The organism is Pseudonocardia sp. (assembly GCF_050250275.1).
GTDB lineage: Bacteria > Actinomycetota > Actinomycetes > Mycobacteriales > Pseudonocardiaceae > Pseudonocardia.
Window position 1 is genome coordinate 1 of the sequence record NZ_JBFWOY010000020.1, and the last position, 57,671, is coordinate 57,671.

The following is a 57,671-nucleotide window of genomic DNA, read 5'->3' on the forward strand; positions in this document are numbered from 1 at the left end:
GGTTCGGGACGGTGCGGTCGCTGCGCTCGGCGGTGCGGGTGGGTGCGCCGGGTGAGGATCGTGTCCCGACTCGCGCGGCCCCGGCGATGGGTGAGCACACCGATGCGGTGCTGCGCGGCCTCGGTTACGACGACGACCGGATCGCGGCGCTGCGCCGGTCCGGCGCACTAGGGGGTCCCTGATGGATCGCTCGCCGCGGTCTCGGCGCCCGGACGGCCCCTGGCGGCGTTGTCGCCGGGCCCAAGTACGACCCGGTATTCGGGCCCGGCTCCGCCTTGCCAGGAGCCGCCCGGATCACCGAGTCCCATCGACGGCGATCCATCAGGCACCCCCAGGAGGCAACTGAGATGGATTTCGGGCTCAACGACGAGCAGCGGCTGTTCCGGCAGACGTTGCGTGAGTTCGTGGACCGGGAGATCGTGCCGGTCGCGCGGGAGTGGGAACGCGAGGGCCGCTACCCGACGGAGATCGTCGCCGGGATGCGCGATCTGGGGCTGTTCGGGTTGGTCATCCCGGAGGAGTACGGCGGCCTGGGTGCGGACAACGTGAGCTTCGCGTTGACGTTCGAGGAGATCTCGCGGGGCTGGATGGGCGTCGCCGGCATTTTGGGCAGTCATTCGGTGTCGAGTTGGATGCTGGCCCATCACGGCACGGAGGAGCAGAAACGCCGCTACCTGCCGGAGCTGGCGACGGGGGAGCGGCGCACGGGGATCGCGCTGACCGAGCCCGGTGCGGGTACGGACCTGCAGGGCATCACGACCGTCGCCAAGAGAGACGGTGGCGGTGATGACGCGGACTACATCGTCAACGGCACCAAGATGTGGATCACGAACGCGCGTCATGCCGATCCGCTGCCGGTGCTGGTGAAGACCGACCCGGCGGCGTCGCCCGCGCACCGGGGGATGTCGATCCTGCTGGTGGAGGCCTCGTCGGAGGGTTTCGAGGTGACCGCGGACATCGGCAAGCTCGGCTACAAGGGCACCGAGTCGTGCGAGGTGGTGCTCACCGATGTGCGGGTCCCGGCGTCCCAGCTCCTCGGTGGGGTCGAGGGCCGCGGGCTGCAGCAGGCGCTGTCGGCGCTGGAGACCGGGCGGATCAACATCGCGGCCCGCAGTGTCGGGGTCGCGCAGCGGGCTTATGACGAAGCGTTGTCGTATGCGCGGGAGCGGACCGCGTTCGGCGGGCCGATCGGGGATTTCCAGGCGATCCAGCTGCGGCTGGCGGAGATGGCGGTGGCGCTGCAGTCGGCGCGGTTGATGACGTACTGGGCGGCGTCGCGGATGGATGAGGGTGTTCGGATGGACACCGAGTCGGGGATGGCGAAGATCGCGGCGTCGGAGGCGGCGCTGTCATGCGCGATGGACGCCATGCGCATCCACGGCGGGTATGGCTACTCCACCGAGTTCGAGGTGGAGCGGCTCTACCGGGATGCCCCGTTGATGTCGATCGGTGAGGGCACCAACGACGTGCTGCGCACGGTCGTGGCGAAGTCGTTGCTGGCGGGCAAGGCCGTGATCAGGTGACCCCGGCGGAGCTCGCCGAGCGTCTCGGCTACCACCTCGACGACGCGCAGGTCGCCGACATGGTCGCGGCGGTGGAGGCGGCCGAGCCCGCCGCGGCCCGGCTGCGCGCCGACCCGCCGCTGGACGACGGCTGGCCCGTCGACCCCGCGCACGGCGACGCGTGGCTGCGCGCGCGATGAACGGTGACACCCACGACCTGCTGGACTCCTACCGCGCAGGGGCGGATCCGCGGTCGGTCGTCGCCGACTCGCTCGCGCGGCTCCGGGTCGTCCACGACGCGCTGAACACCACGATCGCCTTCCTCGACGACCGCGCCCACGCCGCCGCCGAGGAGTCCGCCCGGCACTGGGCCGACGGCACCGCCCGCCCGTTGGAGGGCGTCCCGTTCGCGGTGAAGGACGTCATCGACGTCGAGGGCGTGCCGACGACCGGCGGCTCCTGGGTGTCCGACGACGCGCCCAAGGCCCGCAGCGCCGAGGTCGTGCGCCGGCTGGAGGCGGCGGGGGCGATCGCCGTCAGCAAGGACACGACGACGGAGTTCGCCGTCGGCGGCCCGAACCCGCCGCGGTTCGGCACGACCCGCAACCCGTGGGACCCCACGCGATGGGCGGGCGGCTCGTCGATGGGGACGGCGGCGTCGGTCGCGGCGCGGGCGGTGCCGTTCGGGCTGGGCACCGACGTCGGCGGCTCGGTGCGGCTGCCGTCGGCCTGGTGCGGGCTCACCGGGCTCAAGCCGACGAGCGGGGCGATCCCGCGGACCGGCGTCGTCCCGCTGTCGTGGACCGCCGAGACCGTCGGCCCCTTGTGCCGCAGCGCCCGCGACGTCGAGCTGCTGTTCGGTCTGCTGCGCGGACCGGACGGGGTCGACCCTCGCGCGACCGCGTTGCCGCCCTTCCTCCCGGAGCCCGGTGACGACCTCAGTGGCGTCCGGGTCGCCGTCGTCGGCGGGTACCTGACGGAGATGTGCGACGGCGCGGTCCGGGACGGCATCGGCCTCCTCGCACGGACCCTCGCCGAGGCCGGCGCGGAGATCGTCGAGGCCACGATCCCGTCGGCGGAAGAAGTCCTCGCGATCGGCTACCGGATCGTGTGGGTCGAGGCCGCGACCGTGCACCGGGTCAACGCCGCCCGCTGGGCGGAGTACGACCCGGTGCTGGTGTCGCGGATCAGCCAGGGCATCGCGACGCCCGCCGTCGACTACCTGCTGGCCCAGCAGTTCCGGGTCCGGCTGCAGCGCGAGCTCGACGACGTCTTCGCCCGCGCCGACCTGGTCCTCGTCCCGACGTGTCCCTCGACGGCGCCGCGGCTGCCCGAGGCGACGGTCGTCGTCGACGGGGAGGAGTTCCCGCTCTACGCGGCGCAGTCACGCTCGACGATGCTCGGGAACCTCACGGGCGCACCGGGTCTCGCCGTGCCGACGGGCTTCGCCCCCGACGGGCTGCCCGTGTCGGCACAGCTCATGGCTCCACCGCACGGGGAGGCCGTGGCGCTGCACGCGGCACGGGTCTTCCAGTCCCTGACGGCGCACCACCTGGCGACGCCTTCCCTCCGCAAATCGTCCGACGTATGTTCGGGCGTGAGCGGCACCACACCCGACTGACGTGACTCAACTCGGAGGTACTGCTGTGAGCATCGAGAGCCAGGTCCGCACGACGATGTCCGGCCGGGTCGCGGAGTTCGGCGCGAGGTTGGAGTACGCCGACATCCCGGCCGAGGTCCTCGACCGTGCACGTCATCTCGTCCTCGACGCCGTCGGGCTCGCGTTCGCCTCGACGGCCTACAGCTACCCGGCCGTCGCCCGCGACGCGTTGTCGGCGTTGACGAAGGGCGACCATCCCGTCATCGGCATGTCCGACCGGCTCGACCCGCGCGACGCGGCCGTCCTGAACGGCGTGCTGATCCACGGTCTCGACTTCGACGACACCCACATCCCCGCCGTCACCCACGTGACGGCCGCGGCCCTGCCCGCCGCGCTGTCGGCGGCGACCGTCGCCGGGGCGTCGACGAAGGACCTCCTCACCGCCTACGTGCTCGCCGTCGAGGTGTCGGCGCGCGTCGGGATCGGCGGTTCACCCGGGTTCCACGACGTCGGCTACCACCCGACGGGTGTCGCCGGTGCGTTCGGGGCGGCGGTGGCCGCGGGCAAGCTCGGCGGTCTCGACGCCGACGGGCTCGTCGCCGCACAGGGCATCGTCGGCTCGATGGCCGCGGGGGTCATGGAGTTCCTGCAGGACGGGTCGTGGACCAAGCGGCAGCACCCGGGCTGGGCCGCGATGTCCGGGATCACCGCGGCGAGCTTCGCCCGCTTCGGCTGGGTCGGTCCGCCCGCGGTCTACGAGGGCCGGTTCGGGCTGTACAACACCCACCTCGCCGGCCGTGAGACCGACCCGGGCGCCGTCGCCGCCGGCCTCGGAACCGACTGGGAGCTGCTGCGCACGGCCGTCAAGCCCTACCCGATCTGCCACTTCATCCACGCGTTCGCCGACGCGGCCCTGGACCTGCGCGCCGAGCACGGCCTGCGGGTCGGCGACATCGCCGCGATCCGCTGCCGCATCCACCCCGTGCCGGGGAAGGTCGTGTGCGAGCCGGCCGAGGCGAAATGGGAGCCCCGCAGCGACTACGACGCCAAGTTCAGCCTCCCGTTCGTGGTGTCCGCGGCGTTGTCGCGCGGCCGGTTCGGGCTGGCCGAGCTGGCCGACGAGGCGCTGGCCGACCGGGAGATCCTCGACCTCGCCCGCAAGGTCACCGTCACCCCCGACGAGGAGAGCGCCTTCCCGCGCGCCTACTCCGGCCACGTCGAGATCGAGCTGACCGACGGCCGTGTGCTCACCCGCCGCGAGCAGGTCAACCGCGGCCACGACGAGCGCCCGCTCACCAACGACGAGATCGCCGCCAAGTTCGCCGAGTCGATGGCGCTGGTCACCGACTCCGCCGTGGCCGACCGGGTCCGGACCGCCGTCCTCGGCCTCGGCACCGACGACGGCTCGGCACGCGACTTCGCGGAGGCCGTCCGTGGCTGACGGCTGCTCCGCGGGCATCTTCCTGTCCCACCAGCGAGACCCCGGCAAGGACCCACGTGTTGCCCTCGACGAGCAGCTGACCCTGGTCCGCGCGACCCGCGACCTTGGCTACGACTCTGTCTTCGCGGGCCAGCACCACCTCGCGGAGTCGCTCGCACACATCCAGCCCCTGCCGTGGCTGGCCCGGCTCACCGCCGAGGCCGGCGACATGCGCGTCGGCATCGGGATCCACCTCCTCGCGCTGCACAACCCCGTCGACACCGCCGAGAACTACGCGGGCCTCGACATCGTCTGCGGTGGGCGGCTGACCTTCGGCGTCGGGCTGGGCTACCGCGACGTCGAGTACGACGCGTTCGGCATCGGGCGCGAGGGCCGCGTGCGCCGGTTCGAGGAGAACCTGCGGATCGTCGAGGCGCTGTGGGCGGGCGAGGAGGTCCACGCCGACCTGCCCTGGTGCCGGCTCGACGGCGTCCGCGCCACGATGCGGCCCGTCGGGAAGCCGCCGATCTGGATGGCCGCCAACAGCGACAAGGCCGTCCGCCGCGCCGCCCGGCTGTCGGACACCTGGATGATCAACCCGCACGCCACGGCGACGACGGTCCGGCGGCAGCTGGAGATCTTCAACGAGGAACGGGCAGGCGCCGGGCGCGGACCGGCGACCGAGCTGCCCCTGATGCGGGAGATCTTCTGCGCGCCGACGCGGGAGAAGGCGGTGGAGCTCGCCGGTCCGCACCTGGCCAGGAAGTACGCCGTCTACGCGGACTGGGGCCAGGACAAGGTCATGCCCGACAAGGAGTCCTTCCGCGTCGCCTACGACGAACTGTCCGACGACAGGTTCGTGATCGGTACGCCCGACGACTGTCTCGAGGCCCTGCTGCCGTGGCGGGAGCTGGGCGTCGACCATTTCCTCTTCCGCACCGACTGGGCCGGAACGCCCGTCGCCGACGCACTGGGCTCCGTCGAGCTGCTCGCCAAGGAAGTCGTCCCCGCCCTGCGCGCTTCTGTGAAAGGCAACTGACATGGACTTCGGAGTCTTCATCCCGATCGGCAACAACGGTTGGCTGATCTCTGAGAACGCCCCGCAGTACATGCCGACGTTCGACCTCAACAGACGCATCGTCCAGGAGGCCGAGCGGCAGGGGTTCGCCTTCGCGCTCTCGATGATCAAGCTGCGCGGGTTCGGTGGGAAGACCGAGTTCTGGGACCACAACCTCGAGTCGTTCACGCTCATGGCCGGCCTCGCCGCCGTCACCGAGCGGATCAAGCTCTACGCCTCGACGGCCGTCCTCACCCTGCCACCGGCATTGGTGGCGCGCATGGCGTCGACGATCGACTCCATCGCCCCCGGCCGCTTCGGGATCAACATCGTGTCCGGCTGGGCGTCGGGCGAGTACGAGCAGATGGGGCTGTGGCCCGGCGACGAGCACTTCGGTCAGCGCTACGACTACTCCACCGAGTACGTGACCGTGCTGCGCGACCTCTTCGAGAAGGGCCGCTGCGACCTCGACGGGCAGTTCTTCACGATGAAGGACTGCGTCCTCTCGCCGCGACCGTCCGCGCACGTCGACATCGTGTGCGCGGGGCAGTCCGAGCGCGGGATGCGGTTCTGCGCCGAGTACGGCGACTACAACTTCATCCTGAATCCGGGCGTCAACGACCCCGAGACCTATCGCGAACCGACGCAGCGTCTCGCAGGGTTCGCCCGCGACGCCGGCCGCGACGTCGGCTCCCTGCCGCTGTTCATGGCGATCATGGCCGACACCGACGAGGAGGCCCAGGCCAAGTGGGCCTCCTACAACGCCGGTGCCGACGCCGGCGCGCTCGGTTACATGTCCGACGAGGGCGGCAAGGACGTCTCCGCCGACGGCTCCGGCACCGCCCGGACGATCAACCTCCCCGAGGGCGCGGTCAACTTCAACATGGCGACGCTCGTCGGCTCCCCGGAGACCATCGCCCGCCAGGTCGATCTCGTCGCCGGGATGCCCGGGGTCAAGGGCATGATGTTCACCTTCGACGACTTCGAGAAGGGCGTGCACGACTTCGGCGAGAAGGTCATGCCGCTGCTGGGCTGAGCCCGGCGCCGCTCCTCCGCCCGCCGGACCCTTTGCGAACGAACGGCCCGTTCGCGCGATCGGGTCGCGTCGCCGTGCCGTTCGTACAACAAGGCGGGTGCACCTGCGCCGCAGCCGTAGCGCCGCGCGCCGGTCCAGGTGCACTGTGATCGCGTGAGCGACGTCGCCGAACGCCCGACTCGTCCGGAGCGGACCTTCTTCGGGCAGCCCCCCACCTTGGCGAGCCTGTTCGGCGTCGAGATGTGGGAACGATTCTCGTTCTACGGGATGCAGGGCATCCTGCTGATCTACCTCTACTACTCCGTCGCGGACGGCGGGCTCGGAATCGACCAGGGTGTCGCGACGGGCATCGTCGGCGCCTACGGCGGCCTGGTCTACCTGTCGACGATCCTGGGTGCCTGGATCGCCGACCGGGTCGCCGGCCCCGAGCGGGTGCTGTTCTACGCCGCGGTCGTCGTCATGGTCGGGCACATCGCGCTGTCGGTCCTGCCGGGCCTGCTGGGCGTGGGCGTGGGCCTGGTGCTGATCGCCGTCGGCAGCGGCGGGGTGAAGGCGACGGCCACCAGCCTCGTCGGGACCCTCTACGCGACCGACGACCCGCGCCGCGACGCCGGGTTCTCGCTGTTCTACCTGGGCATCAACCTGGGTGCGCTCGTCGGGCCGCTGCTCACCGGCCTGCTGCAGAGCACCGCCGGGTTCCACTGGGGCTTCGGCCTCGCCGCCGTCGGGATGGCGCTGGGGCTGATCCAGTACACCTTCGGGCGGCGGCACCTGCCCGCCGGTGCGCGCGAGGTGCCCTCGCCGCTGTCCTCGCGGGAGCGGACGGTCGCGATCGCCGCGGCCGTCGGGGTCGGCGCCGTCATCCTGGTGCTGGCGCTGACCGGGGTGCTCGCCGCCGACCGGCTCGACCTCATCGTCATCGGGGTGACGATCGTGGCCGCGGTCGCCTACTTCGCGCTGCTGCTCACGAGCCGCAAGGTGAACCAGGTCGAGCGCAGGCGGGTACTGGCCTTCATCCCGCTGTTCATCACGAGCGCCGCGTTCTGGTCGCTGTACCAGCAGCAGTTCACGGTGCTGACGATCTACTCCGACACCCGGCTCGACCGCAACCTGTTCGGCTGGGAGATGCCGGTGGCGTGGGTGCAGTCGATCAACCCCGTCTTCATCATCGTCCTGTCCGGCGTGTTCACCGTGCTCTGGACGAAGCTGGGCGACCGGGCCCCGTCGACGCCGATCAAGTTCGCGCTGGGCGTCGCGCTGGTGGGCGTCGCCTTCCTGCTGTTCCTGCCGATGGCGGGCGGGGGCCCGAACAGCGCGCCGCTGCTGGGCATCGTCGGCATCCTGTTCGTGTTCACCCTCGGCGAGCTGCTGCTCTCGCCCGTCGGACTGTCGGTGTCGACGAAGCTGGCCCCGGAGGCGTACCGGACGCAGATGGTCGCGCTGTTCTTCCTGTCCATCGCGCTGGGCACGGCGCTGTCGGGAACGCTGGCCGGCTACTACGACGCCCAGAACGAGGTGGCGTACTTCGGCATACTCGGTGCTGTGGCGATCGGGGTGGGGCTCCTGCTGCTGGCGATCACCCCTCTCGTCCGTCGCCTCATGAGTGGCGTCCGATAGGGAATACTCGGGGTGGGATCGTCCGGCTAGCGGAAGGTGGACCGGTTCGTGAGTGTGAGCCTTGCCAAGGGTGGGAACGTCAGCCTCTCGAAGGAGGCCCCGGGTCTCACGGCCGTACTGGTCGGCCTGGGCTGGGATGCCCGGGTGACCACGGGGCACGACTTCGACCTCGACGCCTCCGCGCTGGCGTGCGGCGCCTCAGGGCGCGTGCTGTCGGATCAGCACTTCGTGTTCTTCAACAACCTGGTGAGCCCGGACGGCACGATCGAGCACACCGGCGACAACCTGACCGGCGACGGTGACGGTGACGACGAGGCGATCAAGATCGACCTCGCGAAGGTGTCGCCCGACGTCGCGAAGATCGTCTTCCCCGTGAGCATCTACGACGCCGACGCCCGGCTGCAGAACTTCGGCCAGGTCTCCAACGCGTTCATCCGCGTGGTGAACCAGGACAACGGCGTCGAGATCGCCCGCTACGACCTCACCGAGGACGCCTCCACCGAGACCGCGATGATCTTCGGCGAGGTCTACCGCCACAACGGCGACTGGAAGTTGCGTGCCGTCGGCCAGGGCTACGCGTCCGGGCTCGCGGGCATCGCGCGGGACTACGGCGTCAACGTGGGCTGACCCGGCCGGCGGCGGGGGGACCCGGGATGGTGCTCAGACGGATCTTCGGCGGCGGGCGTGAGCCCGAGCCGCCACCGCCGCCCGATCCTCGCCGTCAGCTGGAGGACGCGGTCGCCCGCCGGGTCGAGGAGCATGCGGCGGCGCGGCTGGGGATGGCGGAGGTGGCCACCGGCCGCCGACGGCTGGAGCTGCTGATCGCGCGCTACCGCACCGAGATCGCGGAGCTCGACGAGGCGGCCCGCGAACAGCTGCGCGCCGGTCGCGAGGACGAGGCGCGCCGGCTGCTGGTGCGCCAGGCCGGGCTGGCCGAGCAGATCGAGGGGCTCACCGCGCACCGCGACCAGATCGCCGACCAGCTCGTGCAGATGCGGGAGATGACGGCCCGGCTGCGCGACGACCTCGACCGCATGGAGGCCGAGAAGGCGACGGTGCTGGCGACGTTGTCGGCGGCCGAGGCGCAGGAGCGTGCGGCGGCGGCGCTCGCGTCGTCACCGGGCGCCGACAGCGACCCGGCCGCCCTGCTGGCCCGCACCCGTGACCAGGCCGAGGCGCTGTCGTACCGGGCGGGTGCCGACGCGGAGGTGGCCGCGGCGTCGGCGCGCGGGCGTGGCGCGGCGAGGCCGGGGGCGCCCGACTCGGTCGAGCAGCGCCTCGGGGAGATGCGCGGCGAGCGCTGACGAGCGCTCAGCCCGCGGCGATCCGTTCGCGGACGCGGGTGACGGAGTCCTGCGCGCCGCGCGCCACGGCGTCGAGCTCCTGCAGGTAGGACCAGTAGTCGGGGTGCGTGGCCGCGAGCAGCTCGGGGGCGCGGTCGAGCCGGGCGGCCAGGGCGTCCAGCGTCGGGATCTCGTGGGCGACGCGCTGACCGGTGTCGACGACGAGCCGTTGCGCGTCGCGCAGGGTGAACCGCGCCTTGTCGAGGCGGCCCTGCGGGTCGGCGCGGACCTCGTCGAGCATCCGCAGCCGGTCGGCGACGGCGGTGAGGACCTGCTCGGCGCTGTCGAGCGAGGTCCGCGCGGTGTCGACCTCGCAGGTGGCGCGGGCCCAGTCGTCGGCACCCATGGCGGTCTCGGCGGCGGCGAGCGCGCGGCGGCCCGTGGTGACGGCACCGGCGACCTCGTCGCCGGCCCGTTCCAGCCCGGCCGAGCAGGCGAGGGAGTAGCTGCGGCGCAGGATGGACAGCTTGTCGGGCAACGACTCCGCACGCCCCTCGATACCCGCCGCGCGCGTCGCGAGCGAGCGGACGCGCTTGGGCAGGTCGGTGCGGACGCGCTCGGCGCGTTCGGCCGCGGTGACCACCTCGCGGGCCGCGGCCTCGACCCCGCCCCACGCGGTGACGGCGGCCTGCCCGATGCCCAGCGTTCCCGCGTCGGCGGCCTGCGCGCGGACCGCGGCGAGCGCGGCGTCGAGCTCCGCGGGCGCGAGGCCCGCGGCCCGCGCCCGTTCGACGGCCGCGCCGGCCTCGTCGACGGCGACGACCGCGGCCCGGGCGGCGGCGTCGCGCTTCTCCGACGCCGCGGCCAGCTTCGCCAGCGCGCCCTGGTGGCGCTGGTGGTAGCGGACGGCCATCGGCGTGGCGCGTTCCAATGAGGCCCGCACCTGGGTGAACTCCCGGGCTGCCGCGGCGAGCGCGGCATGGTTCGCCTGCGGGTCCCGGATCGTGGTCTGGTGGGTGTCGACCGCCGTGATCCAGTCGACGACCGCCGCGTTCGCCGCCTTGCACGACGAGTCGAGGTCGGCGCGGATCGCGGCCTCACGCCGCGGCTCCAGCGCGACGAGCGCGTCGGCGGCCTCACGGGCCGACAGCTCGGCCTCGTCGAGGGCGAGGAAGGCGTCGGCGGCGGAACGGTAGGCCGAGTCGGCGGCGTCGCGCACCGAACCGGCGGGGGACCGCGTCATCGGTGCTCCCTCCCGTCCCGGCCGATCCTCATGGTCAGCTTAGGCGTCAGCCGAGGACCAGCAGGACTGTCGCGACCGTCGAGGTCAACGCGCGCACGTGGTTCCACCGCGTCCAGGGCCCGGCGAAGCGCTCCCACGCGGTGACGATCTCCGGACCGTCGGGGTCGGCGCGGTCGAGCGCGTTGTTCAGCGGGACGTTCACCGCCGCGGTCACGAGGTACGCGCCGGCGAGCAGCAGCAGTGCCCCGACGAGCCGCAGCGGTGTCCCGGTGATCCCGGTCGTCGCCGCGACGGTCACGGCCAGCACCGCGGTACCGCCGAACAGCAGACCGAACACCGGGTTGAGGATCGCCCGGTTGATCTGCTGCATCACGGCCGCGGCCCGGGCCGCGGGCAGCCGGGTGAGCGCCGGCATCACCGAGATCGAGAACGTCACGAACAGCCCGGCCACCAGCCCGGACCCGACCACGGCGGCGACCGCGACGACGTCGAGCACACCGTTCCCCGTAGTCACGTCCCCATCCTGCCCGAAAAGCCGGGATCCCCTGCGGTCTCAGAATGATCCATCCGCTGGCCGTGGCGTCCCCGGTGCACGAAACTGTGCGATCCGAGCGCCGACGACCGGTCCGGCGCCTCTCACCCGGAGGTGACCATGCGCGCAATGCGGGTGCTGAGGCTGGTGGTGCACGCGCCGAGCAGGCAGCCGGTGCTGCTGCTCGGGGAGGTGGAGGGGGACCGCTGTGTCCCGGTGTTCCTCCGCGGACCGCAGGCGGAGGTCATCGCCTTCGGTGTCCGCAACGACTCGCAGCCGCCGCTGACCCAGGACATGATCGTGCCGATCGTCGAGGGGCTGGGGCGGCGGATCGAGGGCGTCGAGATCACCGAGCTGTCCAGCGGCACCTTCAGTGCCGACGTGGTGTTCGACGGCGACACCCGGGTCCCGGCCCGGCCGAGCGACGCGCTGTCGCTCGCCGTCCGCGACTCGCTGCCGATCGGGATGGCGGAGGCCATCCTGGACGAGGTCGGCCAGCCGATCTCGGCGCTGTTCCCCGATGGTGGCGACTCCCCGCCCGAGGAGCAGATCCAGGAGTTCCGCGAGTTCATCGACGAGGTCTCGCCGGAGGACTTCAAGGACTGAGCAGGGTCCTGCACCACATGTCGGTGAGGTGGGCGACGAACCGTTCGGTCGTCCAGCCCCGCTCGCGCACCAGCAGCAGCCAGTACTCGACCGCGTTGGTGCTCCACACGATGTCGGCGACGGTGTCGTCGTCGAGGTCGGGCCGCAGCTCGCCGGTGGCGCGCAGGTCGGCGGCTCGCTCCTGCACCTCTGCGTCCGCCGCCCGGACGGCGGCCTGCGCTACATCGATGTCTGGACCGACCGGGAGGCCTGCGCCCGCGCCTTCGACGAGCGCATCCACCCCGCCGTCGACCGCGCCTTCGGCGGTGCCCGGCCGGGCGTCGAACCGACCGTCGACCGGCTCGACGTCATCGATGCGAGCGGCGCCCTCCTGCCCCTGTGAGGGCGGGGCCGGGCGCCGCTCGCCGGGTCAGGCCGCCGCCGGTGCCGGGTCGGGCTCGTCGGTGAACTGCGTGTGGTGCAGCTCGGCGTAGCGCCCGCCCGCGGCGAGCAGGTCGTCGTGCGTGCCGGTCTCCACGATCCGGCCGTCCTCGACGACCAGGATCCGGTCGGCAGCACGGACCGTCGACAGCCGGTGGGCGATCACGATCGCCGTCCGCCCCTGCAGGGCCTCGCCGAGCGCCTCCTGGACCTGCGCCTCCGACGTCGAGTCCAGGTGCGCGGTCGCCTCGTCGAGCACGACCACCCGGGGCCGGGCGAGCAGCAGCCGCGCGATGGTCAACCGCTGCCGCTCGCCGCCCGAGAGCCGGTACCCACGCTCACCGACGACCGTGTCGAGCCCGTCGGGCAAGCCCGCGACCAGGCCCTCCAGCCGGGCCCGGCGCAGCGCCGCCCACACCTCGGCATCGGTCGCGGCCGGGGCGGCGAACAGCAGGTTCGCCCGGATCGTGTCGTGGAACAGGTGCCCGTCCTGCGTCACGACGCCGACGGTGGCGCGCAGCGAGTCCGCCGACAGTTCCCGCACGTCGACCCCCGCGAGCCGCACCGCGCCGGAGTCCACGTCGTACAGCCGCGGCAGCAGGGACCCGATCGTCGACTTCCCGGCCCCCGACGAGCCCACCACCGCCAGCAGCCGGCCGGGCTCGACCCGGAACGACACGTCGTGCAGCACCTCGACCCCGCCGCGGGTGTCGAGCGTCGCCACGTCCTCGAGCGAGGCCAGCGACACCTGCGACGCGGCCGGGTAACCGAACCGCACCCGGTCGAACTCCACCGACACCGGGCCCTCCGGCACCGGGCGCGCGTCGGCGGCCTCGACGATCAGCGGCGGCAGGTCCAGCACCTCGAACACACGCTCGAAGCTCACCAGCGCGGTCATCACCTCGACCCGGGCGCCGGCCAGCGCGGTCAACGGGGCGTAGAGCCGCGTCAGCAGCAGCGCCAGCGACACCACCGCACCCGCCTCCAGCGTCCCGGCGATCGCCAGCGTCCCGCCCAGGCCGTAGACCAGCGCCAACGCCAGCGCGGACACCACGGTCAGCGCCGTCACGAACACCCACTGCACCATCGCCGTGCGCACCCCGATGTCGCGGACCCGGCTCGCGCGGGCGGCGAAGTCGGCGGACTCGTCGGCGGGGCGGCCGAACAGCTTCACCAGCGTCGCGCCGGGGGCGGAGAACCGTTCGGTCATCTGGGCGGTCATCGCGGCGTTGTGGTCGGCGCCCTCGCGTTGCAACGACGCCAGCCGCCTGCCCATCAGTCGTGCGGGCAGGACGAACACCGGCAGCAGCACCAGGGCCAGCACCGTGACCTGCCACGAGATCTGCAGCATCACCACGAGCGTCAGCGCCAGCGTGACCACGTTGCCGACGACGCCCGACAAGGTGTCGCTGAACGCCCGTTGCGCGCCGAGCACGTCGTTGTCCAACCGGCTGACCAGCGCGCCGGTGCGGGTGCGGGTGAAGAACGCCACCGGCATCCGCTGGACATGGTCGAACACCGAGGTCCGCAGCTGCAGGATCAGGTCCTCGCCGATCGTCGCGGACAGCCTGCGGGTGACCAGGCCGAGACCGGCCTCGGCGACGGCGATGAGCGCGATCAACGCCGCCAGTCCGCCGACGACGCCGGCCGGTCCGCCGCCGACGATCGCGTCGACGACCCGGCCCGCCAGCACCGGCGTCGCCACCGCGAGCACCGCGCCCACGACGCTCAGAGCGGTGAACCACGCCAGCCTGCGCCGGTGGGGCCGCGCGAACGTGGCGATCCGCCGGGCCGTGACGCGCGCCGGGGCCTGCCGTGTCCCGGGGTCGGTCGAGGCGTTGCGCAGGGCCGCCCACGTGTTGATGTCCATGGACGCCGACCGTAGAAGCTGGACCTGGCTTCAGGTCAAGTTGCCCGGCGGACGGCTCGCCACCTGGTGCGGAGTGGCGGTCCCCACCACGAGGGATGGCGCCGCTCACAGGCCATTCGCGCGGGATTGGCCCTGGCCCAGGAGGCCACCGAGGCGCACGATCGGCGGGTGCCACGCCCGGACCTGCGCCCCCTGCCCGTCACACGATCCCCGATCCGCAGGCTCCCGCAGCTGTTCGTCGGCCTCGCGCTCTACGGCACCAGCATGGCGATGCAGGTCCACGCCGGCCTCGGCCTCAACCCGTGGGACGTCCTGCACCAGGGCCTGACCACCAGGTTCCCGCTCAGCTTCGGCGTCATCACCGCGATCACCGGCGTCATCGTCCTGCTCATCTGGATCCCGCTGCGGCAGCGGCCCGGCGTCGGGACGATCGCGAACGTCGTCGTCATCGCGTTCGCCGTCGACATCGCCCTCGCCCTGCTCCCGCAGCCGGCCGGGCCGGCGTGGCGGATCACGATGATGGTCGGCGGCATCGTCCTCAACGGGATCGCGTCGGCCCTCTACATCGGCGCCCGCCTCGGCCCCGGCCCCCGCGACGGCCTCATGACGGGCCTGTCCGCGCGCACCGGACGGTCGATCCGGCTGGTGCGCACCGGGATCGAGGTCGTGGTGCTCGGCACGGGCTGGCTGCTGGGCGGCACCGTCGGTATCGGGACCGTCCTCTACGCGCTGGCGATCGGGCCGCTCACCCAGGCGTTCCTGCCGTTCTTCACCTACCGCACGCCGGTGGAACCGGTCCCGGGGACCCCCGACGCGAACCCGGGGACGACACTGGCGGCGTGAGCACCTCCGGCCTCGCCAGGGCGATCGTCTCGGTCACCGACCTCGACACCGCGCTGCGGTTCTACCGCGACGTCCTCGGCCTGTCCGTGACGACACGGACCGGCGACGTGGCATTCCTGCCGATCCCGGGCGGCACCGAGCTGATGCTGCACGAGCGCCCGTCGCGGCCCAGCGACGCGGCAGTGGCGCTGAGCTTCGCCGTCGGCGACGTCGACGCCCTCACCGGCGCCGCGGTCAGCGCCGGCTGCGGGGTCCTCGACGCTCCTGCCGACCAGCCCTGGGGTGAGCGGCAGGCCGTCCTCACCGACCCGGACGGGCACGTCGTCTGCCTGGTGAGCCGCCGCTGACCCCGGTTGGGCCCGGAACCGCACGAACGGCCCTTTCGCGCAACCGAGCTGCGGGAAGGGCCGTTCGTGCAATGTGGGGATCAGCCGACGGCCTGCTGCGAACCCAGCGCCTCGTCGGGCCACTCGCGCTCGGCGAGCGGAGTGGGCTTCGGGCGGCGCGGCTCCCGGACGCCCGAACCCCCACCGCGTTCGGTCCACAGCGTCACCGCGGTACCGATGGGCACCTTCGCCCCGTGGTCGGGGTTCTGGCCCGACACGACGAGCTGCCCGAGCTGCAGCACCGCGGGCGGCGGGCCGTCGGGATCGGCGGAGACGGCGAGCAGCCCGTGCTCGTCGAGGATGTTGTGGGCCTGCTCGACGGTCTTGCCGACGACGTGCGGCACCCGCACGAACCGTTGCCGCGAGGCCCGGCCGAGGACCCCCCTGCGCGTCGCCGTCTCGGGCACCGCGGCCGCCGTGGGCGGGTCGGTGTCGAGGTCGCGCCAGCGTTCCCAGGCCGACTGCCTGCTGACGCCCAGCTTCGTCGCGATCTCCGCCCACGACAGCCCGCGCCGCCGCGCGCTGCGCACGGCCTCGAGCTCGGTCTCGTCGAGCAGCCGCCGCAGCAACCCGACGTCGCCCAGGGCGACCAGCGGGTCGCGCTCCGCGTCGTCGGGGACCGGTTTCCCGTCGGGGTACCAGAACGCGAGCCGTTCCCAGGCGCGCCTGCCGTCGCGCCACGGCCCCTTGTCCTTGCTCATGTCGCCTCCCGGTGTCAAGGCGTCCTGACGCCTGACGTCAGGCTACCCTGACGCGGCCCCGCGGCGCCCCCACGCCGTTCCCGCACGACGGGGGGTCAGGCCGCCTTGCGCGCCCTGGCCTGCGCGCGCCGGACGTACCAGACGTTCCAGGCCAGCAGCAGCGCCATGGCGCCGATGAACATGAGCTCGCCCAGGCCGACCATCACGCTGACCGGCAACAGGTAGACCAGCGGGATGCGGATCAGGGCCTCCGCGAGCAGGCCCGCGCCCCACACGGTCGAGGAGACGCGGTGCCCGCGACGCACGTTCGGGTCGGTGCGGAACTCCTCGGCCAGCTCGGCGCGCCTGCGCGGGGTGAACGACTCGGCGGCGGCGAGCGTCAGCGGGCGGGGCCCGAAGGCCGTCGCCAGGAACGTGATGCCGACGGCCCCGGTGACGATCGAGTTCTTCAGCAGGAGGAAGTGCTCGTCGCCGCTGGTCAGGGTCAGCGCGAGGCTGAGGCCGAACACGACGAGCATGACGGTGGCGAACAGGTTGAGCGAGCGGTGCCGCACCACCGAGCCGACGACGCGGGTGGCGGCGACGAGGGCGGCGACCAGCAGGGCGACGTAGTCGCCGACGCCGAACAGGTGCAGCACGTAGTAGGTGACGACGGGCAGTGCGAGGTCGAGGCCCAGGCCGCGCAGCATGGGTCCGACGGGCATGTCGGTGCCGGCCGGCCGCTTCTCCGGCTCGGTCACGGCGGTCTCCTCGACGATGGATGCGGGGCGCATGTCAGTCCCCGACGGATGCGTCGTCGATCCAGGAGCCGTGGAACCCGGCGGGGACGCCGCGGGGAAGGGTCACGGTGGCGACGGGTGCGGCGGCGACGTCGGTGGCGTCGAGGACGAGCAGGTCGGACGCCGTGCCGTCGCGGGTGGTGGTGATGGTGAGCAGCCAGCCGTCGTCCTCGGCGCGCCCGGGCGCGGCGGAGGGTACGAAGACCGCCTCGCCCGCAACGGTTCCGGTGCCCAGCGCGTGCTCGGTGACGGTGCCCGCGTCGAGGTCGATCTTGACGATGCCTGCTGTCCCGCGCTCCTGGGACACGGCGTAGCGGTAACGCGCGCCGCGGCCGACGAGCGCGTCGTCGACGGTGGGGAACTCGACGGCACGGTCGTCGAGGGCGGTCTCGGTGGCCTTGCCGGTGGCGGGGTCGAGGACCCAGCGGTGGTAGCGGGCGGCGCCGGTGGCAGCGGCGTCGGCGGCGAGGCCGGACGGGTCGGAGCCGAGGTCGTCCCACATGGCGACGGTGTCGGCGGGTGAGTACCGGGCGCCGTCGACGACGATGCGACCGGAGGCGTCGGTGTGGGCGTTGCCGACGTGGAAGACGTAGCCGGGGTCGACGTCGAACCAGGTGACGACGCCGGGAGTGGTGAGCGGCATGACGCCGATGCGGGCGCCGTAGGCCTCGTCGTAGCCGTAGGGCATGCCCGTGGCGAGCCGCTCGAAGGAGAAGGTCATCGGCAGGTCGAGGAAGACGGCGTGGGAGTCGGTGATGGCGAAGTCGTGCATCATCGTCGGCCCGGGGACCTCGATCTCGGCGCTCACGCAGAGCTCGCCGGACGCGGTGAGCCGGTGGTAGGTGACGAACGGCGGCATGACGCCGTAGCCGAAGAAGTGCAGTTCGCCGGTCGCGGGGTCGACCTTGGGGTGGGCGGTCATCGCGGTGGTGAGGCGGCCGTCGAAGTCGCAGGGGCCGACCGTCGCGAGGTCGGGTGTGACGACCGTCGGGAAGCTGCTCTCGACGAGTGCCATGATCCGGCCGGCGTGTTCGACGACGTGGGTGTTGGCGACGCCGACGCTGCGGTCGAACGTCCCGTCGGGGCCGACCATGGTGGCGCCCTCGAGGGCCTTGGTGCGGACCCAGCGGTTGCGGTACCACTCGGCGCGGCCGTCGCGCAGGCGGATGCCGTGGAGCATGCCGTGGCCGGTGAACCAGTGCCGGGCAGCTTCGCCGGGGCGTGGGTTGGGCCCGTTGCGGAAGTAGCGGCCGGTGAGCTCGGGCGGGAGTGTGCCCTCGACGGGCAGGTCGTGAGCCTCGATCTCGTCGGGGACGGGGGCCAGGTAGCCCTCGAGGGTGACGCTCGCTGCGGTGGTGGTGTCGGTCATCGTGTCCTCCTCGGCCGTGCGCTGTCGACGAGAGTGAACCTGTCAGAAATGACATGTCAAGGGTTCAGCTGAAAATTCCGACATGTCGAATCTGACATGTATGGTGACGTCATGTCGCTGACGCACGCGCTGCTCGGACTACTGGCCGTCCAGCCGCGGTCGGGCTACGAGCTGACCAAGGCGTTCGAGACCGACCTGGGCCGCTACGCCTGGCAGGCCGGGCACACGAGCATCTACCCCGAACTGGGCAAACTCGCCGACCGCGGGCTCGTCGAGGTCACCGCCGAGGGCGCACGCGGCAGCAAGACCTACACGGTGACCGACGCCGGCCGCGCCGAGCTGCGCACCTGGCTCATGTCCCCGCCCACACGGCAGGGCAAGGTCCGCAACGAACAGGTGCTGCGCATGTTCATGCTGTCGGCGCTCGACCCGGCCGACGCCGTCGTGGTCCTGGAGCGCATCGCCGAGTCCACGGCCCAGCAGGCCGACGTGCTGCGCGCCATCCGCGAGGAGGCCGGGCCCGTGGAACCGGGACCGGACGGGTTCGGTCAGCTCGCCGCGGAGTACGGCCTGCGGCAGTTCGAAGCCGTCCACACCTGGGCGCAGTGGGCCATCGAGCAGCTCAGGGCCCCGGCCCGCACCTGACGCACGCGGCGAGCGGGGTCGTGAGTGGCCACAGCCGCCTGGCGACCACAGCCACCCACAGGTGTCAGGCGGCCTCGGGCGCGGGCACGTCGTCGTCGACCGCGGCGGCCACCGGGGCGGGGGACTCCTCGATGTCGGGCAGGGTCCACGGCCGCACCACCACGAGCAGCACCACCAGGGCCACCACCATCCCGCCCGCGACGACCGTCGTCATCGCCAGCGCATCGTTGCCCAGGGCCCCGACCAGCGGCGACACCGCGGCGCCCACACCGAACTGCACCGCGCCCAACAGGGCCGCCGCGGTCCCGGCCGCCTCGCCGTGCGCCGACAGCGCCACCGCGGGCGCATTGGGCAGCATCACGCCCGCAGCCGCCAGCACCGCCCACATCGGGATCAGCAGGCCGACGAGCCCGCCGGCGCCCGTCGCGCCCACCGCGATCAGGACCAGGCCCGCCAGGGTCCCGACGACGGCTGCGCCCGACAGGATCTGGCGCGGCTCCCACCGGCGCAGCAGCACCGGGTTGAACTGCGTACCCGCGATCAGCCAGACCGCGCCGGCGCCGAACACCAGGCCGAACGTCTGCTGACCGAGCCCGAACTGCTCCTGGTAGACGAACGAGGCGCCCGAGACGTAGCCGAACAGCGCCGCCATCGTGAAGCCCGCGACGAGCACCAGGCCGACGAACACGCGGTCGCGCAGCAGGCCGGCGTAGGTGCGGAAGGTGGCACCGATGCGGGCGCTGCGCCGGCGCTCCACGGGCAGCGTCTCCGGCAGCACCTTCCACGCCAGCGGCAGCAGCAACGCCGCGTAGACCGCGAGCACCACGAACACGCCGCGCCAGTCGGTGAAGTTCAGGACGCCGCCGCCGATCGTCGGCGCGAGCACCGGCGCGGCGCCCATCACGAGCATCAGCCGGGACAGCAGGTTGGCCGCGTCACGGCCGAAGTAGAGGTCACGCACGATCGCCAACGCAACGACGGCACCGGCAGCGGCACCGACGCCCTGCAGCACCCGCAGCACGCCCAGGATCTCGATGTTCGGTGCGACGAGGACGAGCAACGACGCGACGAGGTGCAGCAGCGCTCCGGCGAACAACGGCCGGCGACGGCCCACCGCGTCCGACAGCGGACCGATGAACAGCTGGCCCAGGGCGAGCCCGGTGAGCGTGCCGGTGAGGGTGAGCTGGACGAGGCTCTCGGAGGCGATCAGCTCGTCACTGATCTGCGGGAGCGCCGGAAGGTACATGTCGATGGTGAGCGGACCCAGGGCGACGAAGGCGCCGAGCAGCAGTGCGAGGCGCAACCGTCCCGGTGCGGCGGTTCGGGAGGTGTCGGTCACGGACAACTGCAACATTCGGGAACGAGTGATGGTTCCCCGATGTCGGTCATGTGACCGGTTGCACCCTTCGGCCCTCGCCGGGCATCCCGCGGCCACGGGCACCACCCGTCGCTGCCCGGCCCCGCCGACGTCGCGACCGCCCTGGTCCTGATCGCCGGGCCGGGTGCCGCGCCGCCCTCCTAGGCTGGCGCCATGGTCGACGAGGTCACGACGTCCGACGGTCTGCGGCTCGCGGTACGGGAGCACGGCGACCCCTCGAACCCGACGGTCGTCGCCGTCCACGGCTACCCCGACGACCGGCACGTGTGGGACGACGTGGTCGCCGACCTCGCGATGGACCACCACGTCGTCACCTACGACGTGCGGGGTGCCGGGGAGTCGGACGCGCCGCGGCGGCGCGACGCCTACCGGGTCGACCGGCTCGCCGCCGACCTCGCCGCGGTGATCGACGCGGTCAGCCCCGGCGCGCCCGTGCACCTGCTCGCGCACGACTGGGGCTCGGTGCAGTCGTGGCACCTCGTCACCGACCCCGACTTCCGCGACCGGCTGCTGTCGTACACGTCGATCTCCGGGCCGTGCCTCGACCACATCGGACGCTGGTTCCGCACCGCCTCGGCGCGAGACCGGCGCCGGCAGGCCCGCAAGTCCTGGTACATCTCGTTCTTCCGGCTCCCGGTGGTGCCCGTCCTGGCCTGGCGCAGCGGGATCCTCGGGGCGGTGCTGGCGCGCCGGGAGCGGATCGCGCCACCGTCGACCAGGACCGCCGTCAACGGGCTGGAGCTCTACCGCGCCAACATCGGCGACCGGGTGCGCTCGCCGCAGCGCCGCGTCACGTCCGTGCCGACGCAGGTCCTCGCCCCGCGCGGCGACGCCTACGTCGGGCCGTCCCTGGCCCGCTCCGCCGAGACCTTCGCCGAGACCCTGTGGGTGCGGGAGGTCACCGGGACGCACTGGCTGCCGCGGACGCGCCCCGACGTCGTCGCCCGGGCGGTGCGGGACATCTCGTCCTACGTCGGCGGCGGCCCGGCGCCCGCCCGCTCCCGCAAGGTCGTCGTCGTCACCGGGGCCGGCAGCGGCATCGGCCGGGAGACGGCGAAGGCGTTCGCGGCGCGCGGGGCGTTCGTCGTGGGTGCCGACATCGACCTCGCCGCCGCCTCCGCGACCGCCGCGTCCACGCAGGGCGCCGCCTACGAGGTGGACGTCGCCGACGCGGATGCCGTCGCCGCATTCGCGAAGACGGTCGCGAGCGAGCACGGCGTGCCCGACGTCGTCGTGAACAACGCCGGCATCGGCATGGCCGGACCCTTCACCGCGACCACGGAGGAGGAGTGGCGGCGGATCGTCGACGTCAACCTGTGGGGTGTCGTCCACGGTTGCCGCGCGTTCGCGCCCCTGATGCGGCAGCGCGGGGAGGGCGGTTCGATCGTCAACGTCGCGTCCGCGGCCGCGTTCCTGCCGCACCGCTCGATGAGCGCGTACGCGACGACCAAGGCCGCCGTCCTCGCGCTGTCGCAGAGCCTGCGCGCCGAGCTGGCCGACGACGACATCGGCGTCACCGCGCTCTGCCCGGGCTTCGTGCACACCGCCATCACCACATCGGCCCGGTTCGCCGGGCAGGACCCCGCGACCGAGCAGCTCAGCCGCGACGCCGCCACCCAGGCCTACCGCAGGCGCAACTACACCCCCGACCGCGTCGCGAAGAAGCTCGTGCGGGCCGTCGAGAAGGACCTGGCCCTGGCGCCCGTGACCGCAGAAGCGCACGTCGGGCTGCTGTTGTCCCGTCTTGCACCCGGCGTCGTGCGAGCGGTGGCCCGGCGCGGCTAACCTCGGTGACCATGCTGGTCGAGCGCATGACGCCCTTCACCTCGACGATCTTCGCCGAGATCACCCAGCTCGCGGTCGACACCGGTGCGATCAACCTCGGCCAGGGTTTCCCCGACACCGACGGCCCCGAGAGCCTGCTCGCCGACGCCGCCGCGAACATCATGGGCGGGGTCAACCAGTACCCGCCGGGCCCGGGCGTCCCGGCGCTGCGCGAGGCCGTCGCCGCGCACCAGAAGCGGTTCTACGGCCTCGACGTCGACCCGGCCGACGTCCTCGTCACCGTCGGTGCGACCGAGGCGATCGCGTCCGCGGTCCTGTCGCTGTGCACGACGGGTGACGAGGTGATCGCGTTCGAGCCGTACTACGACTCCTACCCGGCGATGACCGCGCTGTCGGGTGCGACCCTGCGCACCGTCCCGCTGCGCGCCCCCGACTTCGCGTTCGACCCCGACGAACTGCGCGCCGCGTTCTCCTCCCGTACCCGGATGGTCCTGCTCAACTCCCCGCACAACCCGACGGGCGCGGTGTTCGACCGCGAGCAGCTCCAGCTGATCGCCGACCTCGCCACCGAGCACGACGCGATCGTCGTCTCCGACGAGGTCTACGAGCACATGACCTTCGACGTCGCGCACATCCCCATCGCCACCCTGCCCGGGATGGCCGGGCGGACGCTGACGATCTCGTCGGCGGGCAAGACGTTCTCGGTGACCGGCTGGAAGATCGGCTGGATCCACGGCCCCTCGGAGCTGGTGGCGGCCACCCGCGCGGTCAAGCAGTTCCTCAGCTACACCGCGGGCGCGCCCCTGCAGCCGGCCGTGGCCGCAGCACTCGCGCTGCCCGACGAGTTCTACACGGAGATCGCGACGTCGTTGCGCGGCAAGCGGGAGCTGCTCTCGGCGGGGCTGAAGGCGGCGGGCTTCACCGTCTACCAGCCACGCGGGACGTACTTCATCGTGGTCGACGGGCGCCCCCTCGGTTTCGACGACGGCTACAAGCTGGCCTACGACCTGCCCGCACTGTGCGGGGTCGCGGCCGTCCCGGTGTCGGTGTTCGCGTCGTCGCCGGAGGGCGTCGAGGCGACTCGGTCGCTGGTGCGGTTCGCCTTCTGCAAGCGCGACGAGGTCCTCACCGAGGCCGTCGGACGTCTGGCGGATCTGAGGGGCTGACCGGGTGCGCATCCTGGTCGTCGCCGCACCGTTGGTCGGGCACCTGCTGCCCATGCTGCCCCTGGCGCGGACGGTCGCGGAGCTGGGCCACGAGGTGGTGATCGCCTCGGGTGGCGACGCCGTCGCCCGCGACCTCGGCGGCCTGCCCGCCGTGGACGTCGCCCAGGACGTGTCGTTCGCCCGCTGCGCCGCCCGGACGATGCTCGCCCACCCGCGGCTGGCCCGCCGCGAGCTGGCCGGGCAGGCGGGGACCGACGTCGTCGGCCTGCTGTTCGGAGCCGTCAACGAGGCCCTCGCCGACGCGGTCGTCGCCGTCGCCGGGGCGTTCGAACCCGAGATCGTGGTTCACGAGCCGCTCGCGCCGGCGGGGGCGCTGGCCGCCGCGCGGCTCGGGGTGCCCGCCGTGCTGCAGGAGAACTCCCTCCACGACGGGCCGTCGCTGGTCGCCGCGGTGGTTCGCAGCCCGCTGTTCCGCCGGGCGCTGCGCCGCCACGGCCTGCTCGACGAGCTGCCCCCACCCGTCGACGTCCTCACGATCGCGCCGCCGAGCGTCGTCGGCGTCCGCGGCGGCCGGCCGATGCGCGCGGTCCCCGACGACGGCGCCGGCCTGCCCGACTGGCTCACCGAGCCGACCGCGCGGCCCCGCATCCTGGTGAGCCGCTCGACGGTCGCCGGACCAGGTGGTGGCGACCCCATGGCCGCCGTCGTCGCCGCGGCCCCCGACGTCGACGCCGAGATCGTCCTGGTCCGGCCCGCCGACCGGCTGAACCGGAAATTGTTGCCGCCCAACGTTCGGACCGTCGGCTGGGTGCCGCTGTCGGCGGCGCTGCCCCACGCCGCAGCGGTGGTGCACCACGGTGGGGCGGGCACCGTCCTCACCGCGCTGGCGACGGGGACGCCGCAGCTCGTCGTGCCGGGCCCCGGCGACCGCCGGTTCAACGCCGACCTCGTCGCCCGTCGCGGCGCCGGCCTCGCGGTGGCGGCCCGCGCGATCACCGCGGCATCGTTGACGGCGCTGGTCGCCGACACCGGCCTGCGCGACGCCGCCTGCGAGGTGCGCACGGAGATCGCGGCGATGCCGGACCCGTCGGAAGCGCTGCGCGCGTGTGAGTGGTAATAGCCGAGGACCGTGAGGTTGCGCGCGTAGAACCGGGCGCAACCTCACGGCTGTCGGAGGGGCCTCGCGACAGCAACCAGGTTGCGCATCGGGTTCCTGCGCCCGTCGCCAAGCCGTGTGCCGCCCGGCGGGGTAGGACAGGGGCATGGCGACGACCGAGACATTCCGTGCCTACGGCTTCAGCGCCGTGGGCGGCCCGGAGAACCAGCTGTTCCTCGACCTGCCGATCCCCGTGCCCGGGCCGGCGGAGCTGCTGGTCGAGGTCCGAGCCGCGGGGGTCAACCCAGCCGACTGGAAGTCGCGATCCGGCGGGCCCGGGCCCGTGCCGACGGAGTTCCCCGCCGTCCTCGGACGTGAGGTGTCAGGGGTCGTGCGGGCGGTCGGGCAGGACGTCGAGGGCTTCGCGGTCGGCGACGAGGTGTTCGGCTCCACCGCGCCCGGCTCCGGCGGGTACGGGGAGTACAGCCTGCTGTGGGCGGAGTCGTCGGCCCCCAAACCCCCGCAGGTCTCCTGGACCGATGCGGCCGCGCTGCCCGTCGCCGTCTGCACCGCCTACGACGGCATCGTGTCCCTCGGCCTCGGCGAAGGGGCGACGTTGCTGGTCAACGGCATCGGCGGCGGCGTCGGGGTGGCGGCGGCGCAGCTGGCCCGCAACGGCGGGGTCGCGGTCGTCGGTACGGCGAGCGAGGGCAAGCGGGAACTCGTCGAGTCGCTGGGGGCGACGCTCGTCGGGTACGGGCCGGGTGTGGCGGGGCGGGTGCGGGAGCTGCTGCCCGACGGCGTCGACGCGGTGTTCGACATGGTCGGCGGCGACGCGCTGCGGGAGGTCGCGGAGCTGGTGAAGGACCGCGCGAACCTGATCAGCATCGCCGACAAGGGCCTGGTCAAGGAGCTGGGCGGGCGTGACGTCGAGCGCCGCCGCACGACCGCCGTCTACTCCGAGGTGGCCGCGCTGGTCGCCGACGGGTCGCTGTCGCCGCACGTGACCGATGTCCGCCCCCTGGACGAGGCTGCGCAGGCGCTGGCCGCGGTCGAGTCGGGTCACGCGATGGGCAAGGTCGTCCTGCGGGTGTAGCGGCGCCGGTACTGTCCGCGGCGTAACCGCGGAGGGTGTGTGCTGTGATCGAGCTGAAGACGCCGTCGGAGATCGACGCGATCGCGGCGGCCGGCGCCGTCGTCGCCGACGTGCTGGCGGCGGTCCGCGCCCAGTCGGCGCCGGGTGTGCGGGTGAGTGATCTCGACGCGGCCGCGGGTGACCTGATCGCCGGGGCGGGGGCGACGCCGACGTTCCTGAACTACCGCCCGCGCTTCGCCCCGACGCCCTATCCGGCCGTGACCTGCATCAGCGTGAACGACGCCGTCGTCCACGGCATCCCGGGCCCGCAGGTGCTGGCCGACGGCGATCTCGTCAGCATCGACCTGGCCGTCCATCTCGACGACTGGTGCGCCGACTCGGCGATCAGCTTCGTGGTCGGTGCGGCGGACCCGGCGGACCTGGCGCTGATCGACACCGCGGAGCGGTCGTTGCGGGCGGGGATCGATGCGGCGCTGGCCGGGGCCCGCATGGGCGACGTCGGGCACGCGATCGAGTCGGTGGCCCGCGCCGCCGGGTACGGGATGCTGGCCGACCACGGCGGCCACGGTGTCGGCAGGCGGATGCACGAGCCGCCGCACGTCCCCAACGAGGGTCGGCAGGGGCGCGGGATGCGGCTGGAGCCGGGTCTGGTGTTCGCGATCGAGCCGATGCTCATCGCGGGTGGGACCGACCGTTACCGCCACGACGACGACGGCTGGACGCTGCGCACGGCCGACGGCAGCCGCGCCGCGCACGTCGAGCACACGATCGGTGTGACCGAGGACGGCCCGAGGGTCTTGACGTCGAAGGGTTGACGAGTTCAAGACGATCGGTCATATTGATGTCGTGCCTCAGGTGAGTGTGAAGTCCCGGATCGTGGAGAACGCCACCCGCGTCTTCCTCGAGAAGGGCTTCCAGGGCGCCAGCATCCAGGACCTCGTCACCGCCGCCGGTGTCCCGAAGGGCTCGTTCTACAACCACTTCTCCGGCAAGGAGGAGCTGGCGGTGGAGATCACGCGCCGGTGGGTCGCCGACGCCGGGGTAGACGGCCTGTACCTACGGACGGGGTCGCCGTTGCGGCGGCTGCGGGAGCACCTGGAGTCGGTCGCCGGGCGGCGGTCCGTGCAGTACGGACCGCACGGGTGCCTGCTGGGGAACTTCAGCACGGGTGTGCCGGCGGAGTGCGAGCGGTTGCGGGCGCAGGTGGCGGCCGGGCTCGACCAGTGGACCGCGGCGGTAGCGGCGGCGCTCGCCGAGGCCCGGCAGGTGGGGGAGCTGCACGTCGACACGGAGGTGTCGGTGCTCGCCCGCTACGTCCTCGACGGGTTCGAGGGTGCGATCGCCCGGGGGAAGGTCTCGGGCGACCCGGCGGTGCTCCGGCAGTGGTTCGATGTCACGTTCAGCGCCCTGCTCGTGTGAGCAGTTTCGTGTGCCGCGTTTAAGATGACCAGTCATATTCAAGGAGTTCACATGCAGATCATGGGCGCGGTCGCACTGGTGACCGGGGCGAACCGCGGGATCGGCAAGGCGTTCACCGCCGAGCTGCTGGCCCGCGGCGCGAGCAAGGTCTACGCCGCGGCGCGCGACGTCGCGACCGTCGAGGTGACCGACCCGAGGATCGTGCCCGTCGCCCTCGACGTCACCGACCCCGCCAGGGTCGGGGCCCTCGCCGCGGAGCTCGGTGACGTGACGCTGCTGGTCAACAACGCGGGCGTCGCCGGGTTCGGCACGCCGCTGTCGGCGCCGCTCGACCAGGCGCGGCGCGAGATCGAGACCAACTACCTCGCCGTCGTCGGACTGACGCAGGCGTTCGCCCCGGTCCTCGCGGCCAACGGTGGCGGGGCCGTGGTGCAGATGCTCTCGGTCGTCTCATGGGCGGCGCCTCCCGCGCTGTCGACCTATGCGGCGTCGAAGTCGGCCGCCTGGGCCTGGACCAACGCGGCACGCATCGAGCTGCGGCAGCAGAAGACCGAGGTCGTGGGCGTGCACGTCGGGTTCGTCGACACCGATCTGGCCGCGGGGGTCGACAGCGAGAAGGTCGCCCCGGCCGCCGTCGCGGCAGCAGCGTTCGACGGGCTGGAAGCCGGTGAGCCGGAGGTCGCCGTCGACGACTTCAGCCGCATGGTCAAGGCAGGCCTGTCGGACGACCAGACGCTGATCTACCCCGAGCTCGAACGCCGCTTCCTCGCCGCCGGCTGAGCGGGACCGCCGGCTGAGCGGGACCGCCGGCCGAGCGAGACCGGCTGCCGGCGCGAGGCCGCCGGTCGGCGAGACCCGTGCGCCGCGTGCGGCCAGTCCGGCCGCACCCGCCGCGGTGGGTGCGGCCCCTGCCGGGGCCGACGTCGACCCCGCCGGGCGTCACGCCGTGCGCAGCAGCGGGCAGTCCAGCCAGCTCTCCGGGATCGCGAACGCGTCGACCAGGAGGCGGGCGTGCGGGCGCAGGCTCGCGCAGAGGTCGTTCACCGCGGCGGTGACGGCGCGCGACCCGGCGACCGTCAGCCGACCGTGTTCGAGGAACCAGGCCCGGTCGGCCTCGATCACCGAGAGCGCGTGCAGGTCGCGGACCTGGGCGAGCAGCTCGCGGGTCGGTGCGTCGGCCACCGAGTCGACGGCGCGGGCGACCGCGTCGTGGACGACGGCGTCGACGTGCGCGCGGGCGGCGTGCAGCAGGTGGTCCTGGGCGTCGTTGAAGATGCCGAACTGGCCCGACCCGGTGCGCAGGGCGGGGCGCAGCCGGCGGGCCAGGCTCGCGAGCAGGTGCTCCGCGCGGTCGTGCAGCAGCTCGTGCTGCGCCCCGGCCGACCGCGGATCGAGGGCCCGTACGCGGCGGGGCAGCTTGTTGAGCCCCGTCTTCTCGGCGACCGCCCCGGCGGCCACGCCCGCGGCGAACCTCGCCGTCGCGAGCGGACCCAGCTTCGCGACACGGCTCCCGTACTCCGACAGCAGGCCCTTGGCGAGCAGCTGGAGCAGGACCGTGTTGTCGCCCTCGAACGTCGTGAAGACGTCGGAGTCGGCCTTGAGCTGTGGCAGCAGGTTCTCGGCGAGGTAGCCGGCCCCGCCGCACGCCTCCCGGCAGGCCTGGATCGTCGCGGTCGCGTGCCAGGTCGCGAGGGCCTTGAGCCCGGCCGCGCGGTACTCCAGGTCGCGCTGGGCCTTCTCGTCGGTGACGACGGCCCCGGGCGCCTGGATGCGGTGCATCTCCGCGACCAGGTCCTCCTGGGCGAAGTGCAGGGCATAGGTCGTGGCCAGGGCGGGGAGGAGCTTGCGCTGGTGGGCGCGGTAGTCGAGCAGCGCGACCTCCTCGCCGGTGGTGGGGTCGGCGAACTGGCGGCGGGTGGCTCCGTAGCGGATCGCCAGTGCGAGTGCCTTCTGCGCCGCGCTGCCCGCGCCCCCGGCGACGCTGATCCGGCCGCGCACGAGCGTGCCGAGCATCGTGAAGAAGCGGCGGTTCTCGTTCTCGATCGAGCTGGAGTAGGTGCCGTCCTCGGCGACGTCGGCGAATCGGTTGAGCAGCACCTCGCGGGGGACGCGGACGTGGTCGAACACCAGTCGCCCGTTGTCGACGCCGTTCAGCCCGGCCTTCTCGCCGCAGTCGGAGATCGTGACCCCGGGCATCGCGGCGCCGGCGCCGTCACGGATGGGGACGAGGAATGCGTGCACGCCATGTGTGTCCCCGGCTGTGACGAGCTGGGCGAAGACGACGGCCATCTTCCCGTCGCGGGCGGCGTTGCCGATGTAGTCCTTGCGCGCGCCCGGCTCGGGGGTGTCGATGACGAACTCGCGGGTCGCCGGGTCGTAGGTCGCGGTGGTGCGCAGGTGCTGGACGTCGGAGCCGTGGCCGGTCTCGGTCATCGCGAAGCAGCCGAGGAGCTCGCCGTCCATGATCGCGCGCAGGTACTCGTCGTGGTGGCGCGCCGTGCCGAGCACCTGCACCGCCCCGCCGAACAGGCCCCACTGCACGCCGGCCTTGACCAGCAGTGACAGGTCGCCGTAGCCGAGTGTCTGGAAGCTGACGACGGTTCCGCCGACGTCGCCCTCGCCGCCGTACTCGGGTGCGAACCCGGCGTGCGGGCGCTTCGTGGCGGCGAGCTCGTGCATGAGGTCGAGGACGCGGGCGCGGTACTCCTCGGTCGGGAGGCCGGGCTCGACGGGCCGGAACCTGCCCATCTGCTCCCGGACCTCCTCGCGCACAGGGGCCCAGCGGCCGTCGAGAAGGGTCTGGAGTGCAGTGCGACGAGGGTCTGTCACGGGGTCACCTCCGGGGTGCGCAGGCCGGCGAGCCCGGTCCAGGCGAGATCGGTGAGCCGGGCGGTGAGCTCGGCGCGGGTGGTGCCGTCGGGGCGGGCGAGCCAGTCGTCGGCGGCGCCGCGGACGAGGCCGACGATCGCGTGGCCCCAGGAGCGAGCGGCGCGTGCGTCGTGGATGGACGACTCGATGACCTGGGCGACGTGGTCGCCGATCACCGTCGTCAGATCCGTCACGGGGTCCGTCGTACCGGCGTCGAGCAGCGGGCGGTGTACCACGAACCGGTACACCTCGCGGTCGTTCTCGATCAGCCACAGGTAGGCGTCGATGCCGGCGGCGACCATGGCGTGCGGGCTGCCGGTCTCGTCGCGCGCGGTGTCGACGGCGGCGCGGATGCGCGTGACGAGCGTTGCGGCGACGGCCTCGCAGACCGCGACGTAGAGGCCTGTCCGGTCCTGGAAGTGCCGGTAGACCACGGTTTTCGAGGTTCCGGCGGCGGCGGCGACGTCGTCCATGCCGACGCTCGCGCCGTGCACCCGGATCGCCTCGACGGCGGCGGTGACCAGCTCGGCGCGCCGTTGCTGCCGGTGGGAGTCCCAGCGGCTGTCGCGGCGGTCGCGGATCAGCTTCACGGGACCGACAGTACCGTGTACTTTGGGTATCAGCTAGTTTCCGTTCGCACCCGAGGAGCACCACATGCCGGCCAGGCGCGCCGCCGTCATCGGCGGCAACCGCATCCCGTTCGCCCGCGCCAACAAGCGCTACGCCCGGGCGTCGAACCTCGACATGCTCACCGCGACCCTCGACGGGCTCGTCGCCCGCTACGGCCTCTCCGGCGAGCGGCTCGGCGAGGTCGTCGCCGGTGCGGTCCTCAAGCACTCGCGCGACTTCAACCTCACCCGCGAGGCCGTCCTCGGCAGCAGGCTCTCCCCCGCCACCCCCGCCTACGACCTCCAGCAGGCCTGCGGCACCGGCCTGGAGGCGACGATCGCCGTCGCCAACAAGATCGCCCTCGGGCAGGTCGAGTCCGGGGTCGCGGGTGGCGTCGACACCGCCTCCGACGCACCGATCGCCGTCAACGAGGACCTGCGCAAGGTGCTCGTCGCGCTCAACTCGGCGCGCTCGCTCGGCGACCGGGTCAAGCTCCTCGGCAAGCTTCGGCCGGGACAGATCGTCCCCGAGATCCCGCGCAACGCCGAGCCGCGCACCGGCCTGTCGATGGGCGAGCACGCCGCGATCACCGCGAAGGAGTGGGGGATCGGCCGCACGGAGCAGGACGAGCTGGCCGCGGCCAGCCATCGCAACCTCGCCGCCGCGTACGAGCGCGGCTTCTTCGACGACCTCGTCACCCCCTACCTGGGCCTCACCCGCGACGACAACCTCCGGCCCGACTCCTCGGTCGAGGCCCTCGCGAAGCTCAAGCCGGTCTTCGGCAAGGGCGACAACGCCACCATGACCGCGGGGAACTCCACCCCGCTGACCGACGGCGCCGCCCTCGTCCTCCTCGGCTCCGACGAGTGGGCCGCCGCGCACCGGCTCCCGGTGCTGGCACACGTCGTCGACGCCGAGACCGCCGCGGTCGACTACGTCCACGGCCGCGACGGGCTGCTCACCGCCCCGGTGTTCGCCGTCCCGCGGCTGCTGGCGCGCGTCGGCATGTCGTTGCAGGACTTCGACTTCTACGAGATCCACGAGGCCTTCGCCTCCACCGTGCTCGCGACCACGAAGGCCTGGGAGGACCCGGCGTTCGCCAAGGAGCGCCTGGGTCTCGACGCCCCGCCCGGCCCGATCGACCGCTCCCGCCTCAACGTCACCGGGTCCTCGCTCGCCGCCGGGCACCCGTTCGCCGCGACCGGGGGCCGGATCGTCGCGACACTGGCGAAGCTGTTGCACGAGAAGGGCCCCGGCAGCCGTGGGCTGATCTCGATCTGCGCCGCCGGCGGTCAGGGCGTCGTCGCGATCCTGGAAGGTGCGTAATGCCGACCGACACCTTGCGGAACTGGTCCAACACCGGCCTCGCCCGCCGGCTCGGCGCCCCCCGCATCCCCGTCCTGCGCCGCTGGTCACCGGGCCGGCCGCTGCTGGACGGGCCCGCGCTCGTCACCTCCGTCGGCGGTGGGAGGTTCGCGAAGCCGATCGCGGCATTGATCACCGAGGAAGGCGCCACGGTCGTCACGGAGACGGGCGAGGACAGGCTCGCGGCCGTCGTCCTCGACCTGACCGAGATCGCCACACTCGCCGACCTCGCCGCGGCGCAGCGGATCCTGACCCCGGCGGTACGCAAGCTCGCGCCGTCGGGTCGTCTCCTGCTGCTGGGTCCTGTGAGTGGCGACGGTCCCTACAGCGACCAGCACCGCTCACGAGGCGCCGAAGGCGCTGCCGTGGCGCAGGCGCTCGACGGGCTCGTCCGGTCCATCGGCAAGGAGCTGCGGGCGGGGGCGACGGCGAACCTGCTGGTCGTCGACCCGGACGCGGCGCCCGCGACCGTCGACTCCACGGTCCGGTTCTTCCTGTCCGCGCGGTCGGCCTACGTGGACGGGCAGGTCGTGCACCTCGGCGTGCCCGCCGGTGAGCCCGTCGACCCCACCGGGATGGACGACCCGAGCGACCCGGTGCGCCCCCTGGCCGGGCGGGTCGCCGTCGTCACCGGGGCCGCGCGCGGGATCGGCGCCGCCATCGCCGACACCCTCGCCCGCGACGGCGCGACGATCGTCGCCGTCGACATCCCCGCTGCGGGCGAAGGCCTCGCGGCCGTCGCGAACCGGACCGGCGGGACGGCGCTGCAGCTCGACATCACCGCGCCCGACGCCGCGGCGCGGCTCCTCTCCCATCTGCGGGAGCGGCACGGGCGCGTCGACCTCGTCGTCCACAACGCCGGCATCACCCGCGACAAGCTGCTGGCCAACATGGACGACGACCGCTGGAACACGGTGCTCGCCGTCAACCTCGGCGCCCAGCTCACGATCAACGAGGCGCTGCTCGCCGCGCCCGACCTGCTCGGCGCGGACGCGCGCATCGTCTGCGTGTCGTCGCAGAGCGGGATCGCGGGGAACCGCGGCCAGACGAACTACGCCGCGTCCAAGGCCGGGATCATCGGCATGGTCCGCGCGCTCGCGCCGCGGTTCGCTGAGCACGGCGCCACCATCAACGCCGTCGCACCCGGCTTCATCGAGACCGAGATGACCGCGACGATGCCGCTCGGCACCCGCGAGGCGGGGCGGCGGGTCAACAGCCTGCGCCAGGGCGGGCTGCCCGTCGACGTCGCCGAGACGATCGGCTGGCTGGGGCAGGCGTCGTCGGGCGCGGTGAACGGGCAGGTCGTGCGCGTGTGCGGCCAGTCGATCCTGGGGGCCTGATGTCGCTCGCGCCGTTGTACGCCAAGGCCGCCGTCGGGGCGGTGCTGCCCCGCCGCGGCACGGAACTGCCCGCCGGCGAGGTCGCCCGCGACGACGTCCTCGTCGACCGCGGGCACCTCGCCGACTACGCGCGGGTCTGCGGGTTCGCGCTCTCGGACACGCTGCCGCCGACGTACCCGCACGTCCTCGGGTTCGCGCTGCAGGTCGAGCTGATGGCCCGGCGCAGCTTCCCGCTGGCGTTGCCGGGGCTGGTCCACGTACGCAACCGGATCGTCACCGCCCGGGCCGTCGACGCCGGCGAACTGCTGCGTGTCGCCGTGCACGCGGAACGGTTCGTCGCCCATCCGAAGGGGGCGCAGGTCGACCTGGTCACGTCGATCTCCGTCGAGGGCGACGCCGTGTGGACCGGCCGGAGCACCTACCTCGCACGCGGGGCCCGGCCCCCCGCCGGTGCGATCGCGGCGACGGCCGACGAGCTGCCCGACGTGTCCGACGAGCCCGCCGCCGCGGTGTGGCACGTCGCCGCCGACACCGGGCGTCGGTACGCGGCGGTGTCCGGCGACGTCAACCCGATCCACCTGCACCCGTTGGGCGCCAAGGCCTTCGGCTTCCCGACGGCCATCGCCCACGGCATGTGGACCGCCGCCCGGTCGCTGGCGTCGCTGCAGGGCCGGACCGGCGACGCGATCGCCTACGACGTCGAGTTCCGCAAGCCACTGCGGCTGCCGTCGCGAGTCTCGCTGCGCACCAGGAGGACGGAGACCGGCTGGGACCTCGGCGTGGCAGAACGCGTCGAGCACCTGCGGGGCACCGTGCGCCGTTCGGACTAGAGTCCCGCGCCATGGGACTGGGGCGGTCGGTCGTCGGCTGGCCCGTCCGGATGCTGCTCGGCGGCGTCGTCGCCACCGCGAACCTGACCGGCACCGCCATCGTCGTGGCGCTGGCGGCGTGGGCGCTGCCCACCGGCGACGTCGCCGACGTCGACCGCGTCCGCGCCGTCAACCTGCTCGTCCTCGCCGGGTACCTGCTGGTCGCGGTGCCGCTCGGGCTGCTGTGGGGCGGGCTGCTGCTGCGCACCCGCCGCGACGACGCCGCCGACCAGCGCCGCCTCGTCCTCTACGGCCCGCTGCGGCTGGCCACCGTCCAGGCGGTGCTCTGGCTCGTCGCCACCGTGCTGTTCGTGCTGGTCAACCTGCAGTACGCGTGGCGGCTCGCGCTCAGCGTCGGCGAGACGATCCTCATCGGCGGCATCACGACGACCGCCCTGTCGTACCTGCTCGCCGAGCGCATCCTGCGCCCCGCCGCCGCGCGGGTGCTCGCCGACCGGCCGCCGCGGCAGCGGATGCGCTTCGGCGTGCTGATGCGCTCGGTGCTGTTCTGGGCGCTGGGCACGGCCGTGCCCGTCGTCGGACTGATCCTCTCGGCGGTGTCGGCGCTGGTCTTCCAGGACGTACCGGCCGGCCAGCTCGCGACGATCGTGATCGCGGTCGGGCTCGTCGCCCTCGCTGCCGGCTTCCTGACGACCGTCGGCGCCGCCCGCGCGGTCGCGGACCCGGTGGCGGCGGTGCGCCGCGCCCTGCACCGGGTGGAGGGTGGCGACCTCGACGCCCGCGTCCCCGTCTACGACGCCACCGAGCTGGGCATGCTGCAGGTCGGCTTCAACACGATGACCGACGGGCTGCGCGAGCGGGAACGGCTGCACGACCTGTTCGGGCGGCAGGTCGGCCGCGACGTCGCGACCCTCGCCGCGGCGGCCGGCGAGGTCGAGCTCGGCGGCGAGGTCCGGTACGTCGCGGTGCTGTTCGTCGATCTGGTCGGGTCGACGCAGATGGCCGCGCAGCGTCCCCCGGCCGAGGTCGTCGCCCTGCTCAACCGCTTCTTCGGGGTCGTCGTCGAGGTCGTGGAGGGCTGCGGCGGGTGGATCAACAAGTTCGAGGGCGACGCTGCGCTGGCCGTCTTCGGGGCCCCCGCCACGCTCGACGACCCCGCCGGTCAGGCCCTCTGCGCCGCCCGCACCCTCGCCGCGCGGCTGGGCCAGGAGCTGCCCGGTACGACCGCCGGGATCGGCGTCTCGGCGGGTGACGCGGTGGCGGGCAACGTCGGCGACCCGCGGCGCTACGAGTACACGGTGATCGGCGACCCCGTGAACGAGGCCGCACGGCTGACCGAGCTGGCGAAGGCGTCCGACGGCCGGGTGCTGGCGTCGGCTGCGGCCGTCGCGTCAGCCGACCCGCGCGAGGCGGCCCGCTGGCGTCTGGGCGATGCGGTCACCCTCCGCGGCCGCACGGACCCGACCCGGCTCGCGACCCCCTCGTGAGCCGTTCACGGGCTCTGGGCCACGCAGATCCGGTCCGTCGCCCTCGACCGGAACGCTTCCGGCGTCACCGCCGGGAGCGTCAGGGCGGGGTCACGACCCATCTTCGTTGTGGTCAGGATCTGTCCACAAGCCCTCGTAGAGTTGTCCTCAACGGATTCGGAGGCACACTCCGGACCATCCGATGAGAGGACGACACCATGGCCATCACCGACTGGCGCATCGAGCTCATCCACCTCCCCGTCGCCGACGTCGAGCGCGCCAAGCACTTCTACGTCGACACCATCGGCTTCACCCTCGACCACGACCACCAGATGGGCCCCGACCTGCGGTTCGTGCAGATCACCCCGCAGGGCTCCGCGTGCTCGTTCACGATCGGGACGGGCCTGACCGACATGGAGCCGGGCAGTCTCAAGGGCATCCAGGTCGTCGTCCCCAGCGCCGCCGACGCGCTCGAGCACCTGCGCGGCAAGGGCGTCGAAGCCTCCGACGTCGACGACCAGCCCTGGGGCCGCTTCGTCTACTTCACCGATCCCGACGGCAACGCCTGGGTGCTGCAGGAGCTGGTCGTCCCGTCCTGACGCGAACCCGCGCGCAACCCCACTGCTGCCGACGGGCCCGCGTGCGACCGTGAGGTTGCGCCCGATCGTTCGCGCGCAACCCCACTGCTCTCTGGACGACCCGGGACGACCGTGGGGTTGCGCGCGGATCGTCGAGCCGGGCGGGCGCGGGTCGTCGAGCCGGGCGGGGGGCGCGCTGGGCCGTCAGGCCTGGCGGAAGCGGACCGGCTGGCCGGGGCGGACCTGCGCAGCCCGGTCCACGTCGCGGTCCCGCACCACACCGACCACCGGGTAGCCGCCGGTCAGCGGGTGGTCGGCGAGGAACAGGACCGGCTGCCCGCCCGGCGGCAGCTGGATCGCGCCACGGACCAGGCCCTCGCTGGGCAGCTCCGCGTCGTCACGACGGCGCAGCGGCTCCCCGGTCAGCCGCAGCCCCACGCGGTCGCTGCGGTCCGACGCGGTCCACGTCGTCGCGACGAGGGCGTCGGGATCGGCGAGGCGGTCGTCGCGGGGGCCGGGCACGATCCGCAGCAGGACCGGCCCGGCCTCGGGCAGCGCGACGGGCGCGACGTCGACCAGCGGGAAGCCCGCCGGCATCGGCCCGACCGGCAGCCGCACCCCGACCTGCAGGGGCGGCGGGCCGACACCGGAGAGGGTGTCGGTGCTGCGGGAGCCGAGCACCGGGTCGACGACGATCCCGCCGCGGACGGCGAGGTAGGTCCGCAGCCCCCGGTCGGGGGTGCCCAGCCCCAGCTCGGCCCCCGCGCGCAGCGGTATCACGGCGTTGTGCCCCATGGCCTTCCCGTCGAGGATCGCCGGAGCGGGTGCCCCCGTCAGGGCGACCACGAGGTCTCGCTCCGCGCGCACCCGCAGCCCGCCGAGCAGCACCTCCACCGACGCCGCGTCGGGTGGGTTGGCCACGAGCCGGTTCCCCAGCGCCCACGCCGCCCGGTCGGCGGCGCCCGAGCGGCCCACGCCGATCGAGGCGAGGCCGATGCGACCGGCGTCCTGCAGCAGCGCACGCGGGCCCGTCGCCAGCACGGTGAGGCTCATCGGTGGACCTGCACGAACCTGACCCGGTCGCCGGGTGCGAGCAGGGCGGGCGGGTCGCGGTCGATGTCCCACATCGGCGCGTCGGTCCGGCCGAGCAGCTGCCAGCCGCCGGGTGTGGAACGGGGGTAGACGGCCGAGAACTCGTCCGCGAGCCCGACCGCCCCCGCGGGGACACGGGTGCGCGGCTCGTCGCGACGCGGAACCCGGAGCCGCGGGTCGCCGTCGACGAGGTAGGCGAAGCCCGGCGCGAATCCGGCGAACGCCACCCGCCACTGCGATCCGGTGTGGGCGGCGACCACCTCACGAGGGGACAGACCGGTGCGGGCGGCGATCTCGTCGAGGTCGGGCCCGTCGTAGACGACGGGGATCTCCACGGGGCCGGCCGCGCGTGTCGCGGCGGCCTCGGCCGGGGGGAGGGCGGAGACGGTGCGGCGCAGCGCCCCGAGGTCGGCGCCGGGTCCGGTGACGACGAGGACGGTCCGCGCGGCGGGGACGACGTCGAGCACCTCGGGCAGGGCCGCGGCGCGGACGGCCGCGGCGAGGGCGACCGCGTCGTCGAGGGTGTCGACCTCGAAGAGGACGGCGGCGTCCCCGCAGGCCAGCGCCCTCACGACCCGCGCACCGCGGTCGGCCCGCCGGTCGCGCCCACCGGTCGCGGAGCCGGGCTCACGGCGCACCCGGCGAGCCCGGCAGGAACGCCGCCACGGTGACGCCGGCACCGTCGAGGGCGGCACGCACCGCCGCGGCCATCTCGACGGCCCCGGGGGAGTCGCCGTGCACGCAGACCGACTCGCCGCGGACGGTGACGTCGGCGCCCGACACGCTGCGCACCACGCCCTCGGAGACGATCCGCAGCACCCGGCGGGCCACCTCCTGCGGGTCGTGCAGCACCGCACCCGGCTCGGAGCGCGGCACCAGGGCAGCGTCCGGGGTGTAGCCGCGGTCGGCGAACACCTCGGGGACGGCCCGCAGCCCGGCGGCGTCGGCCGCGCGCAGCAGGGCGGAGCCGGGGAGGCCGAGGATCGGCAGGCCGGGGTCGTAGTCGCGGACGGCGGCGACGATCGCGCCCGCCTGCCCCTCGTGGTGGACCGCGGTGTTGTAGAGGGCGCCGTGCGGTTTGACGTAGCGGACGCGGGTGCCGGCGACGCGGCACATGCCGTCGAGCGCGCCGAGCTGGTAGACGACGTCGTCGGCCAGCTCGGCCGGGGCGACGTCGACGAACCGGCGCCCGAACCCGGCGAGGTCGCGGTACCCGACCTGGGCGCCGACCACGACACCGTTGCGGGCGGCGGCGGCGGTGGTGGCGCGCAACGTCGACGGGTCCCCGGCGTGGAAGCCGCAGGCGACGTTGGCCGAGGTGACGAGGCCGAGCATCGCCTCGTCGTCGCCGAGCCGCCAGCGCCCGAAGGACTCGCCGACGTCGGAGTTGAGGTCGATGGCGGTCATCTCCGGATCCTGGCCGACGACGCCCGCCCCCGCACCGCCGGGACCGCCCACGGGCTCAGCCCGTGTTGCGCAGGCCCGCGGCGATGCCGTTGATCGTCAGCAGCAGCGCGCGGTGCAGGTCCGGGCCGGGCTCCTCGACCGACCGGCGCTGCGCCAGCAGCTGCACCTGCATGTGGTGCAACGGTTCCAGGTAGGTAGAGCGCACCGCCAGGGTGTTGCGCAACACGGGATGGCGGTGCAGCAGCGTGGTCGAGCCGATCCAGCGCAGCACCTCGCCGAGGGTGCGTTCGTGCTCGTCGCGGACGACGTCGAACAGGGGGCGGTGCTCGTCGGCGACGAGGACGTCGACGTAGCGCCCGGCGATGCGCATGTCGGTCTTGGCGAGCGTCATCTCGACGTTGCCGAGGAGGTTGGCGAAGAACGCCCAGCCGCGCATCTCGTCGAGAACGGGCCCGTACCCGGCGTCGCGGGCGGCGCGCAGACCGCTGCCCAGGCCGAACCAGCCCGGCACGACCATCCGGGTCTGCGTCCAGCCGAACACCCACGGGATGGCGCGCAGGTCGTCGAGGCGCCGCCCGCCCTGCCCGGGCCGCTTCGACGGCCGGGACCCGACGTTGAGCCTGCCCAGCTCGTCGACGGGGGTGGCGGTCGTGAAGAACTCGGGCAGGCCCGGGGCCTCGACGAGGGCGCGGTAGGCGGCCTGGGCGGCGCCCGACACGCACTCCATGACCTCGTCCCAGCGGGTGTGCACGTCGGCGGGCCAGCGTGCGGCCTGGTGCAGGAGCGTCGACTCGAGCATGGCGGCGAGCAGGATCTCGAGGTTGTCGTGGGCGAGCTCGGGCAGCGAGTACTTGTCGGAGACGACCTCGCCCTGCTCGGTGAGCCGCAGCGCGGCGTCGACGGTGCCGAACGGGGAGGCGGCCACGGCCTCGCCGGCGGGTCCGCCGCCGCGCCCGACCGACCCACCGCGGCCGTGGAACAGCCGCAGCCGCACGCCGTGCGCGGCCGCGACGTCGCGCAGCCGGCGTTGGGCGCCGTGGATGCGCCACTGCGACGTCGTGATGCCGGCGCCCTTGTTGGAGTCGGAGTAGCCGAGCATGACCTCCTGCAGGTCGCCGCGCTGGGCGACGTGGCGGCGGTAGGCGGGGACGGACAGCAGCGCGTCGAGCAGCTCGCCGGCGCGGGCCAGCTCCTCGACGGTCTCGAACAGCGGCACCACGTCGAGCGAGGACCGTCCGGCGCCGGGCGTCACGTCGATCAGACCGGCCTCACGGGCCAGCACGGCGACGGCGAGGACGTCGTCGATGCCCTGGCACATCGAGATGACGTAGGTGTGGGCGGCGTCGGTGCCGTAGCGCTGCTGGGCCTCGCGCAGCATGTCGAAGGTCGCCATGACGCGGTCGGCCGGTTCGGGCAACGTCCCGCACCGCGGGGCGAGCGGGCGGCCGTCCGCGAGCTCGTCGGCGAGCAGCGCCGCCCGGGCGGGCCGGTCGAGCTCCGCGTAGGGGGAGCCGAGCCGGGCGTGGAGCGCGGCCAGGGCCTCGTGGTGGGCCGATGCGTGTTCGCGGACGTCGAGGGCGGCGAGGGACAGCCCGATCGCCTTGGCGGTGCGCAGCACGCGGGCGAGCCGGCCGGCGGCGATGCGCTCGCCCAGGTGGGCGCGCAACGAGCGGTCGATGACCTCCAGGTCGGCGACGTAGGCGGCGGTGTCGGCGTAGTCGCGACCGGGCACGTGCGGCCGGCCCTCGGCGATGCGTCGGGCGGTGTTGTCCAGCCGGGCCCGGATGAAGCTGGTCTTGAGCCGGTACGGCTCGAAGGCGTCGAGCCGGATGACGCGGTCGTGCACGTCGGGCATCGCCACGCGGTCGCGCTCCAGCGACGCGACGAGCTCGGCCGACACCGTGACGACCCGGGTCGAGACGCTCAGCTCGTGGACGAGCGAGTCGACCTGCGTGCCGTGGACGCGCAGCGCGCGGTCGGCGTAGAGGCGCATCACCTCCTCCGACACCTCGGGGGTGACGTTGGGGTTGCCGTCGCGGTCCCCGCCCACCCAGGTGCCGAGCGCGATCGGGCGGGCGCCGGGCGGGACGGTGAAGCCGGCGGCGCGGGCCTGCGCCTCCAGCTCGGCGACCAGGTCGGGCACCGCCTTGCTGCCCAGCTGTTCGAGGTACCAGCCGATGGCGCGGGCCTCGTCGGCGACGGTGGGGGCGCCGGGCCGGATCTCGTCGGTCTGCCACAGGGCGTCGACCATGGCGTGCAGCTCGTCGTCGTTCTCCCGGGCCCCGCCCGTGTCCTCGGCGAGCAGCTCGGCGATGCGCCGCAGGATGCGCAGCACCGACTGCCGCGACGACTCGGTCGGGTGCGCGGTGAACACCGGCGCCAGCTCGGCGCGGGCCAGGACCTTCTCGACGGTGTCGTGGTCGGCCTCCTCGGCGAGCCGGCGCATGAGGGTGCGCAGGGGCCGGTCCTCGCGTGGGCGCAGGGTGCGCAGCTCGCGGGCCCGGTGCAGCTGCTCGGCGATGTTGGCCAGCTGGAAGTACTGGCAGAAGACGCGCGCGAGGGTGACGGTCGTGGGTGCGTCGAGGCCCGAGAGCAGCCGGGCGATCTCGTCGTCGGTGGCGCCGCCGGTGGTGACCGCGGTGCGCGCGAGCGAGCGGACGGTCTCGGTGAGCGCCAGCAGATCCTCACCGGCCTGCTCGGCGACGGTACGGCCGAGCATCGTCGACAGCCTGCGGATGTCGGCGCGCAGCGCCTCGTGCTCGGCCTCCGACACGACACCGGCGACGGCCTGGGGCTCGCCGGGGGCGGCGTCGTCGACGAGGTCGACCGTGCTGTCGGCCGTCATCGTGTTCTCCCTCGCGTGGTGGTTCGTTCGCGACGGCGGGAACGACAGGAGCGCACATCTTCCACCCGGGGAGGGGACGTACGCGACCGCGAAACGGAGGGTGTCGGGGGTGAACCCGGTCAGACGGTACCGACGGGCTGGCCGAGCGCCTCGGTGAGCAACCGGCGGACACGCTCGTCGGGCGCGGTGTAGTAGACGAACGTGCCCTCGCGACGACCCTCGACGAGCCCGGCGAGGCGGAGCTTGGCGAGGTGCTGGCTGACGGCGGCGGGCTGGGACCCGACGAGCTCGGCGAGGCAGGCCACGTTGGTCTCACCCTGGAGCAGCGCCCACAGGATCTTGATCCGGGTGGGGTCGGCGAGCAGGCGCAACGAGTCCGCGGCCCGCCGGACGTCGTCCGGGTCGGGCATCTCGAAGCCTGCTATGCCGTCGTGCACGCCGCGAGTCTACCGGCTGTTGGTCATCTGACGAGCCGTTCGGGTGTGAACATCACCGGGCCCGGCCCCGCCCGGCCGGCGGTCGCCGGACCGGGCGGTCACCGACCGCTCGACCAGGCCGCCCACAGCGCGGCGTACCGCCCGCCCGCGGCCAGTAACTCCGCATGGCTGCCGAGCTCGACGACCTTGCCGCCGTCGAGGAGCAGCACGGCGTCGGCGTCGGCCGCCTGGGTGAGCCGGTGGGCTACCACGAGCGCGGTTCGTCCGCCCAGCGCCCGCTGCGCCGCGGACTCCAGGACGCGTGCGCCGGCGCTGCCCGCCTCGGCGGTGGCCTCGTCGAGGATCGCGACCGGTGGATCGGCCAGGACGAGCCGGGCGAGAGCCAGCTGCTGGGCCTGCACGGCGGTCAACGCCGAGCCGCCCGCGCCCACCACGGTCTGCACGCCGTCGGGGAGGGCGTCGACCCAGTCGAGCGCACCGACCCGGTCCAGAGCCGCCCGCAGCTGCGCGGCACCCGCGTCCGGGTCGGCCAGGCGCAGGTCGTCGGCCAGCGGGCCGGCGAACACGTGCACCTCCTGGGTGACCAGCGCGACGGCCCCGCGGAGCGCGCCGTCGGGCGGTGGCGGGTCCAGCCGGAGCGTGCCACGGTCGGGCTGGTGCACCCCGGCGACCAGCTTGGCCAGCGTCGTCTTGCCCGCACCGCTGGCGCCGACGACGGCGAGCCGGGCGCCGGCGGCGATGTCCACGTCGACACCGGTGAGCACGTCCGGCCCGTCGCGATAGCCGAAGGCCACCGCCTCGACCTGGACGCGGGCCGGTGCCGCACCGCGCACCGGCGCCGGATGATCCTGCTCCGGCAGGTCGGCGGTCCCGACGATGCGCGCCAGACCGGCGGCCGCGGCCTGCACGGTCTGCAGCAGGAACAGCACCTCGTTCAGCGGTCCGAACAGGCCGATGAAGTAGAGCGCGGCGGCGCTGGCCGTCCCGATCGACACCGTCCCGGAGCGGACCAGCAGGAACCCGACGACCAGCACGAGGGCGAGGCCGACGAACTCGGCCAGGTTGAGCCGCCCGAAGAACCCGTTCTGCAGGCGGACCACCCGCAGCGCGAGGTCGACGACCCGCTGCGAGCGCTGCCGGACCAGCTCGGTGTGCCGCCCGGCGAGCCGGAACGCCCGCACCGTCGCCACGCCGACCGTGCTGTCCAGCAGCTGCTGCTGCTGGGCACCGCCCGCGATGCGCTGCTCGGCGTAGAGGGGGGTGGCGCGACGCAGGTACCACCGGGCGGTGAGCGCCTGGATCGGCACCGCGGCCAGCGCGGCCAGCAGGAACCGCCAGTCCAGGACGGCCAGCCCGACGAACGTCAGTACGATGATCAGCCCGTAGCGGGCCAACGCCGGTACGCCCTCGCGGACCGCCTCGCCGACCTGGGCGACGTCCTCGGTCACCCGGGACCCGAGGTCGCCCGCGCCGGCCGCCTCGATCCGCTCCAGCGGCAGCCCGAGTGCGCGGTCGACGAGCCGTTCCCGCAGCCGGGCCAGCACGACCTCGCCGACCTGTGCGGTCTGGGCCACCCCGAGCGCGGCGAGCAGGCCCTGCACGACGGCGACACCGACCAGCCCGACGGCCGGCCAGGTCACCGCATCGGGCCCGCCGCCGTCGACGACCAGGTCGATGATGCGACCGAGCAGTGGCGCGACCAGCAGGCCTGCGGCGGCGCCGCCGGCCAGGGCCGTCACCGCGAGGACGGCGCGGGTCCGGTGCGGGCGCAGCAGCTCGCCCAGCATCCGACGGGTGCGGGTCGGGGTGGCGACCGGCAGCAGTTCGCGGTCGGTCACCCCAGCACCACGTCTCGGTAGCGGGCCCGGTCGGCCAGGAGCCGGTCGTGGCGGTCGAGCGCGGTGACGCGGCCGCCGTCCACGAGGGCCACCCGGTCGGCGACGGCCAGCAGAGCGGGGCTGCTGGTCACCACCACGGTGGTCCGGCCGTGGCGCAGGGTGCGCAGTCCGGTGGCGATCTCGGCCTCGGTGACCGAGTCCACCGCTGTGGTCGGGTCGTGCAGCACCAGCACGGGTGGGTCCGCGGCGAGCGCCCGGGCGAGCGCCACCCGTTGGCGTTGCCCACCGGAGAGCGTCCGTCCACGTTCGGCGACGACGGTGTCGGCCCCGTCCGCGAGCGCGTCGACCACCTGGTCGGCCCGCGCGGCGGCCAGCGCCGGGGTGAGGTCGCGTTCGGCGGGGGCGGCGGCGCCGACGTTGGCGCGCACCGTGTCCGCGAACAGCTCCGCGTCGTGGGCCGCGACCAGCACCGCCTCGCGGGCGGACTCGGGTGCGTAGTCGGCCAGCGGTACCCCGTCGAGCCGTACCGACCCGTGTTCGGGGTCCGCCTCGCGGGCGAGACAGCTCAGCAGGGCCAGTGCGTCGGCCGGGTCGGCTGCGACGATCCCGAGGAGCTCGCCCGCCCGGACGTCGAGGTCGAGCCCGGTCAGCGAGCCGTGGCGCAGGTCGGCCACGTGCAGGGCACCGTCGACCCGGGTGGGCGGCGGGGCGCTCCCGGCGCCGACCGCCGCCGGTGCGCCGAGCAGCTCGGCGATCCGCCGTGCCGACGCCCTGGCCTGCGCGAACCGTTCGTTGACCCAGCCCAGCTCCTGCAGCGGGTCGACGAGGAACTGGGCCAGCCCGACGGCGGCCACGAGCTGCCCGGTGCTGATCTGGTCCGCGGCCGCCAGCCGGCCACCGACCAGCGCGATCACGGCGAGGAACGTGCCGTTGACGATGAGCACGGTCCCGGAGAACCAGGCCTGGCTGCGGGTGGCCCGCAGGGTGGCCGCCAGCGAGTCGGCGCTGGTCCGGGCGTAGCGGCGGACCGCGGCGGGCTCTGCCCGCAGGCCTTTGAGCACCCGGATGCCCGCGACCAGGTCGGTGGCGGTGCCCGCGGCCTGCGCGGCCCGTTCCTGCTCGGCCTCGCTGCGCCGCTCGATGGGCCGGCCGAACAGGTGGATCAGGTAGAGCACCGGTGGCGTGCCCAGCAGGATGAGCAGCCCGAGCGGCACCGAGATCCGCAGCAGTGCCACCGCGGCGACCAGCAGCGCGGCGAGGGCCGCCAGCCCGAGCGGCAGCCCGAAGTTGATCAGACCGACGCGTTTGGTGTCGGAGGTGGCGATCGAGACGAGCTCGCCCGGCAGGCGGCCCCTCTCGGCGCCGCCGGCCGGGGCGAGCAGGCGGCGGGCGATGAGCAGCCGCAGACGCTGGTCGGCGCACACGTCCGCGATCCAGGCCTGCCGGGCGCCGAGCCGGTAGCAGACGGACAGGAAGGCGAAGTCCAGGCCGAGCACGGCCAGCCAACCGAGCAACGCCGCCGGGTCCCCGGTCCGCAGGGCGGTGTCGATCACCACCCCGACCAGCACCGGGACCAGCACCTCGCCGATCTGGTGGCCGCCGAAGCAGAGGGTGGCGAGCCCGACCCGGCCCCGGAAGGCGCCGATCGACCCGGTCAGGACCGACCGGCCGGAGGACGCGGTCATGTGAGGCCACCTTCCGTGCGGTCGTCCTGTCCGGGGCTGCCCGGTCCGGCGACCGCGCGGACGATGCCGCGCAACGCCTCGAACCACAGCTCGGCCAGGCTCGGCACCTCACCGGCGGCGAAGACCGCCGCCGGCCATTCCCAGGAAGCGTGCAGCTCGGGCCGCCCGTCGACGTCGACCGCGAGCACGTCGAGCACCAGCGGATGCCCGGCCGGCATGGCGTCGTCCCGACCGCCCGTCAGCGGGTCCAGCCCCGCCGGCGTCTGCCAGTCGCCCCCGTCCCCGGCGCCCTCCGCGTAGCGCCCGAGGTAGTTGAACTGCAGCTCGGGCTCGGCTGCGCCGGCGAGCTGGGGGCCGGCCTGGGGGTCGAGGTGGCGCAGCACGCCGTAGCCCAGCCCGCCGTCGGCGACGGCGCAGAGCTGCTCGCCGACCCCACCGACGATCCGGCGCACCTCGTGGGGGTCGGCGGCCAGCACGGCGGACCACGCGGTGGGCCCGACCGGCAGGTACACCGGGAAGGCCGTGGTGAACCAGCCGACGGTCCGGGTGAGGTCGACGTCTCCGACGTGCTCCTCCCGGCCGTGCCCCTCCAGGGCGACCAGCGTGCCGTCGCCGGGGAGGCGCCCGGTGCGGCGGCGCCACTCGGCGGCGGCGACCGCCAACGCGGCGAGCAGGACGTCGTTGACCGTGGCACGCAGGAGGGCCGGGACGGACGACAGCAGTGGTGTCGTCCAGTCGGCCGGCAGCACCAGGGAGTGCTCCCGGATGGTCGTGGCGGTGTCGCGACCCGGGTCGAGGGGGGTGCGGGCGAACCGGCCGGCCGCCGCCTGCGCGGTGGCCCGCCAGTGCGGCAGCTCCCCGGCCCGGGCACCGGTGCGTCCGGCGTCGGCCAGCCCGCGGGCCCAGGTGCGGAACGACGTCCCGACGTCGGGCAGGGCGATCGGCTCGCCCGCGCGGTGGCGGGCCCACGCCTCGGCGAGGTCCTCGGTGAGGATCCGCCACGACACCCCGTCGACGACCAGGTGGTGCGCGACGAGCAGCAGGATCCCCGGGGCGGCCGGTCCGGCGTCGAGCAGCACCGCCTGCGCCATGACCCCGCGGTCGGGGTCGAGGCGGGCGGCGGCCTGCAGCCGCTGCTCCTCGACGACGGTCCCGACGTCGGTGCCGGCCGGCAGGTCGGCCACCGACAGCAGGTCGCCGGCCCGGACGGTGCCCGGCTCGGGGACCTCCAGCTCCCAGCGTGCCGTCTCGCGGTGCAGCCGGGCGCGCAGCAGGTCGTGGTGGTCGAGCAGGGCCTGCAGGACGGGCAGGAGCGCCGGGGCGTCCACCCCGGCCGGGGTCTGCAGGGTCACCGCCTGGTGGAAGGCGCCGATCGAGCCGCCCGCCGCCGCGGTCGACCCGGCGAGCCATCCCATGATCGGGGTGGCGGGCAACCGGCCCGTCCCGGCGCCGTCCACGTCCACCCGAGCCGCGGTCGCCGGACCGGAACCCAGCGCGGCCAGGGCCTCGACGGTGCGTGCCGTGCGCACGTCCCGCGGCCGCAGCACCAACCCGTGCCGGCGGGCCTGCGACACCAGCGCGATCGAGCTGATGCTGTCGCCGCCGAGTGCGAAGAAGTCGTCGTCGATGCCGACGTCCGGCACCCCGAGCAGCCGCCCGATCAGGTTGCACAGGCTCCGCTCGGCCTCGGAGCGCGGCGCGCGGTGCTCCCGCGTCCCGGTGAGCTCCGGAGCCGGCAACGCTGCGGCGTCGAGCTTGCCGTTGACGGTCAGCGGCAGCTCGTCCAGCACGTCGAGGGTGGTGGGGACCATGTGTGGCGGTAGCTGCTCGGCGAGGTGCGTGCGCACCGCGGCGACCAGCGCCGCCGGGTCGGCGGGCCCGGCCGCGACCAGGTAGCCGGCCAGGTGGGCGATCCGGGCCTCCCCCCGCCGGTGCACCGTCACCGCCGCCTGGGCCACCCCGGGGTGGCGTTCCAGGGTGGCGACGATCTCGCCCGGCTCCACCCGGTAGCCCCGGATCTTGACCTGGTCGTCGGTGCGGCCGAGGAAGTCGATGTTCCCGTCGGCCCGCGCGACGACGAGGTCGCCGGTGCGGTACATGCGCCCGCCCGCGGCGGCGCCGTACGGGTCGGCGACGAACCGCTCCGCCGTCGGCCCCGGGCGGTCGTGGTAGCCGCGCGCCAACCCGGCGCCGGCGATGTAGAGCTCACCGGGCGTACCGGGCGGGACGGGGCGCAGCGCGCTGTCGAGGATGTAGGCGCGGGTGTTGGTGACCGGTGTGCCGACCGTCGGTGTCACGCTGTCCTCGGTGCCGCCACCCAGGGTGTTGATCGTGTACTCGGTGGGGCCGTAGAGGTTGTAGCCGACCACCCCCTCCGCGGCGGCCAGCTGCGTCCACACCGACTCGGTGACCGCCTCCCCGCCGAGCAGGACCAGCGGCGGTCGGTGCGGGCCGTCGAGCAGGCCGCTGTCGAGCAGTGTCCGCGCGTAGGTGGGCGTCACGTTGACGACGTCGATGCGCTGCTCGGCGCAGTAGGCGACGAGCTGCTGGGCGTCGCGGCGCAGCTCCTCGTCGCACACGTGCACCTCGTGGCCCTCGACGAGCCAGAGCAGCTCCTCCCACGACATGTCGAAGGAGAACGACACGGTGTGCGCGATCCGCAGCCGGCGGCCCCCGGCCCGGTCCAGGGTCGGGCCGAAGATCTTCGCCTGGTGGTTCACCAGCATGTTCGTCAGCCCCCGGTACGGGGTGAGCACGCCCTTGGGGAGCCCCGTGGAGCCGGAGGTGTAGATCAGGTACGCGGGGTGCTCCAGCCGCCCCGGCGTACCGGGCGCGAACGGGCCGAGCTCGGCGGGGGTGAGCGCGGCCGGTGACTGCCGCGCGAGCTCCGCGGCGGTCTCCCCGCCGTGCAGCCCCACCACCGGTGCGCCCACCTCGGCGGGCAGCCGCTCCGCGCCGGGCCTGTCGGCCAGCACGCACACCGGCCGGGCGTCGGCGAGCATCACGGCCCACCGGTCGGCCGGGTGGTCGAGGTCCAGCGGCAGGTAGGCCGCGCCGGTGCGCAGCACCGCGAACAGCGCCACCACCGTGTCCAGCGACCGCGCCATCGCCAGCGCGACGGTGCGCTCCGGCCCGGCACCGCGCGCCAGCAGCAGCCTGGCCAGCCGGTTCACCCGGGCGTCGAGCTCGGAGAAGGTCAGCTGCTCGCCGTCGCACACCAGCGCCACGGTGTCGGGTCGCGCCGCGGCGCGCTGCGCGAGCAGCTCGGCGACCGTCGCCGGGGGCACCGGGTGGCCGGTGGCGGCCCAGCCCTGTTCGAGCGCGGCCCGCTCCGCCGGGGCGAGCAGCTGCAGCCGGGCCATCGGCCGGTCGGTGTCCGCGGCCAGTTCGTGCAGGACCGACAGGAACGCCTCGTACAGCCGCCGCGCCCGCTCGACCGGGACGCGTCGTTCGTCGTACTGCAGCCGCAGCGCGAGCTCCGCGCCGGGGAAGACCTGCAGGGACGCCGCGAAGTGGGTGCGCGCCTCGACCGACTCACCGGTGCCGGTGATCCGCAGCCCACCCGGCGCCCGCCCGTCCGCACCGGGCGGGAAGTTCTCGAACACGAACAGCACGTCGAACAGCTGTTCCACACCGGCCAGCGACTGCACCTCGGCCAGCCCGAGGTACTGGTGCCCGAGCAGGTCGGCCTGCTCACGCTGGTGGGTGAGCAGCACGTCGCTGATGCAGTGCGTGGGTGACCAGCGCACCCGCACCGGCACGGTGTTGATGAACAACCCGACCTGGGAGTCGATGCCGGGGACGTCGGCGTCGCGGCCGGACACCACGGCACCGACGACGACGTCGTCGCGTCCGGTGAGGGTGCCGAGTGCGATCGCCCACGCCCCGCTGACCAGGGTGTTCAACGTCAGCCCGCGGTGGCGTGCCGCTGCCCCCAGCATGCCGGTGAGCTCCGCCGGGACCGTCCCGGTCAGCGCCGCGGGGGCGGTGGGGGCGGCATCGGCGGGCAGGGCGGCGCCGAGCAGGGTGGGCTCGGTCAACCCCGCCAGCGCCGCCCGCCAGGCCGCCCGGGTCCGGCCGGTGTCCTGACGCGACAGCCAGCCCAGGTACTCCCGGTAGGACGGCACCGGCAGTGGGTCCCGGCCGTCGCCGCGGGCCTCGATCAGGTCGAGGAGGTCGTCGAACAGGACGGGCAGCGACCAGCCGTCGGCCACCAGGTGGTGCAGGGTGACGACCACCCGGTGCGCGGCGTCCGGCTGCTCGGGCCGGTCGCCGGTGAGCAGGGCGACCCGCAGCAGCGGCGCCTCGTCGAGCGCGAAGGCGTGCCGTCGTTCCTCCCGCGCGGCGCGGGCGGTGGTGGCGTCGTCGGCCGGGTGCAGCACGCGCAGCGGGACCTCGACCGTGCGGGCCACGGCCTGGACGAGCCCGCCGTCGAGGGTCTCGTGGAACGAGGCGCGCAGCGCGGGATGGCGGGCGGTGAGCGCGGCGAGCCCGGCGCGCAGCTGCTCACCGGTCAGCGGGCCGGCCAGCTCCAGGACGTACTGCACGATGTAGCCGTCGGGGTCGGCGTCGCTGTGCAGGTGGTAGCGGGAGTGGAAGTACATCCCCTGCTGCAGCGGCGTCAGCGGCCACACGTCGGCCAGGCCGCCGGTGACCGTCGCGGCGAGCGCGTCGACGTCGGGCTGGGCCAGGGTCACGAGCGGGAAGTCGGCGGGTGACGGGCCCCAGCCGCCGGGCGCCGGGGCGTGCTCGGCGAGGGCCGCCAGCGCGGCCGCCCAGCGCTGCGCGATCGCGGTCACGTCGGCCTCGGCGAGCACCCCGTCGGGCCAGGCGAACGTGGCTGACAGGGACGGGCCCGCGGCACCGTCGGTCACCGCGGCGTTGATCTCCAGCGGGTAGCCTGCCGCGGTGTCCGGGTCGGCCCGTTCGCCCAGCGCCGGGCGTTCCGGGGCGAGGCCCCAGTCCTGGCCGTCGGGGTGCTCGCCGGTGCCGAACCGGCCGAGGTAGTTGAACAGGACGGACGGGGTGGCGGTACCGGCCCAGGCCTGCGCCCGGTCCGGGTGCAGGTGGCGCAGCACCGTGTAGCCGATCCCGCGGTCGCGGCGTGCTTCGATCGCGGTCCGGACCCGCTTCGCGGCCGCCGCCATCGCGTGGCCGCCGTCGAGGAACTCCGCCCACGCCACGGGCCCCGGGTCGAGCCGGACCGGGGCGATGGTGGTGAACCAGCCCACGGTCCGGGACAGGTCGAGGGTCTCGTCGACCGCGGCGCCCTCCCGGCCGTGGCCCTCCAGGTCGACCAGCACCGCGCCCTCGTCGCGGTCGCCGCGCAGGGCCACCGCGAGCGCGGTGAGCAGGACGTCGTTGACGGTGCCGCCGAACGCGGCCGGGACCGCGCCGAGCAGCCGCCGGGTGACCGCGGCGGGCACCGCCACGGTCGACGACCGGGTGGTGCCGACCGTGTCGCGGGCCGGGTCCAGCGCCCGGTCCCCGACCGGGCACACGTTTCGCGGGTCCAGCTCGTCGCGCCAGCGGGGTAGCTCGGCCAGCCGCTCGTCGCGACCCGCCTCCCGGTGCAGCGCCTCGGTCCAGTCGCGGAACGAGGTGGGCACCGGCTCCGCGGCGAGCCGACGGCCGTCCTGGTGCTGCTGCCACAGCTGCGCCAGGTCCTCGCCGACGATGCGCCAGGACACGCCGTCGACCACGATGTGGTGGGCGACGAGCAGCAGCCGGCCGCGCCGGGTCGGCCCGGCGTCGACGAACACGGCCTGCACCATCACCCCGCGGTCGGGGTCGAGCCGGCCGACCGCCTCGTCCTCGCACGCGTCGAGCAATGCGGCGAGCGCGGCCGGGTCGTCGGGCGCGGGGACGGTCCGCAGCAGGTCCGCGGCCGCGACGGTGCCGGGCTCGGGAACGTGCAGTGCCCAGTCGTCGGCCCGGTCCAGCCGGGCCCTGAGCAGGTCGTGCCGGTCGAGCAGGGCCTGCAGCAGGGCGACCTGCGCGGCCGTGTCGGCGCCGACCGGGGTCTGCACGCACAGTGACTGGAAGAACCCGTTGATGCCGACCGCCTCGTCGCGCAGCCCGGCGAGGATCGGGATCGGGGGAACGCGCCCCACCCCCGACCCGGGTTCGTGCCGGGCCGCCGGGGCGGTCGCGGCGGCGAGGGCGAGCGCCTCGGGGGTGCGGCGCTCGAACACCAGCCGCGGGCTGATCGCGATGCCGAGCCGGCGGGCCTGGCCCACCAGCCCGATGGAGACGATGCTGTCGCCGCCGAGCTCGAAGAAGTCGTCGTCGACACCCACGTCGCCGACGCCCAGCAGCTCCTCGAACAGCCCGCACAGCACCCGCTCGGGGTCGGTGCGCGGGGCGCGGCGCCGACGGCTCGACGCGAACGTCGGCTCCGGCAGCGCGGTCGTGTCGAGCTTGCCGTTGACGGTCAGCGGCAGCTCGGGGACCTCGACGAGCGCGGCCGGGACCATGTGGGCGGGCAGGCGCTCGGTCAGCTCGGCCCGCACGGCGGCGACCAGCGCGTCGGCCGGGGTCCCCGGGACCGCCGGCACCAGGTAGCCGACGAGCCGTTTGCGCCCGGACGGGCGATGGGTGTGCGCGATCACCGCGGCGTGGGCCACCTGCTCCAGCGACTCCATAGCGGCGGCGATCTCCCCGGGCTCGACCCGGAACCCGCGGATCTTGACCTGGTCGTCGGTACGGCCCAGGAAGTCGACGTTCCCGTCCGGACGCAGGCGGACCAGGTCACCGGTGCGGTACATGCGCCGCCCCGGCCCGGCGGCGAACGGGTCGGCGACGAACCGTTCCGCGGTGAGCGCGGCCCGCCGGTGGTAGCCGCGGGCCAGCCCGGCGCCGGCGATGTACAGCTCGCCGGGGCAGCCGACCGGGACCGGGCGCAAGGAGGTGTCGAGCACGTAGCCGCGGGTGTTGTGGATGGGCTTGCCGACGGTGGGGGTGGCGCTGTCGGCGGTTCCCCCGCCCAGGGTGTTGATCGTGTACTCGGTGGGGCCGTACAGGTTGTAGCCGGTGACGCCGTGGGCGTCGCGCAGCGCGGACCACACCGTGTCGGTGACGGCCTCGCCGCCCAGCAGCACCAGCGACGGCCGGTGCGGGCCGTCGAGCAGCCCCTCCTCCAGCAGCGCGTGCGCGAACGTGGGTGTCACGTTGACGACGTCGATGCGCTGGTCGCGGCAGTAGGCCACCAGCTTGTGGGCGTCGCGGCGCAGCTCCTCGTCGCACACGTGCACCTCGTGGCCCTCGACGAGCCAGAGCAGCTCCTCCCACGACATGTCGAAGGAGAACGACACGGTGTGCGCGATCCGCAGCCGGCGCCCGCCCGCGGCGCCCACCACGGGGTCGAAGATCTCGGCACGGTGGTTGGCCAGCATGTTGGTCAGCCCCCGGTACGGGGTGAGCACGCCCTTGGGCAGGCCGGTGGAGCCGGAGGTGTAGATCAGGTAGGCGGGGTGCTCGAGCCGGGCGGGGTCGGCGGCGGCGAAGCCGGGGCGCTCCGCGTCGCCGAGCGGGCCCGCCGGGAACGCGGCCAGCTCGGCGACCACCGCCGGGTCGTCGAGTGCCGAGATCGGGACGTCGGCGGGCAGCAGAGCGGCGGCGTCGGCCGTGGTGAGGACGCACACCGGGTCGGCGTCGGCGACCATCACGGCGAGGCGCTGCGCCGGGTACTCCAGGTCCAGCGGGAGGTAGGCGGCGCCGGTGCGCAGCGTCGCGAACAGTGCGGCGACCATGTCCGTGCCGCGCGGCAGGGCGAGCCCGACGACGCGTTCGGGGCCCGCGCCGCGGGCCAGCAGCAGCCGGGCCAGCCGGTCGACCCGCTCGTCGAACTCGGTGAACGAGAGCTGCTGCGACCCGCAGACGAGGGCGGTGTCCGCGGCGTGCGCCGCGGCGGTCGCGGCGAGCGTCTCGGCCACCGACTCCGTGCCCAGCGGGCGGGTGGTGGCCGACCAGTCCCGCTGCAGGTGCGCCCGCTCCTGGTGCCCGAGCAGGTCGAGCCGGCCGAGTGGGCGGTCCGGGTCGGCGACGAGCGCCGCGGCGACGTCGGCCGTGCGCCGCAGCAGCGCCGTCGCCTCGGCGGCGCTCACGGCGACGTGGTGTTCGAGGGTCAGGCCCAGCTCGTCGCCGGGGGTCGCGATCATCACCAGCGGGTAGTGGGTGGCGTCGACGTGGCGGCGGCCGACGACCCCGGCGGCGTCGAGGGCCCGCTGCGGGATGTCGGCGAAGTTCTGCAGCACGAACAGGGTGTCGAACAGCACCGGCTGCCCTGCCGCGCGTTGGATGGCACCGAGCCCGAGGAACTCGTGCTCGCTCAGGGCGAGCCGCTCGTTCTGCAGCCGGCGCAGGAACGCGCCCACGGCTTCGGCGGGGTCGGTGCGCACCCGCGTCGGCACGGTGTTCAGGAACTGGCCGACGACGTGCGCGGCCCCGGGCAGCTCCGGTGGCCGCCCGGCGACGGTGGTGCCGAAGACCACCTCGTCGCGGCCGGTGAGGCCACCCAGCACGAGCGCCCACGCCGCGTTGAGCACGGTGTTGAGGGTGACCCCGCAGCGCCGGGCGCCCGCGCGCACCGCCTCGGACCCCCCGGCGGGCACCGTGATCGCGGTCCGGGCGGGGATGGCTGCGGGGGCGGTGGTCCCGGCGCGCAGCGCCGGAGCGACCAGGGTGGGTTCCTCGATCCCGGCGAGGGCGCCGGCCCATGCCGCGCGCGCGGCGTCGCCGTCACGTTCGGCCAGCCAGCGCAGGTACTCGGGGTAGCCGCCCGCGGGTGGCAGCGCCTGCGCGCTGCCACCGCCGTAGAGGGTGAACAGCTGGTCGAACAGGGTGCTGTGCGACCAGCCGTCCCACGCCAGCAGGTGGTAGGTGACCACCAGCCGGTCGGTGCCGTCGGGCAGGCGCAGCAGCGACATCCGGAACAGTGGCGGCGCGGTGAGGTCGAACCGGCGGGTGCGGTCGGCGTGCGCGATGTCCCCGGCCCGCGCCGCGGCCTCGGCGGGGGCGAGGCCGGACAGGTCGTGCTCGGTCACCGGGTCGTCGGCGGCGGCCCGCACGACCTGGTGGACGGTGCCGTCACCGTTGTCGACGAACGCGCAGCGCAGCGTCGGGTGCCGCAGCTGCAGCAGCTGCGTCGCTGCGCGCAGGCGGGCCGCGTCGACGCGATGGTCCAGTTCGAAGGTGGTCTGCCCGGTGTAGACGTCGAGCGCCCCGGAGTCGTCGAAGACGGCCTGGAAGTACAGCCCGGACTGCAGCGGGGAGAGCGGCCAGACGTCGGTGAGGTCGGCGAACCGCTCCCGTAGCGAGCCGAGCGTGGTGAGGTCGAGCGGTACCAGTTCGAGCGGCGCGACCGGCGGCCGGGCCTGCTCGGGGGTGTCCTCGACGGTGGCGACGAGGGCGAGCGCCTCGGGGGTCCGGCTGGTGAAGACCTGCCGCGGGGTGAGGACCAGACCGCGTTCCCGGGCCCGGCCGACCAGGGTGACCGAGCTGATGCTGTCGCCGCCGAGAGCGAAGAAGTCGTCGCCGGCTCCGACGTCGGTCGCGTCGAGCAGCTCGGCGAACAAGGCGCACAGCACCCGCTCGGGCCCGGTCCGCGGAGGGCGGCTGCCGCCGCCGGTGTAGACCGGCGCCGGGAGGGCCCGGACGTCCAGCTTGCCGTTCGTGGTCAACGGCAGCTCGTCGAGGGCGACGATCGAAGCGGGGACCATGTGGGCGGGCAGGTGCAGCGCCAGGTGGCTGCGGATCTCGGCGGCGGGGGCGCCGGCGCGCGGGTCGGCGGGAACCAGGTAGGCCGCCAACCGGGCGAGGGCCGGGCCCCCGCGCGACGACGTGCTGTCGACGACCACCGCGGCCTGCGCGACCAGGGGGTGCGCCTCCAGTGCGGCGACGATCTCACCCGGCTCGATCCGGTAGCCGCGGATCTTGACCTGGTCGTCGGTGCGGCCGAGGAAGTCGATGTTCCCGTCGGGGCGCCGTCGGGCCAGGTCGCCGGTCCGGTACATGCGTCCGCCCGGTTCGGTCGCGTAGGGGTCGGCGACGAACTTCTCGGCGGTCAGGCCGGCCCGGTCGTGGTAGCCGCGGGCCAACCCGGCGCCGGCCAGGTAGAGCTCGCCGGGCGAGCCGTCGAGCACGGGGCGCAGCGCGCTGTCGAGGATGTGGACCCGGGCGTTGTGCACCGGCCGCCCGACCGTCGGGGTGGTGCTGTCGCCGACACCGCCACCGAGCGCGTTGACGCTGAACTCGGTGGGCCCGTAGAGGTTGTAGCCGTCGGTGCGCGGCGCCTCGCGCAGCGCGGTCCAGACGGAGTCGGTCGCGGCCTCGCCACCGAGCAGCACCAGCGACGGTACGTGCCCGCCGTCGAGCAGGCCGGCGTCGAGCAGGGCGCGGGCGTAGGTCGGTGTCACGTTGAGGACGTCGAGGCGCTGCGCGCGGCAGTGCTCGACGAGGCGGTGGGCGTCGCGGCGCAGCTGCTCGTCGCACAGGTGCAGCTCGTGCCCGTCGAGCAGCCAGAACAGCTCGTCCCAGGACATGTCGAAGGAGAACGACGTGGTGTGGGCGACCCGCAGCCGGCGGCCCCCGGTACCGGCGAGGGCGCGCGGGACGATCTCGGCGCGGTACTCGGCCAGCATGTTGGTCAGGCCGCAGTGCGGGGTGAGCACACCCTTGGGGGTGCCGGTGGAGCCGGACGTGTAGATCAGGTAGGCGGGGTGGTCCAGCCGGCCGGGTGAGCCGGCCGTGAACCCTGCCAGGTCCGTCGACGACGGCGGCCCGGGTGGCAGTGCGGCCAGCTCGGCGACGATCCCGGGGCTGTCGAGCCGGATCGTCGGCACGTCGAGGGCCGGCGCGTCGAGGTCGGGGCCGTCGGCGAGCGCCACGACGCAGACCGGCCGGGCGTCGCCGACCATCGCGGCCAGCCGCGCGGGCGGCAGCTCGAGGTCCAGGGGCAGGTACGCGGCGCCGGTGCGCAGCACGGCGAACAACGTCGCCACCATGTCGGTGGAGCGGGGCAGGGCCAGGGCGACGACGCGCTCCGGGCCCGCGCCGCGCGCCAGGAGCAGCCGGGCGAGGCGGTCGACCCGCGCGTCGAGCTCGGCGAAGGTCAGCCGGTCGTCGCCGCACACGAGGGCCGTGCCGTGCGGGGTGGCCGTGGCCAGCGTCGCGAGGTGCTCGGCCACCGTGCGGTCGGGCAGGTCGCGCTCGCTGGCCGACCACGCCGCGCGCAGCGCCACCGGTTCGTCGTCGGTCACCACGTCGACCCGCCCGACGGGCTCGGCGGGTGCCGCGAGCAGCCGTCGCGTCGTCGTCGCCAGGCGGTCCAGCAGCGCCGTCGCCGTCGCCCGGTCCAGGACGTCGGGCCGGAACTGCAGGGTGAACCGCATCCGCGACTCCGGTGCGACGACCAGCGCGAGCGGGTAGTGCGTCGCGTCGGCGTAGTCGACGTAGCGGGCGCCCACCGCGTCGAGCACAGCCGGGTCCAGCTTCGGGAAGTTCTGCAGCACGAACAGGGTGTCGAACAACGGCTGCTGCCCGGCGGCGCGCTGGATCTCGGCCAGCCCGGCGTGCTCGTGGTCGAGCAGGGCCGCCCGGTCACGCTGGATCCGCTGCAGCAGGGCGCTCACGGGCTCGGCGAGGTCGAGCCGCACGCGAGCCGGCACGGTGTTCAGGAACTGGCCGATCGACCGGTCGCTGCCCGCCAGCTCGGGCGGCCGCCCGGCCACCGTGGTGCCGAAGACCACGTCGGTCCGCCCGGTCAGCCCGCCGAGGGTGATCGCCCAGGCGGCGTTGAGGACGGTGTTGACGGTGACGCCGAGGGCGCGGGCGCCGGCGCGGACGGCGTCGTCGGCCTCCGCGGGCAGCTCCAGTTCGACGGTCGAGGGCAGGACGGGCGCGTCCACGGGGGCGGCCTGCCGGGCGCCGGCGACGAGCGTGCCGCCGTCCAGCCCCGCCAGCGCGTGCCGCCACGCGGCCGCGTCGGCCCGGTGGTCGCGGCCGGCCAGCCAGCGCGGGTGGTCCAGGTGCGACGGCGGGGCGGGCAGTCCCGGATCGGTGCCGTCGTGGCCGAGCAGCGCGAAGAGTTCCCGCAGGACGATGTGGTGCGACCACCCGTCCCACGCGGTGAGGTGCTGGGTGAGCACCAGCCGGGACCGGCCACCGGGCAGGTGGGCGACGGCGATGCGGAACAGCGGCGGCGCGGCGAGGTCGAAGCGGCGGCCGCGGTGGTCCGCGGCGAGGGTGGCCAGGCGCTCCAGCGCGTGGTCGAGGGGCAGGTCGGTGAGGGTGACCTCTTCGACGGGGACGGTGGCCGTCGGCAGCACGACCTGCACGGGCTGCGGAACGCCGTCGGCGGTCAGCCCGGCGCGCAGGAACGGGTGGCGTTTCAGCAGCGTCGCGCACGCGCGGCCGAGCAGGTCGACGTCGAGTGGGGTGGCGAACTCGAAGTCGTGCTGTGCG

General features: G+C 74.1%; 42 protein-coding genes and 2 pseudogenes (1 of these 44 running past the window's edge). 26 read left to right on the forward strand and 18 right to left on the reverse strand.

Annotation, left to right across the window (positions count from 1 at the left end; all coding sequences use genetic code 11):
* The 10 genes and pseudogenes from AB7F12_RS18510 to AB7F12_RS18555 form a co-directional block, all read left to right on the forward strand.
* Positions 1-182 (forward strand): annotated as a pseudogene (locus AB7F12_RS18510) (CoA transferase); the annotation flags it as partial.
* Positions 183-347: 165 nt separating this feature from the next.
* Positions 348-1,523, forward strand: a complete 1,176-nt coding sequence (locus AB7F12_RS18515) for an acyl-CoA dehydrogenase family protein (protein WP_428516660.1) — start codon at positions 348-350, stop codon at positions 1,521-1,523.
* Positions 1,520-1,702, forward strand: coding sequence for a hypothetical protein (locus AB7F12_RS18520; RefSeq protein WP_428498485.1), 183 nt, complete (start codon positions 1,520-1,522; stop codon positions 1,700-1,702). Before AB7F12_RS18515 ends, AB7F12_RS18520 begins: the two co-directional genes overlap by 4 nt.
* Positions 1,699-3,123: an amidase gene (locus AB7F12_RS18525; RefSeq protein ID WP_428498486.1), complete on the forward strand. Its 1,425-nt coding sequence runs from the start codon at positions 1,699-1,701 to the stop codon at positions 3,121-3,123. Before AB7F12_RS18520 ends, AB7F12_RS18525 begins: the two co-directional genes overlap by 4 nt.
* A gap of 25 nt (positions 3,124-3,148) precedes the next feature.
* Complete coding sequence (locus AB7F12_RS18530; protein ID WP_428498487.1) at positions 3,149-4,543, forward strand: MmgE/PrpD family protein; 1,395 nt, start codon at positions 3,149-3,151, stop codon at positions 4,541-4,543.
* On the forward strand, positions 4,536-5,561 hold the full coding sequence (locus AB7F12_RS18535) for an LLM class flavin-dependent oxidoreductase (protein WP_428498488.1): 1,026 nt from the start codon (positions 4,536-4,538) through the stop codon (positions 5,559-5,561). The genes AB7F12_RS18530 and AB7F12_RS18535 overlap by 8 nt, the downstream gene beginning before the upstream one ends.
* Before the next feature lies 1 nt (position 5,562).
* Positions 5,563-6,615, forward strand: coding sequence for a pyrimidine utilization protein A (rutA, locus tag AB7F12_RS18540; RefSeq protein ID WP_428498489.1), 1,053 nt, complete (start codon positions 5,563-5,565; stop codon positions 6,613-6,615).
* A gap of 153 nt (positions 6,616-6,768) precedes the next feature.
* Positions 6,769-8,232 carry a peptide MFS transporter gene (locus tag AB7F12_RS18545; RefSeq protein WP_428498490.1) on the forward strand — a complete coding sequence of 488 codons (1,464 nt, stop codon included), beginning with the start codon at positions 6,769-6,771 and terminating at the stop codon, positions 8,230-8,232.
* 48 nt (positions 8,233-8,280) lie between these two features.
* The gene (locus AB7F12_RS18550) at positions 8,281-8,859 is read left to right on the forward strand and encodes a TerD family protein (protein ID WP_428498491.1); all 579 of its coding nucleotides are present in this window, start codon (positions 8,281-8,283) and stop codon (positions 8,857-8,859) included.
* Between the two features lie 26 nt (positions 8,860-8,885).
* Positions 8,886-9,536, forward strand: a complete 651-nt coding sequence (locus AB7F12_RS18555; RefSeq protein WP_428498492.1) for a PspA/IM30 family protein — start codon at positions 8,886-8,888, stop codon at positions 9,534-9,536.
* A 7-nt stretch (positions 9,537-9,543) separates the two neighbouring features.
* Here AB7F12_RS18555 and AB7F12_RS18560 read toward each other — a convergent pair whose 3' ends face one another.
* Together AB7F12_RS18560 and AB7F12_RS18565 are read right to left on the reverse strand one after the other, a co-directional pair.
* Complete coding sequence (locus AB7F12_RS18560) at positions 9,544-10,758, reverse strand: hypothetical protein (protein WP_428498493.1); 1,215 nt, start codon at positions 10,756-10,758, stop codon at positions 9,544-9,546.
* Positions 10,759-10,804: 46 nt separating this feature from the next.
* Positions 10,805-11,272 (reverse strand): DUF1772 domain-containing protein, encoded by a 468-nt coding sequence (locus tag AB7F12_RS18565; protein WP_428498494.1) that lies wholly within the window; start codon positions 11,270-11,272, stop codon positions 10,805-10,807.
* Positions 11,273-11,419: 147 nt separating this feature from the next.
* On the opposite strand from AB7F12_RS18565, the gene AB7F12_RS18570 reads away from it, so the two are divergent.
* Complete coding sequence (locus AB7F12_RS18570; RefSeq protein WP_428498495.1) at positions 11,420-11,896, forward strand: bifunctional nuclease family protein; 477 nt, start codon at positions 11,420-11,422, stop codon at positions 11,894-11,896.
* On the opposite strand, the gene AB7F12_RS18575 is transcribed toward AB7F12_RS18570, so the two are convergent.
* Together AB7F12_RS18575 and AB7F12_RS18580 are read right to left on the reverse strand one after the other, a co-directional pair.
* Entirely contained in the window at positions 11,886-12,083 is a 198-nt protein-coding gene (locus tag AB7F12_RS18575; protein ID WP_428498496.1) for a hypothetical protein, read from the reverse strand. The genes AB7F12_RS18570 and AB7F12_RS18575 overlap by 11 nt on opposite strands.
* Before the next feature lie 222 nt (positions 12,084-12,305).
* On the reverse strand, positions 12,306-14,186 hold the full coding sequence (locus AB7F12_RS18580) for an ABC transporter ATP-binding protein (RefSeq protein WP_428498497.1): 1,881 nt from the start codon (positions 14,184-14,186) through the stop codon (positions 12,306-12,308).
* Positions 14,187-14,354: 168 nt separating this feature from the next.
* On the opposite strand from AB7F12_RS18580, the gene AB7F12_RS18585 reads away from it, so the two are divergent.
* Both AB7F12_RS18585 and AB7F12_RS18590 read left to right on the forward strand, forming a co-directional pair.
* Complete coding sequence (locus AB7F12_RS18585; RefSeq protein ID WP_428498498.1) at positions 14,355-15,029, forward strand: YczE/YyaS/YitT family protein; 675 nt, start codon at positions 14,355-14,357, stop codon at positions 15,027-15,029.
* Complete coding sequence (locus AB7F12_RS18590) at positions 15,026-15,376, forward strand: VOC family protein (RefSeq protein WP_428498499.1); 351 nt, start codon at positions 15,026-15,028, stop codon at positions 15,374-15,376. Before AB7F12_RS18585 ends, AB7F12_RS18590 begins: the two co-directional genes overlap by 4 nt.
* A gap of 80 nt (positions 15,377-15,456) precedes the next feature.
* On the opposite strand, the gene AB7F12_RS18595 is transcribed toward AB7F12_RS18590, so the two are convergent.
* From AB7F12_RS18595 to AB7F12_RS18605, 3 genes are all read right to left on the reverse strand, one after another.
* Complete coding sequence (locus AB7F12_RS18595; RefSeq protein WP_428498500.1) at positions 15,457-16,116, reverse strand: PASTA domain-containing protein; 660 nt, start codon at positions 16,114-16,116, stop codon at positions 15,457-15,459.
* 95 nt (positions 16,117-16,211) lie between these two features.
* On the reverse strand, positions 16,212-16,889 hold the full coding sequence (locus tag AB7F12_RS18600; protein ID WP_428498501.1) for a VC0807 family protein: 678 nt from the start codon (positions 16,887-16,889) through the stop codon (positions 16,212-16,214).
* A gap of 1 nt (position 16,890) precedes the next feature.
* The gene (locus AB7F12_RS18605; protein ID WP_428498502.1) at positions 16,891-18,264 is read right to left on the reverse strand and encodes a carotenoid oxygenase family protein; all 1,374 of its coding nucleotides are present in this window, start codon (positions 18,262-18,264) and stop codon (positions 16,891-16,893) included.
* A 111-nt stretch (positions 18,265-18,375) separates the two neighbouring features.
* On the opposite strand from AB7F12_RS18605, the gene AB7F12_RS18610 reads away from it, so the two are divergent.
* Positions 18,376-18,909 (forward strand): PadR family transcriptional regulator, encoded by a 534-nt coding sequence (locus AB7F12_RS18610; RefSeq protein WP_428498503.1) that lies wholly within the window; start codon positions 18,376-18,378, stop codon positions 18,907-18,909.
* 64 nt (positions 18,910-18,973) lie between these two features.
* Here AB7F12_RS18610 and AB7F12_RS18615 read toward each other — a convergent pair whose 3' ends face one another.
* Positions 18,974-20,248 (reverse strand): multidrug effflux MFS transporter, encoded by a 1,275-nt coding sequence (locus tag AB7F12_RS18615; RefSeq protein WP_428498504.1) that lies wholly within the window; start codon positions 20,246-20,248, stop codon positions 18,974-18,976.
* Positions 20,249-20,440: 192 nt separating this feature from the next.
* Between AB7F12_RS18615 and AB7F12_RS18620 the strand changes: the two genes are divergently transcribed.
* The 7 genes from AB7F12_RS18620 to AB7F12_RS18650 all read left to right on the forward strand — a co-directional run bounded on the left by AB7F12_RS18620 (position 20,441) and on the right by AB7F12_RS18650 (position 27,629).
* Complete coding sequence (locus tag AB7F12_RS18620) at positions 20,441-22,072, forward strand: SDR family oxidoreductase (RefSeq protein ID WP_428498505.1); 1,632 nt, start codon at positions 20,441-20,443, stop codon at positions 22,070-22,072.
* 11 nt (positions 22,073-22,083) lie between these two features.
* Positions 22,084-23,238 (forward strand): pyridoxal phosphate-dependent aminotransferase, encoded by a 1,155-nt coding sequence (locus AB7F12_RS18625; protein ID WP_428498506.1) that lies wholly within the window; start codon positions 22,084-22,086, stop codon positions 23,236-23,238.
* Between the two features lie 4 nt (positions 23,239-23,242).
* Positions 23,243-24,355, forward strand: coding sequence for a glycosyltransferase (locus AB7F12_RS18630; RefSeq protein WP_428498507.1), 1,113 nt, complete (start codon positions 23,243-23,245; stop codon positions 24,353-24,355).
* Positions 24,356-24,500: 145 nt separating this feature from the next.
* Positions 24,501-25,430, forward strand: a complete 930-nt coding sequence (locus tag AB7F12_RS18635; RefSeq protein ID WP_428498508.1) for an NADP-dependent oxidoreductase — start codon at positions 24,501-24,503, stop codon at positions 25,428-25,430.
* Between the two features lie 44 nt (positions 25,431-25,474).
* On the forward strand, positions 25,475-26,245 hold the full coding sequence (map, locus tag AB7F12_RS18640) for a type I methionyl aminopeptidase (RefSeq protein ID WP_428498509.1): 771 nt from the start codon (positions 25,475-25,477) through the stop codon (positions 26,243-26,245).
* A 40-nt stretch (positions 26,246-26,285) separates the two neighbouring features.
* Positions 26,286-26,849: a TetR/AcrR family transcriptional regulator gene (locus tag AB7F12_RS18645; RefSeq protein ID WP_428498510.1), complete on the forward strand. Its 564-nt coding sequence runs from the start codon at positions 26,286-26,288 to the stop codon at positions 26,847-26,849.
* 51 nt (positions 26,850-26,900) lie between these two features.
* Complete coding sequence (locus AB7F12_RS18650; protein WP_428498511.1) at positions 26,901-27,629, forward strand: SDR family oxidoreductase; 729 nt, start codon at positions 26,901-26,903, stop codon at positions 27,627-27,629.
* Between the two features lie 159 nt (positions 27,630-27,788).
* Here AB7F12_RS18650 and AB7F12_RS18655 read toward each other — a convergent pair whose 3' ends face one another.
* Both AB7F12_RS18655 and AB7F12_RS18660 read right to left on the reverse strand, forming a co-directional pair.
* Positions 27,789-29,678: an acyl-CoA dehydrogenase gene (locus tag AB7F12_RS18655; RefSeq protein WP_428498512.1), complete on the reverse strand. Its 1,890-nt coding sequence runs from the start codon at positions 29,676-29,678 to the stop codon at positions 27,789-27,791.
* Entirely contained in the window at positions 29,675-30,307 is a 633-nt protein-coding gene (locus tag AB7F12_RS18660) for a TetR family transcriptional regulator (protein ID WP_428498513.1), read from the reverse strand. Before AB7F12_RS18660 ends, AB7F12_RS18655 begins: the two co-directional genes overlap by 4 nt.
* A 64-nt stretch (positions 30,308-30,371) precedes the next feature.
* Between AB7F12_RS18660 and AB7F12_RS18665 the strand changes: the two genes are divergently transcribed.
* From AB7F12_RS18665 to AB7F12_RS18685, 5 genes are all read left to right on the forward strand, one after another.
* Positions 30,372-31,652, forward strand: coding sequence for an acetyl-CoA C-acetyltransferase (locus AB7F12_RS18665; RefSeq protein ID WP_428498514.1), 1,281 nt, complete (start codon positions 30,372-30,374; stop codon positions 31,650-31,652).
* A complete protein-coding gene (locus AB7F12_RS18670) occupies positions 31,652-33,031 on the forward strand; it encodes a 3-oxoacyl-ACP reductase (RefSeq protein ID WP_428498515.1) in 1,380 nt (459 codons plus the stop codon). Before AB7F12_RS18665 ends, AB7F12_RS18670 begins: the two co-directional genes overlap by 1 nt.
* The gene (locus AB7F12_RS18675; RefSeq protein ID WP_428498516.1) at positions 33,031-33,861 is read left to right on the forward strand and encodes a MaoC family dehydratase; all 831 of its coding nucleotides are present in this window, start codon (positions 33,031-33,033) and stop codon (positions 33,859-33,861) included. The genes AB7F12_RS18670 and AB7F12_RS18675 overlap by 1 nt, the downstream gene beginning before the upstream one ends.
* Before the next feature lie 11 nt (positions 33,862-33,872).
* Positions 33,873-35,348, forward strand: a complete 1,476-nt coding sequence (locus tag AB7F12_RS18680; RefSeq protein WP_428498517.1) for an adenylate/guanylate cyclase domain-containing protein — start codon at positions 33,873-33,875, stop codon at positions 35,346-35,348.
* A gap of 197 nt (positions 35,349-35,545) precedes the next feature.
* Positions 35,546-35,926: a glyoxalase superfamily protein gene (locus AB7F12_RS18685; protein ID WP_428498518.1), complete on the forward strand. Its 381-nt coding sequence runs from the start codon at positions 35,546-35,548 to the stop codon at positions 35,924-35,926.
* Between the two features lie 183 nt (positions 35,927-36,109).
* Here AB7F12_RS18685 and AB7F12_RS18690 read toward each other — a convergent pair whose 3' ends face one another.
* From AB7F12_RS18690 to AB7F12_RS18725, 8 genes and pseudogenes are all read right to left on the reverse strand, one after another.
* The gene (locus AB7F12_RS18690; protein WP_428498519.1) at positions 36,110-36,958 is read right to left on the reverse strand and encodes a biotin-dependent carboxyltransferase family protein; all 849 of its coding nucleotides are present in this window, start codon (positions 36,956-36,958) and stop codon (positions 36,110-36,112) included.
* The gene (locus AB7F12_RS18695) at positions 36,955-37,569 is read right to left on the reverse strand and encodes a 5-oxoprolinase subunit B family protein (protein WP_428498520.1); all 615 of its coding nucleotides are present in this window, start codon (positions 37,567-37,569) and stop codon (positions 36,955-36,957) included. Before AB7F12_RS18695 ends, AB7F12_RS18690 begins: the two co-directional genes overlap by 4 nt.
* A gap of 55 nt (positions 37,570-37,624) precedes the next feature.
* Positions 37,625-38,404 (reverse strand): LamB/YcsF family protein, encoded by a 780-nt coding sequence (locus AB7F12_RS18700; RefSeq protein WP_428498521.1) that lies wholly within the window; start codon positions 38,402-38,404, stop codon positions 37,625-37,627.
* 55 nt (positions 38,405-38,459) lie between these two features.
* Complete coding sequence (gene ppc / locus AB7F12_RS18705) at positions 38,460-41,249, reverse strand: phosphoenolpyruvate carboxylase (RefSeq protein WP_428498522.1); 2,790 nt, start codon at positions 41,247-41,249, stop codon at positions 38,460-38,462.
* 119 nt (positions 41,250-41,368) lie between these two features.
* Positions 41,369-41,686, reverse strand: a complete 318-nt coding sequence (locus AB7F12_RS18710; protein WP_428498523.1) for an ArsR/SmtB family transcription factor — start codon at positions 41,684-41,686, stop codon at positions 41,369-41,371.
* Between the two features lie 98 nt (positions 41,687-41,784).
* A complete protein-coding gene (locus AB7F12_RS18715) occupies positions 41,785-43,473 on the reverse strand; it encodes an ABC transporter ATP-binding protein (protein ID WP_428498526.1) in 1,689 nt (562 codons plus the stop codon).
* A 47-nt stretch (positions 43,474-43,520) separates the two neighbouring features.
* Entirely contained in the window at positions 43,521-45,209 is a 1,689-nt protein-coding gene (locus tag AB7F12_RS18720) for an ABC transporter ATP-binding protein (RefSeq protein WP_428498524.1), read from the reverse strand.
* Positions 45,206-57,671 (reverse strand): annotated as a pseudogene (locus AB7F12_RS18725) (amino acid adenylation domain-containing protein) (its annotated part continues 1,883 nt past the right edge of the window); the annotation flags it as partial. The pseudogene AB7F12_RS18725 and the gene AB7F12_RS18720, both read right to left, overlap by 4 nt.

Bases quoted from the DNA above. Each gene is read 5' to 3' on its own strand.
- AB7F12_RS18595 (WP_428498500.1), bottom strand. From the start codon at position 16,116: ATGAGCAAGGACAAGGGGCCGTGGCGCGACGGCAGGCGCGCCTGGGAA.
- AB7F12_RS18560 (WP_428498493.1), bottom strand. From the start codon at position 10,758: ATGACGCGGTCCCCCGCCGGTTCGGTGCGCGACGCCGCCGACTCGGCC.
- AB7F12_RS18720 (WP_428498524.1), bottom strand. From the start codon at position 45,209: ATGACCGCGTCCTCCGGCCGGTCGGTCCTGACCGGGTCGATCGGCGCC.
- AB7F12_RS18700 (WP_428498521.1), bottom strand. From the start codon at position 38,404: ATGACCGCCATCGACCTCAACTCCGACGTCGGCGAGTCCTTCGGGCGC.
- AB7F12_RS18515 (WP_428516660.1), top strand. From the start codon at position 348: ATGGATTTCGGGCTCAACGACGAGCAGCGGCTGTTCCGGCAGACGTTG.
- AB7F12_RS18555 (WP_428498492.1), top strand. From the start codon at position 8,886: ATGGTGCTCAGACGGATCTTCGGCGGCGGGCGTGAGCCCGAGCCGCCA.
- AB7F12_RS18670 (WP_428498515.1), top strand. From the start codon at position 31,652: ATGCCGACCGACACCTTGCGGAACTGGTCCAACACCGGCCTCGCCCGC.
- AB7F12_RS18625 (WP_428498506.1), top strand. From the start codon at position 22,084: ATGCTGGTCGAGCGCATGACGCCCTTCACCTCGACGATCTTCGCCGAG.
- ppc (WP_428498522.1), bottom strand. From the start codon at position 41,249: ATGACGGCCGACAGCACGGTCGACCTCGTCGACGACGCCGCCCCCGGC.
- AB7F12_RS18610 (WP_428498503.1), top strand. From the start codon at position 18,376: ATGTCGCTGACGCACGCGCTGCTCGGACTACTGGCCGTCCAGCCGCGG.
- AB7F12_RS18690 (WP_428498519.1), bottom strand. From the start codon at position 36,958: ATGAGCCTCACCGTGCTGGCGACGGGCCCGCGTGCGCTGCTGCAGGAC.
- AB7F12_RS18620 (WP_428498505.1), top strand. From the start codon at position 20,441: ATGGTCGACGAGGTCACGACGTCCGACGGTCTGCGGCTCGCGGTACGG.
- AB7F12_RS18715 (WP_428498526.1), bottom strand. From the start codon at position 43,473: ATGCTGGGCGAGCTGCTGCGCCCGCACCGGACCCGCGCCGTCCTCGCG.
- AB7F12_RS18650 (WP_428498511.1), top strand. From the start codon at position 26,901: ATGCAGATCATGGGCGCGGTCGCACTGGTGACCGGGGCGAACCGCGGG.
- AB7F12_RS18525 (WP_428498486.1), top strand. From the start codon at position 1,699: ATGAACGGTGACACCCACGACCTGCTGGACTCCTACCGCGCAGGGGCG.
- AB7F12_RS18605 (WP_428498502.1), bottom strand. From the start codon at position 18,264: ATGACCGACACCACCACCGCAGCGAGCGTCACCCTCGAGGGCTACCTG.
- AB7F12_RS18600 (WP_428498501.1), bottom strand. From the start codon at position 16,889: ATGCGCCCCGCATCCATCGTCGAGGAGACCGCCGTGACCGAGCCGGAG.
- AB7F12_RS18665 (WP_428498514.1), top strand. From the start codon at position 30,372: ATGCCGGCCAGGCGCGCCGCCGTCATCGGCGGCAACCGCATCCCGTTC.
- AB7F12_RS18680 (WP_428498517.1), top strand. From the start codon at position 33,873: ATGGGACTGGGGCGGTCGGTCGTCGGCTGGCCCGTCCGGATGCTGCTC.
- AB7F12_RS18635 (WP_428498508.1), top strand. From the start codon at position 24,501: ATGGCGACGACCGAGACATTCCGTGCCTACGGCTTCAGCGCCGTGGGC.
- AB7F12_RS18580 (WP_428498497.1), bottom strand. From the start codon at position 14,186: ATGGACATCAACACGTGGGCGGCCCTGCGCAACGCCTCGACCGACCCC.
- AB7F12_RS18675 (WP_428498516.1), top strand. From the start codon at position 33,031: ATGTCGCTCGCGCCGTTGTACGCCAAGGCCGCCGTCGGGGCGGTGCTG.
- rutA (WP_428498489.1), top strand. From the start codon at position 5,563: ATGGACTTCGGAGTCTTCATCCCGATCGGCAACAACGGTTGGCTGATC.
- AB7F12_RS18685 (WP_428498518.1), top strand. From the start codon at position 35,546: ATGGCCATCACCGACTGGCGCATCGAGCTCATCCACCTCCCCGTCGCC.
- AB7F12_RS18570 (WP_428498495.1), top strand. From the start codon at position 11,420: ATGCGGGTGCTGAGGCTGGTGGTGCACGCGCCGAGCAGGCAGCCGGTG.